Origin of the sequence: Ancylobacter sonchi, from assembly GCF_018390695.1 — a bacterium.
In the GTDB taxonomy this organism is placed as follows: Bacteria; Pseudomonadota; Alphaproteobacteria; order Rhizobiales; family Xanthobacteraceae; genus Ancylobacter; species Ancylobacter sonchi.
Genome location: NZ_JAHBGF010000028.1, coordinates 560,804 through 615,746 on the forward strand (window position 1 = coordinate 560,804; position 54,943 = coordinate 615,746).

Sequence of the window (54,943 nt, forward strand, 5' to 3'; positions counted from 1 at the left end):
TGTCGGACCAGGACAAGCTCGCCAAGCTGCGGGCGAAATATGCCGACGTCGCCGGTGGCGTCGTCTACGACCCCACCTTCAAGCGCGTCGCCGAACTGCAGTTCAAGGACGGCGAGAAGCGGGTCTGGCCATGGGCGGGTGCCGCCACCCTGCTCGACGCTCCCTATCGGCCGGAGGTGCAGGAACTCGCCGATTTCGGCGGCCTCGACATGGCGCTGATCGGCGTGCCGATGGATCTCGGCGTCACCAACCGCGCCGGCGCCCGGCTCGGGCCGCGCGCAGTGCGCGCCATCGAGCGCATCGGCCCCTATGAGCACGTGCTCGGCATGGTGCCGGCGGCGGAGGTTAAGGCGGCCGATATCGGCGACGTGCCGTTCCGCTCGCGCTTCAGCCTCGACGCCTGCCACGCCGACATCGAGGCGTTCTACAAGAAGATCGTCACGGCGGGGGTGATCCCGCTGTCGGTCGGCGGCGACCACTCGATCACCGGCTCGATCCTCAAGGCGGTCGGCGAGAAGCGGCCGGTGGGCATGCTGCACATCGACGCCCATTGCGACACCTCGGGCACCTATGAGGGCGCCAAGTTCCACCATGGCGGGCCGTTCCGCAACGCGGTGCTCGACGGCGTGCTCGACCCCGAGCGCACCATCCAGATCGGCATTCGCGGCGGGGCGGAATTCCTGTGGGAGTTCTCCTATGAGAGCGGCATGACCGTGATCCACGCCGAGGAAGTCACCGGGCTCGGCGTGCCGGCGATCATCGCGAAGGCAAAGCAGGTGCTGGGCGACGGGCCGGTCTATGTCTCCTTCGACGTCGACAGCCTCGACCCGGCCTTCGCGCCGGGCACCGGCACGCCGGAGATCGGCGGGCTCACCTCGCGCGAGGTGCTGGAGCTGCTGCGCGGCCTCAACGGGCTGAACGTGGTCGGCGGCGACGTGGTCGAGGTGGCGCCGCAATACGACCCGACCTCGAACACCCCGCATGCCGCCGCGCAGGTGCTGTTCGAGATCTTCTGCATGGCGGTAACGGCGCATAAGGCGCGGAAGGTAGCCTGATGCGTCTCGCCATGCTGCAGACGGCGGGGGATCGGCACGGCAACCCCGCCGCCAATCTCGACCGCCTCGGCGCCGCGGCAGCGCAGGCGGCCGCCTCCGGTGCCGACCTGCTGCTGGCGCCGGAGATGTTCCTCTCCGGCTACAATATCGGCCGCGCCGCGCTGCAGGCGCGGGCCGAGGCACCGGACGGCCCCGCCGCCCGGCACGCCGCCATCCTCGCCCGCCGGCACGGCATCGCGCTGTGCTACGGCTATCCCGAGCGTGGGCCGGACGGGGCGATCTACAATGCGGCGCGCCTCGTCGACCGCACCGGCGCGGTGCGCCTCACTTATCGCAAGACGCATCTCTACGGCTCGCTCGACCGCGACCTGTTCGCCCCCGGCGACGGGATCGGCGAGGTCGTCGAGATCGCCGGGCTGAAGATGGGCTTGCTGATCTGCTACGATATCGAGTTCCCGGAGGCGGCGCGGGCGCTGGCACTCAACGGTGCCGACCTGATCCTGGTACCGACCGCCAACATGAAGCCCTTCGTCGGCGTCTCCAATGTGGTGGTGCCGGCGCGGGCCTTCGAGAACCTGCTCTTTGTCGCCTATGCCAACCGCGTCGGCCAGGAGGGCGAGCTCACCTATCTCGGCATGAGCTGCGTCGGCGAACCGAGCGGCGGGCATCTGGTGCTCGCCGGCGAGGAAGACGGCATCATCTATGCCGACCTCGACCCGGCAGCGCTCAAGGCCGCGCGGGCGAGCAACGGCCACCTCGCCGACCGACGGCCGGAACTGTACGGCCGCCTCAGCCCCGGCTGAACGGAACATCCCGGCGACCCAAAGAAAAAGCGCACCGTCCGGGTGGACGGCGCGCTTCTCTTTTTGTCGCGAAGGCTCAGTGAGCGGGCTGGCCGCTCGCCGCCGACGGCGCATCCACCGACACTTCATTGGCGCTCTGGGCGATGAAGCGGGCACGCAGCGGCTTCAGCACGAACAGGGCGAGAAGCGCCGCGGTCGCGTTGAGGCCGACCGCGATAGCGAACACCGCGTACCAGCCGTAGAACGACGCCACGATGCTGGCGACCGGCACCAGCAGGGCGGCGGTGCCCTTAGCGGTGTAGAGCATGCCGGCATTGGTGGCGGCGAACTTCGAGCCGAAGGTGTCGCCGGCGGTCGCCGGGAACAGCGAGTAGATCTCGCCGAACACGCCGAAGAAGCAGGCCGTGGCAATCACGAACACCAGCGGGTTCGAGCCGTGGAAGACCAGGATCAGCAGCATCACCGCGGCGGTGCCGAAGGCGATGAACATGGTGTTCTCACGGCCGATGCGGTCCGACACATAACCGAAGATCGGCCGGCCGAAGCCGTCGAAGATGCGGTCGAGCGAGATGGCGAGCGTCAGCGCCGCCGCCGAGATGCCCATGATCGAGACCGGCGTGTTGGCGACGCCGAGGTCGTGGGCGATCGGGCCGATCTGCGCCGCCGCCATCAGGCCACCCGAGGCGACCATGACGAACATGAGGTACAGCAGCCAGAACACCGGCTTGGAGAGCGTCTGCGAGGGCTGGTAGTCGACCTTGCTCTGCGGCAGCGACGACAGCTTCTTCGGCGGCGCGATCTTGTTGCGCGGCGGATAGAGGAACTGCGCCAGCACGAGCACGACGATGCCCTGGCCGATGCCGAAATACAGGAACGCGCTCTCATAGCCCGAGGCGGCGATCATGTTGGCGATCGGCACCACGGTGATGGCCGCGCCGGCGCCGAAGCCCGCCGCGGTGGCGCCCGCCGCGAGGCCGCGACGATAGGGGAACCACTTCAGCGCGTTACCCACGCAGGTGCCGTAGATCGAACCGGCGCCGATGCCGCCGAAGATCGCGCCGGCATAGAGCATGGTGAGCGACGAGGCATAGGCGTTGGTGACCCACGACAGCGCGATCATGACGCCGCCGAAGGTGATCACGATACGCGGGCCATACTTGTCGACGAACCACGCCTCGACCGGCACCAGCCAGGTCTCGGTGAGCACGAAGATGGTGAACGCGGTCTGGATGGCCGCGCGGCCCCACTGGTGCTTGGCGTCGATCGGATCGACGAACAGGGTCCAGCCATATTGAAGATTGGCGATCATCGCCATGCACAGAACGCCGCAAGCGAGCTGGACCCAGGGCTCCCACGGGCGCGTCGCCTTAACTGTGGCCTGCATGATTTCTTTCCTCGACCTGAATGCTGAAATCCACGGCTCTTTTCCCGGCCGCTTGCGGGCCCAACGCCTCTCGGCGCCGCCCGGACGATCTGTCGCACCGGATTCGAACAGCTCCCCTGAAGCTGCGCACCCCATAACCCAAGGTAATGAATTACGATCGGTTAAGTGAGGAGCTGATCCGATAGCGTCTTTCTATGACCGTACACAAAATACCACGGAGGGAATACTAGCAAAACTAAACTTTTTGATAGCCGAAAATATAAGTGTTCTAACGTGTTGTTTGATGTATATCTTATAATACGTTAGTCGATACCTTAGGGTATGATCAGGCATATTTAAGTATTACATGGCTGAATGCCTCCGCCGTTATGGCGGCGAGCGAACATCTCTCAAGACGTGACGTAGCGTTTCGTCATTCGAGCGGATGCGCGACGTGCGACAAATTCGCCCGCAGGACGAGCTGACCGTTAGGGAAAACGAGCACCTCACGCAGAGGCGCCGACGCCGACGTTGCGGCAGTCCAGCGCCGCCGGAATGGAACCCGATGCCACCGGACGGCGTTCGACCTCCGCCCGTCGGGTGACGGGCGAGACGGGCGGACCCGACCCGAGTCGGGCCGTGCCGTCATCCGACAAGGGGATGAGATGAGCCGTTCCGTACTCTATGCCGTCATTGCCGTGCTGGTCGTGGTCGCCGGCGTGTTCGCCTACCAGGCCTATCAGCGCGACCAGAACACGCTGCAGATCGAGGTGGGGCCTAAAGGGGTGAAGGTCGATCCGCCGGGCTGAGGCTGAACGCCGAGGACACGGCGCGCCGGATACCCGGCCGCCGGACGGCCGGACCGGCTGCGGCCCGGCAGCGCCGAGACCGCTCAGATAACCGCCAGCGCACCCTGGTAGAGCATCCAGGTCAGCATACCCATGACGCCGGCGCTGATCGCGGTGGCGACGATGCCGGCGCAGATGAAGACGCCGTCGCGCTCGACGAGGCCGAGGCCGAGGATGCACACGGCGATTCCCGGCGGCAGATTGCCGAAGATCGGGATCGGCAGCAGCAGCAGCAGGCCGAGCAGCAGCACCAGCCCGCCCAGCACGAGGCGGGCCGAGCCGTTGGAGAAATAGTGCAGGCGCGGGCGGGAATAGCCCTCGAAGCGCCGCACCCACGGCAATGCGCCGTTGACGATCTTCTCCAGAAGCGCGCGGGAGAAGGTGCGCCGGGCGATCCAGCCGGGGAGCCAGAGCTCGTCACGCCCCATCATCATCTGCACGCCGACGAGGCAGAGCAGCAGGCCGCAAATCACCGGGATGCCGGGCGGCATCGGCAGGGCGTTGGGCAGCCCGAGCAGCAGGATCGACAGGCCGAAGGCGCGGTTGCGCAGCGCATGCACCACCTCGCCAACGCCGATCCGCTCCGCCGAATGGGCGGTCGCCAATGCGCTGAGCAGCTCCGACGTGCGCGGAGAACGATGATCCACGATCCCGACCAAATGCCTTCGACACCCTCAGGGTGCAAAAGCACACCCCGTCGGGGCCCTCTTAACACGCTGAAAGCGGCAATGAGAGGGCATTTTGCGCATAGGTCCGCCCGGGCGGCTCGGAGCGCGGCTCAGTTGAGGCGGAAAATACCGTCCACCGACCGCAGTTCCGCCGGCCGGATCAGCCGCGAATGCGCGACCGTCACCGAGTGCAGCGGCCCTTCCAGCTCACGCTCCCAGAAGTCGAGAAAACGCTGTAGCTCCGGGAAATGCGGGAACAGGTCGTAGTGCTGCCACAGAAAGGTCTGGAGCAGGGAGCGATGATCGGGCATGCGGTAGAGGATATGGGCGGTTGTCAGACTGTAGCCGCCCATCTGCCGGACGAAATCCGCCGAGACCGGCGCAGCATCGGATGCCATGCGGAACCTCCTTTCGCGAACATGCAAGGGGATGATGAGCGCGCGCCCTAGGGTACCGCAAGCGCAAAATTTGCATTTCGCGTGCTTTATCAAAGCATTGGCAGCATATGCGACGGAGTGCTGACAGAGCTCCCTTAACGCTTGCTGGCACTCTCGTTCCGAGACTGCCAGATTTTTGCCCCCGCCCCCTTGCGCGCGTGGCGCCAGCCTCCTAGATGGTCGCCGACGATGCGCGGAGTGGCGGCCATGCGGCCGGTCCGCCCGGCGTCGCTCGGCAGATTCACCGCTCGTTCAAGACTTTCTGGAGAGAACCGATGAAGTTCCGTCCCCTGCATGACCGCGTGGTGGTCAAGCGTGTCGATGCGGAAGAGAAGACCGCCGGCGGGATCATCATCCCCGACAGCGCCAAGGAAAAGCCCTCGCAGGGCGAAGTCGTCGCCGTCGGCCCCGGCGCCCGCGACGAAGCCGGCAAGCTGGTCCCGCTCGACGTCAAGGCCGGCGACCGCGTGCTGTTCGGCAAGTGGTCCGGCACCGAGGTGAAGCTCGACGGCACCGACTACCTCATCATGAAGGAATCCGACATCCTCGGCATCGTCGAGGGCGCCGGCTCGGCCAAGAAGGCCGCGTGATCCGCCGGGAGCCCGAGTGCCCGGCGCTCCTCCGAGCGACGCGGCCCAGGCTCCCGAACCGCGAACCAGACACGACACTCGGAGTTTCACATGTCTGCCAAGGAAGTTAAGTTTGCCGGCGATGCGCGCGACAAGATGCTGCGCGGCGTCGACATCCTCGCCAATGCGGTGAAGGTCACGCTCGGCCCCAAGGGCCGCAACGTCGTCATCGAGAAGAGCTTCGGCGCTCCCCGCATCACCAAGGACGGCGTCACCGTCGCCAAGGAGATCGAGCTCGAGGACAAGTTCGAGAACATGGGCGCCCAGATGGTGCGCGAAGTGGCCTCGAAGTCCAACGACCTCGCCGGCGACGGCACCACCACCGCCACCGTGCTGGCCCAGGCGATCGTCCGTGAGGGCGCCAAGTCGGTGGCCGCCGGCATGAACCCGATGGACCTGAAGCGCGGCATCGACCTCGCGGTCGAGGCCATCGTGGCGGACATCAAGAAGAACGCCAAGAAGGTCACCTCGAACGACGAGATCGCCCAGGTCGGCACCATCTCCGCCAATGGCGACGCCGAGGTCGGCAAGTTCCTCGCCGAGGCGATGCAGAAGGTCGGCAACGAGGGTGTCATCACCGTCGAGGAAGCCAAGACCGCCGACACCGAGCTCGACGTCGTCGAGGGCATGCAGTTCGACCGCGGCTACCTCTCCCCCTACTTCATCACCAACGCCGAGAAGATGCGCGTGGAGTTCGAGGATCCCTACATCCTCATCCACGAGAAGAAGCTCTCCGGCCTCCAGGAGCTGCTGCCGGTCCTCGAGGCCGTCGTGCAGACCTCCAAGCCGCTGCTGATCATCGCCGAGGACATCGAGGGTGAAGCCCTTGCGACCCTCGTCGTCAACAAGCTGCGCGGCGGCCTGAAGGTCGCGGCCGTGAAGGCGCCGGGCTTCGGCGACCGTCGCAAGGCCATGCTGCAGGACATCGCCATCCTGACCGGCGGTACCGCGATCTCCGACGATCTCGGCATCAAGCTCGACACCGTGACGCTCAACATGCTCGGCCGCGCCAAGAAGGTGGTGATCGAGAAGGAGAACACCACGATCGTCGACGGTAACGGCGGCAAGAAGGACATCGAGGCCCGCGTGGCGCAGATCAAGGCGCAGATCGAGGAGACCACCTCGGACTACGACCGCGAGAAGCTGCAGGAGCGTCTGGCCAAGCTCGCGGGCGGCGTCGCGGTGATCCGCGTCGGCGGCGCCACCGAGATCGAGGTCAAGGAAAAGAAGGACCGCGTTGACGACGCGCTGCACGCCACCCGCGCGGCCGTCGAGGAAGGCATCGTGCCGGGCGGCGGCGTCGCCCTGCTCCGCGCCATCAAGGCGCTGGAAGGCGTGAAGACCGCCAATGCCGACCAGAAGACCGGCGTCGAGATCGTCCGCAAGGCGATCCAGGCTCCCGCGCGCCAGATCGCGTCCAACGCCGGCGAGGATGGCTCGCTGATCGTCGGCCGTATCCTGGAGAAGGACACCTACGCCTACGGCTTCAACGCCCAGACCGGCGAGTATGTCGACATGTACAAGGCCGGTGTCATCGACCCGGCCAAGGTGCTGCGCTCGGCGATCCAGAACGCCGCGTCGGTGGCTTCGCTGCTGATCACCACCGAGGCGATGGTCGCCGAGCTGCCCAAGAAGGGCGGCGCGGCCCCGGCCATGCCGGGCGGCGGCATGGGCGGCATGGGCGGCATGGACTTCTGATCGACGTCCAACCGTCCCTACGGTTCAGAAATGCGGAAAGGCGCGGCGAAAGCCGCGCCTTTTTCGTTTGTGCGGGCTGGCCCTATCGTCCGTTCTTCGCGAGAAGGGCGAGCAGGTGCGCGCGCCGGCTCGGCTCGGCGAAACCGAGCAGCAGCGTGGCGGCGGCGGCGACGAAGGCCGGCTCCAGTTGCTTGTCGTCAAGTTCGCCGGCGATCCAGAACGACAGGCAACCGCGAAAGCTGAAGGCCAGTTGCTCCGCCAGCACCAGGCGCGCGCGTTCCGCCGTCTCGCCGGCAAGGCCTTTGAGATCGCCGAGGGCGAGGGTCCAGAGATCGGTGGAGCGCAGCCGCACCGCGCTCGGCAGTTGGCTCACCACGCCCAGCGAGCCGACCACCGCCTTATAGACGGCCGGCTGCTCCAGCAGCAGCGCGACGGCGATGCGGCCCATCGCCGTCACCCGGTCGATGGCGTCGCCCTCCGGCCCCTCCTCCTCGAAGCGAGTCCGCATGCGGGCGATCACCCGCTCGGACAACGCCTGCATGATCGCGTTCTTGCTGCCGAAATGATTGAACGGCGTCGCGAAGCCGACGCCGGCCTCCGCCGCCAGCGCGCGCATGGAGAAATCCGCCGTCGCATCCTGGCGCAGCAGCCGTTCCGCCGCGTCCAGCACCAGATCACGTACCATCCGCCGGTTCTGCTCCCGCAGCGGCAGCCGTTCGGCATCCGTCATTTTCATCCTCGCCGGCCTGGATAAATCGATATCATGATATAAATATAATATCACGATATAGATTCTTAGTGCGTGGCGCGACCACCGCCCGCGCGCTCATGGCAGGGAGCCAGACATGACCGATGCGAAAATCATCCTGATCACCGGCGTCAGTTCGGGGCTGGGCAAGGCGTTCGCCGAGGCGGCGCTCGCGGCCGGGCACCGGGTGATCGGCACCGTGCGCCGCGCCGAGGCCGCCGCGGCGTTCGAGGCCTCGGCGCCCGGCTCCGCCCATGCGGTGCCGCTCGACGTCGCCGATTTCGACGCCGTCGCGCCGGCCATCGCCCGCGCGGAGCAGCGGGTCGGCCCGATCGACGTGCTGGTCAACAATGCCGGCTATGGCCATGAGGGCATCCTGGAAGAATCGCCGCTCGACGATCTGGAGCGGCAGTTCGACACCAACGTGTTCGGTGCGGTGGCGATGATCAAGGCCGTGCTGCCCGGCATGCGGCAGCGCCGACGCGGCCACATCGTCAACGTCACCTCCATGGGCGGCTTCATCACCATGCCCGGCATCACCTATTACTGCGGCAGCAAATTCGCGCTGGAAGGCATCTCCGAGGCGCTCGGCAAGGAGGTGAAGCCGCTCGGTATCCACGTCACCGCGCTGGCGCCGGGACAGTTCCGCACCGATTGGGCAGGACGCTCCATGCAGCGGACCGAGCGCAGCATCGCCGATTACGACGCGGTGATGGACCCGATCCGCGCCGCCCGCCAGGCCAAGAGCGGCAACCAGCCGGGCGACCCGGCCAAGGCGGGCCGTGCACTCATGACGCTGATCGCGGCCGAGGCCCCGCCGGCCCGGCTCTATCTCGGCGCCGACGCGCTGGGGCTGGTGGCGGACAAGATCGCCGCCATGCAGGCGGAAATCGCCGCCTGGAAGGAGGTCAGCCTGTCGACGGATTTCGACTGACGGGATTCGGCTGAGGGATTTTGGGCTGACCGGGCGGAGCGGCACCGTCTCGCGCGGTGCCGCTCCGCCCGTCGCCTCAGTCCAGCGTCTGGCGGAAGCGGCGCACGGCGATGAACATCGCCACCAGCATGATGGCGCCCAGCGCCACGATGTCCTGCGCGAGATCGCTGCCGTCGGCGCCCTTCAGCATGATGCCGCGCACCATGCGCAGATAGTGGGTCAACGGCATGGTCTCGGCCAGCCATTGCGCCCAGACCGGCATGCCCGCGAAGGGGAACATGAAGCCGGACAGCAGGATGTTCGGCAGGAAGTACATGAAGGTCATCTGCACCGCCTGAAGCTGGTTCTGCGCCAGCGTCGAGAAGGTGTAGCCGATCGACAGGTTGGCCATGATGAACAGCACGGTGAGCAGCGTGAGCAAACCGGGCGAGCCGATCATCGGCACGTTGAACAACAGCCGTCCGGCGCCGACGATCAGCAGCGCCTGCCCCGCCCCCACCAGCACATAGGGGGCGATCTTGCCGAGCATCACCTCCACCGGGCGGATCGGCATGGCGAGCAGCGTCTCCATGGTGCCGCGCTCGATCTCGCGGGTCACCGACAGCGCGGTGAAGATCAGCATGGTCATGGTGAGGATGGTGCCGAGCAGACCGGGCACGATGTTGAGCTGCGTCACCGCCGCCGGGTTGTAGCGGGCATGGGTGATGATCTGGAACGCCGGCGGCGCGCTCTCCAGCCCCGAGCCCTCCGGCCCGCCCTCTACCGCGAAGCGCTCGCGCTTCACCGCCGTGTCGACGAGGGCATTGAGCGAGGCGATGGCGCTGCCCGACGCCACCGGATCGGTGGCGTCGGCGGCGACCAGCATGGACGGGCTCTCGCCGCGCCGCACCGCCCGCTCGAAGCCGGCGGGAATCTCGACGATGAACGACACCTCCCCGGCCAGCATCTGGTGATCGGCCTCGGCGGCGCTGGTCGGGTGGCTCACCACCTTGAAATATTTGGTGTTCTCGATGGCCGCGAGGATGGAGCGGGTGAGCGAGGTGTTCTCATAGGCCAGCACCGCGGTCGGCAGGTGGCGCGGCGTGGTGTTGATCGCATAGCCGAACAGCACCAGTTGCAGCAGCGGGATCATGATCATGGTCGCGAAGGAGACGCGATCCCGCACGAGCTGGAGCATCTCCTTGCGCATCATCGCGCCGACGCGGCGGAAGAGGCCTGCGACAGCGCCGCTCATCGGAAATTGTCCTTAGAGCGGCTCATCAGGTCGATGAACACGTCCTCCAGCGTCGGCTCGTCGCGCCGCCAGATGAGGCCCGGCCGCTCGCGGAACGGCGCGATGGCGGCCTCCAGCGCGGCGGCGTCATGGCCGCCGACATGCACGCTGGAACCGAATGGTGCCACCATGTCGATGCCCGGCAGCGCCGACAATTCGCGCGCCAACGGGGCGGGATCGCCGCCCGACACGCTCCAGGTGAACAGGCCGGCACCGGCCACCACCTCATCCACCGTGCCCTGCGCCAGCAACTCCCCATAGGCGATGTAAGCGATCTCGTGGCAGCGCTCGGCCTCGTCCATGTAGTGGGTGGAGACCAGCACGGTGAGGCCGTCGGCGGCGAGCTCGTGGATCTGCGCCCAGAATTCGCGCCGCGCCTTGGGATCGACGCCGGCGGTCGGCTCGTCGAGCAGCAGGAGCTGCGGCGAGGGCAGGATGCAGGCGCCGAGGGCCAGCCGCTGCTTCCAGCCGCCCGACAACGAACCGGCGAGCTGCTTGTCGCGGCCGGACAGGCCGAGCCGGTCCACCGCCGCCTTGGCGGCCTTCACCGGCTCCGGCACCCCATAGACGCGGGCGACGAATTCGAGGTTCTCGCGCACCGACAAATCGGCATAGAGGCTGAAGCGCTGCGTCATGTAGCCGACATGCCGGCGGATCTCGCGCGCCTGCGTCAGGATATCCAGCCCGAGGCAGGTGCCGCGCCCGGAATCCGGGGTCAGCAGGCCGCAGAGCATGCGGATCGTGGTGGTCTTGCCCGAGCCGTTGGGGCCGAGGAAGCCGTAGATCTGCCCCTTCCTCACCCGCATGCTGAGGTCGCGCACCACCACCCGGTCGCCGAACGACTTGGACAGCCCCTCGACCTCGATGGCATAGGGCACGTCGGGAAGCGATCCTTGCGGGAGCGTGTCGGCCGCCTCGCTCACGGCACGAGCTCGACGGTGATCGGCTGGCCGGGGCGCAGCTTCAACGGGTCGTCCGGCCTGGCCTCCAGCATGAAGACCAGCTTGGAGCGCTCGTCGAGGCTGTAGATCACCGGCGGGGTGTATTCGGATTCGCTGGCGATGAAGCTCACCGTCGCCGGCACGCTGCCGGCGCAGCCGTCGCAATGGACCAGCAGCTTCGAGCCGAGCCGGAAGCGGGCGAGGTCGGGCTCGGGCACGAAGAAGCGCATCTTGATCAGGTCCGGCGGCAGCACGGACAGCACCGGCCGACCGACCGGCACCAGTTCGCCGGGACGGAAATACACCGTCTCCACCGATCCGGCGGCCGGGGCGGCGAGGCTGCGGCGATCGAGCCGGGTCTGCGCCGAGGCGAGATTGGCCTGCGCGGTGTCGATGGCCTTCTGCGCGGAGGCGATCTGCATCTCGCGCGAGCCCAGACGGCCGACCTCGATCTGCTTGTTCACCTCGTCGAGCGCGGCGGTGTTCTGGTCGAAGGTCGCCTGCGCGGTATCGAGCGCCGCCTTGGAGCCGACCGCCTTGGCGTAGAGGTCCTTCTGGCGGTCGAGCTCGATGCGCGACAGATCTAGCGCCGCCTTGGCGCGGCGCTGGGTCGCCTCCAGCACGGCGATCTCCTCCGGGCGCTGCGCCGCCGCCTGGAGATTGGCGAGCTCGGCGCGCGCCTGTTCGAGGCTCGCTTTGGCGGCGTCGACATCGGCCTGCTGCAGCGACGGATCGATGGTGAACAGCGGCTGGCCCGCCGTCACCCGGTCGCCCTCGTCGACCTTCAGCGTGATGACGCGGCCGGCCTCGTCGGGGCCGACGAACAGAAGGTCGGCCTCGGCATAGCCCTGATAGCGGGGCGGACCGGAATCGGCGCAGCCGGAGAGCAGCAGCGCCAGCGGCAACAGGACGGCAAGGCGCATCACGTCTCCTTCCAGCCGAGGCCGCGCAGCATCAGCTCGGCATGGGCGGTGAACATGCCGGGAAGGTCGAGCGGCTCATGGCGGCCGAACGTTCCCTCCCAGACGGCGGCGACCAGCACCGGGGCGATGATCAGCTGCGGGAAACGCAGCGCGGCGTCGGAGGTGATCTCGCCGCGCGCCAACGCCCGCTCGTTGAGCGCCCGCAACAGGTTCAGGCCGCGCGCGACCACCTCGCGGTAGTAGAAATCGGCGATGGCGGGGAAGCGCTCGCCCTCTGCCAGCATCAGGCGGATGATGTGCCGGCGCGGCGAGCCGACCGCCTCGGTCTGGATGTGCTGGAACAGCAGCAGCAGGAAGTCGCGGGTCGAGCCCTCGAAGCCGGCGAATTCGCGCTCCAGCTTGCCGAGGATCGGGTCGGCGGCGTCATGCACCAACCCTTCGAACAGCGCGGTCTTGTCCTTGAAATAGAGGTAGAGCGTGCCCTTGGCGATGCCGGCGCGGCGGGCGACATCCTCCATCCGGGCGCCGTTGAAGCCGTGCTCGGCGAAGACTTCCAGCGCGGCGTCGAGAATGGCGCGGCGGCGCGCCTCGGCATCCGGGCGCTTCTTCACCCGGCCGGCCGGCGCGGGCTTTCCATCGGCTTCCACATCGTCGGACATGGCGCGATCCACATAATGACTGACCGGTCAGTCATAACATGGCCGGCGGATGACGGAAAGTCGCCGATGCCGTCCTAAGCGGGGTTTCGCCCCGTGGGGCGGTGGGGCCACTCGCCCCGATGAGGAGGGCGGCCGGTACGTTCTCTCGGCGCGCGGGCTCCAACATCCTTGGCCTACCCGCGCAAACGGAAAGGGCGCCCTTGCGGGGCGCCCTCGCCTGTCCTGCCGAAAGGCTCGCGACGCGAGCGCCTGTTCTTGTCGATCAGGTGCTTCCACCGGATCGGAACGGGCTCCGGCGCGGCGTCAGTTGATGGCGCCGAGCGGGATGAACTGGGTCTCGCCGGAGGAGCCGTCGACGCCGTCATTGTCGGTGACGATGTAGCCGTTGCCGGCGGCGTCGATGGCGAAGCTCTCCACCTTGTCGAGCACATAGCCCTTGGGCGCAGCGAGCAGCGGCAGCAGGTCCTTGGCTTCGGTCTTGGCGAGCACCGGGGGCTTGGCCTCGCCGCCGATCGCGACCGGGGCGACACCCTTCAGCGACACGAAGTACAGCTTCTTCAGCTTGGCGGCCGGGCCGACCAGATTGTCGCGCTCGATCACCACCAGGCCGTCCTTGTGGGCGGTGAGCTCGGAGATGCCGACCCAGCCCTTCTCCGCCTTCTCCAGCGGATAGTGGACATAGCCGAAGCTCTTGGCCGCCGGCTTGTAGGCGATCAGCTTCACGAAGCCCTTGGGATCGTCCTTCCACTCGCGCTGCACGCCGACCCACACGGTCTCGTCAGCGCCGGTGCCGGTGACCGCGACGCCCTCGAAGCCATAGCGGGTCGCCTGCCCGGCGAGCGCTTCCGGCAGGGCGATCTCCTCGGCGATGGAGCCGTCGGCATTGACCCGGATCAGCAGGTTCTGCGTCGGGTTTTCCTTCTTCTCCGGGTTGCCCTCGGAGGCGAGCCAGAACCCGCCCTCGGGACGGATGGCGATGCCTTCGAGGTCGAGGCCCTTGGCCGGCTGGCCGTCCTTGGTCACTACGGTGGCGGCGGTGATCTTCGCCGGCTTCTGGCTGGCGTCGATGGTGAGGATGCGGCCCTGCGCGTAGAAGCTGTCGGTCACCGCATAGAGCTTGCCGGCGTCCTTCGGATCGGCGGCGAAGCCGGACAGCGCACCCCAGGCGATCGGCAGGCCGTTCTTGTCGTCGCCGGAGACGATGGTCGGGTAGTTCGCGGCGCCGGGCGCGCGCTGATAGACGGTGACCACCGAGCCGATGCCGCCATCCTCGCGGACATCGGTCTCGCTGGCGGTCACGAACAGGTTGCGCGCGGGGATGGCGAGCAGGCCTTCCGGACCGATGCCGCCGGGCAGGACCTGAAGCAGTTCAGGCGCTTCGGCGCCGCCCTTGTCGCGATACACGAAGACGATCGAGGCACGCTCGGAGCCGGCGAAGATGAGCTTCTCGCCGCCGAAGGTCGCAACCTCGGCGCCCTCCATCTCGATGCCCTTCTTGTTGCGCTTCTCGGGATAGTGGCCGAGGCGCACCGCCATGTGCTCGGGCGCGGTGCCGGATTCGAACAGCAGCTTGCCGGTCTTGTCGAAGATGCTGAAGCCGCGCGTGCCGCCCTTCCAGTCACCTTCATTGGCGATGACGAAACGGTTGTCGTCGATCCACTGCACGGTGTCGGGCTCGCGGGGAACCGCCGTCATCTTGCCGGAGAGGTCGATCACGCCGTCCTTCTTGGTGTCGATCTTGTCGAGATCGACGGTGCCGGCGGAGAAATGCGCGGTGACCTTGCCGGTCGGCAGATCGACCACGACGATGTGGTTGTTCTCCTGCAGGGTGACGACCACCTCGTTGCGGGAGTTGATGTCGACATATTCCGGCTCGGGATCTTCCGGCGCGACGGCGGCGAGGCCGGTCAGGTCGACGACCTTCTTGGAGGCGTCCACCACGCGGCCGTCCTTCACCTGGAAATAGGTGAGGTTGCCGGCCGGCATCTGCGGGATCACGCCGTCATTGACGTCCTCGTCGCGCTCGTTCTCGATCGCGATGGCGAGGAAGCTGCCATCCGGGCTCTTGGTGACCGAATCCGGCTGGCCGCCGAGGTCAACCTTGTCCTCGACCTTGCGGGAGGCGATGTCGACCACGGCGAGGTGACCCGACGGGTTGCTCTTCGATTCGGAAGTGTTGACGCCGACATAGGCCTTGCCGCCGATCACCACCGTCGTGGTCGGCTCGCCGTCGAGCGCCACGGTGCCGGCAGGCTTCGGCGACGCCGGATCGGTGATGTCGATGAAGCCGATGCGCTTGCCGGGGCTGTCGCTGTAGATCAGCGTGTTGCCATCCTCGGTCACGGTGATGATCTCGGCGGCGGTGGACTTCTTGGCGTCGGCGCCGGCCGGCAGGTTGTCGACGACGTGGAAGGTGGCGACGCGGTTGAAGCTCTGCGGCGCGTTCTGCGCGGAAGCCGCGCCGGCCGAGGCGAGCACGGCGAGGCAGACGCCGGCCATCAAAATCGAGCGCATGGGGGAATCCTCATCCTGACGCGGGGGCAGCCCGCCTGCGGCCTTCAAAGCCGCGGCCGATGACACGCCGATGACGGTTGCGCCGGAAAAGCGGCGGCGAAGGCGGAAGGATGCGACTTTCGTCTTATCCGGATTGACGCAGATCGCGCAATTAGCGCTTGCACTTGACCTTTCGTCATCGTCTGCTGGTCACATCGGGACAGAGCGCGCCAAGCGCCGCCCGGCGAGCCGCAGGGCTCGCGGAGGAAACGCCACAGGAGGAACCGCCCCATGACCGATACGTCTGGGAAGAGTGCCGACGTGCGTGCCCACGCCGCCGCGCCGACCACTGCCGACACGCAGGCCACCACCACTCCGTCCCGCCGCCGCTTCATCGCCACTGCCGCCGTCGCCGGCGCCGCGGCGGTCGCCAGCCCGGCGGTGCACGCGCAGGCGCCGATCAAGCTGAAGTTCCAGTCGACCTGGCCGAACAAGGACATCTTCCACGAATTCGCCGGCGACTTCGTCAAGCGGGTCAACGGGATGACCGGCGGCCGGGTCGAGCTCGACCTCTTGCCCGCCGGCGCGGTGGTGCCGGCCTTCCAGATGCTGGACGCGGTCTCCGCCGGCATCCTCGACGGCGGCCACGGCGTCGCCGCCTACTGGTACGGCAAGAACAAGGCCTTCTCGCTGTTCGGCACCGCCCCGGCCTTCGGCTGGGACGCCGACGAACTGCTCGGCTGGATCCGCTATGGCGGCGGGCAGGAGCTCTATGACGACCTAGTGCAGAACACGCTGAAGCTCAACGTGGTCGGCATGCTCACCGGGCCGATGCCGAGCCAGCCGCTGGGCTGGTTCAAGCAGGAAATCTCCAGCATCGACCAGATGAAGGGCATGAAGTACCGCACGGTCGGCCTCGGCGCCGACCTGTTCAAGGAGCTCGGCGCGGCGGTGACCATCGTGCCCGGCGGCGAGATCGTTCCGGCCATCGACCGCGGCCTCCTGGAGGGGGCGGAGTTCAACAACCCCTCCTCCGACCTGGTGCTCGGCTTCCCCGACGTCGCCAAGGTCTACATGATCCAGAGCTACCACCAGGCGCTGGAATGCTTCGAGGTGCTGTTCAACAAGACCAAGTTCGACGCCATGCCGAAGGACGTGCAGGAGATCCTGCGCGCGGCGGCCGACGCCACCTCCTCCACCATGATGTGGAAGGCGCAGGACCGCTATTCCAAGGACCTCGCCGCCATCCGCGCGCGCGGCGTGAAGGTGATGCCGACGCCGAAGCCGGTGCTGGAAGCCCAGCTGAAGGCCTGGGACGTGGTGATCGCCAACCTCTCCGCCGACCCGGTGTTCAAGAAGGTGGTCGACAGCCAGAAGGCGTGGGCGAAGCGCATCGTCGGCTTCCGGCTGGAATATGAGCCGGATTCCAGGACGGCCTACGACCACTTCTTCCCCACCGCGTAGGGCGAGCGGGGCGCGTCGCGGCGACGCGGCGGTCGCCCCCGCACGTCCCGCCGGCGTGGCGTCAAGAGCGGGCTAGTTCCGGCCGTTCCCGGCATTCCGCCCAGTAGGCGTCCATGCCGGGAATGCGGGCCCGCCACGCTCCACTCGCGGCAAGCCGAAGTCGGCGACAGCCGGCTTCGGACCCGAGCCTGGGCATGGCGGCGCGTCGGCTGCAATGACCGAGCCGCGTGGTGCGCCGGCCTTGCCTCTCCACGTGAGAGGTAGCCGGCCAAGGCGATGAGGGGATTGGGCCAGAAGGCGGTGGCGTGGGTCCTTCCGGCCGAATGGGGCCGGATGGATACGGCGCTCCCGAAGCCGAAGCCGCCCGCCCCTCACCCCACCTCTCCGTCAGGATCGGATGCATCCGATTTTGACCCTGTCGGGTGCCGAACCCGAGGAAAGTCGGGTTCGGAGCGGGGAGAGGGCCTTCTCGCGATCTCGCCGCCTGCCGCGCCAAGAGCTGGCGTGCCGATAGTGCCGCCCAAGCCGCCACGCAGCCTGCCGTGCTCCCCGTCACCGTACAACGCCACCGAAGAGCGTCACGCAAAACCCCGCCAAGACCGCCTCCCCGGCACCCTCCCCGAGGCTTTCCATGCAATCCGTCCTTCTCGCCGTCGACCGGTTGAACGCCTTCATCGGCAAGGCCTTCGCCTGGTGCATCGTCATATTGACGCTCGCCATCAGCTACGAGGTGTTCCGCCGCTACGTGCTGCGCGACCCCACCACCTGGGCCTATGATGTCAGCCTCATGCTGTATGGCGCGCTGTTCATGATGGCGGGCGCCTACACGCTGTCGCGCAACGGCCATGTGCGCGGCGACTTCCTCTACCGCAACTGGCGGCCGGCGACGCAGGCGAAGACCGATCTGGTCCTGTATTTCCTGTTCTACTTCCCCGGCATCCTCGCGCTGATCTATTCCGGCTGGGGCTATTTCCACCTCTCCTATCTGCTCAACGAGCACTCCTCCTTCAGCCCGGACGGACCGGTGATCTGGCCGTTCAAGGCGCTGATCCCGATCACCGGTGTCTTGATGCTGCTGCAAGGGGTGGTCGAGGTGGCGCGCTGCATCATCTGCATCCGCACCGGCGACTGGCCGCAGCGGCTGCACGATGTCGAGGAGATGGAGAAGATCATCCTCGAGGAGGCCGCCAACCGCGCCGACCGCGAAGGCACCACCACGGGGGCGCTGTGATGTTCCTTTCCGATCCCGCGCTCGGCATATTGATGCTGGTGCTGTTCCTGATCTTCCTGATGCTCGGCTTCCCCATCGCCTTCACGCTGATGGCGCTGGGGGTGGGCTTCGGCTACTTCACGCAGGGCGACAGCATCTTCAGCCTGTTCGTGCAGCGCACCTATTCGGTGATGGCGAACGACGTGCTGATCTCCATCCCGCTGTTCCTGTTCATGGGCTACGTGGTCGAGCGGGCCAACATCCTCGACCGGCTGTTCAAGTCGATCCAGCTCGCCGCCGGCTGGCTGCCGGGCTCGCTGGCGGTGGCGACGCTCGCCACCTGCGCGCTGTTCGCCACCGCCACCGGCATCGTCGGCGCGGTGGTGACGCTGATGGGCCTGCTCGCCTTCCCCGCCATGCTGCGCGCCGGCTACGACACCCGCATCGCCGCCGGCGTGGTGTGCGCCGGCGGCTGCCTCGGCATCCTCATCCCGCCGAGCGTGATGCTGATCCTCTACGGCGCCACTGCCGGCGTCTCGGTGGTGAAGCTCTACGCCGCCGCCTTCCTGCCCGGCCTGATGCTGGCCGGCGGCTACATGGTCTATGTGGTGATCCGCGCCATGATCAATCCGGCGCTGGCACCGAAGCTGCCGGCGGCCGAGCGTAACGTGCCGATGCTGACCATCATCTGGGCGCTGCTGACCTCGTTCCTGCCGCTGGTGACGCTGATCACCGCAGTGCTGGGCTGCATCATCCTCGGCCTCGCCACGCCTTCGGAGGCGGCGGCGATCGGCGCGCTCGGCGCGCTGCTGCTCGCGGTCGCCTATCGCAATTTCAACCTCTCAAAGCTGAAGGACTCGGTGTTCCTCACCGCCCGCGCCTCGGCGATGGTGTGCTGGCTGTTCGTCGGCTCGGCGGTGTTCTCGGCGGTGTTCGCGCTGCTGGGCGGCCAGCGGGTGGTCGAAGAGTTCATCATGTCGCTCGACCTCGGGCCGATCGGCTTCCTGCTGCTGACGCAGGTGATCATCTTCGTGCTGGGCTGGCCGCTGGAATGGACGGAGATCATCGTGATCTTCCTGCCGATCTTCCTGCCGCTGCTCGACCATTTCGGCATCGACCCGATCTTCTTCGGGGTGCTGGTGGCGCTGAACCTGCAGACCTCGTTCCTGTCGCCGCCGGTGGCGATGGCGCCGTTCTACCTGAAGGGCGTGGCACCGAAGAACGTGTCGATCGACGAGATCTTCTCCGGCGTCATGCCGTTCATCGGCATCGTGGTGATCGCGATGGCGCTGCTCTACATCTTCCCCGGCATAGCGCTATGGCTGCCGAACTATCTCTACGGGGGGTGAGCGGATCGCGGAGTTCCTTCTCCCCGTCGGGGAGAAGGAACAGAAGCCCGACGCGCAGATATATGCGGAGCGGCCTATCCGGGACGCGGTCGCGCTACCCCGTCACGCCGTCGCCGAGGCGCCCTTGGGGTCGCCCGGCGCGGTCTTCCAGCCGAGCGCGGGAAAGCGCACCACCCGGCGTCCGCGGAAGTCGTTCTCGCAGACGAGGTGGCCGCGCTCTTCCATGTAGGTGAGCAGCCAGCGCCCGCGTGAGGGCGAGCGGCTGCCATAGGCACGGGCCAGCTCCTCGTCCGCCGGCGAGGGCGCGCCCTCCATGCCGGCGCGGGCGATGAGCAGGAACACGCCCTGCATCTCCTCCGGCAGGCTGCCGGCCTGCTCCACCGCCCGGCGCCATTCGACATCGCGCCCCTCCCCGCCGGCCCCGGCGACGCCGGCGCGGGCAATGGCGAGGCGACGGGTGAACTCGGCGAGGTCGGGCATGCGCGAGCCGACGCGCCGCACCCGGCAATGCACGGTGAAATCCGGGTAGAGCGTGGCCGCCGAGCGGAACGGCGCGTCGGGATCCGCCACGAACTGGTGGACGATCTCCTCGATCAGGGCCTCGCGCTCGGCCTCCATGGCGGCGGCGGCTTCCGCATCCGGCTCGAGCGCGACCGGAGCGGTGGCATGCTCGATCTGGTCGAGCACCTCTTCCGCCGAGGGGCCGGCGAGCCGCTGCGCCGAGGCCGGCGCGGCAAAGCCGTCATCCTCGAAGATGAGGTCCTGCATGTCCCCCAGCGCCATGTCCGGCAGCGGCATCAGCGCCGGGCGGCCATTGCGGGTGCCGGTCTCGACGAAGCCGATCTTCACCGGCAGCGGGCGGCGCGACAGCGCCGGGCCGAGCGCCACGAAGGAGCCGGTGTTGAGGTCGCGGAAGCTTTCCGACTGCCGCTTCTCCATGCCGAGCAGATCGGCCGCGCGAGCCATGTCGATGTCGAGGAAGGTGCGGCCCATGAGGAAGTTGGAGGCCTCGGCCGCCACGTTCTTGGCCAGCTTGGCAAGGCGCTGGGTGGCGATGACGCCGGCAAGGCCGCGCTTGCGGCCGCGGCACATCAGGTTGGTCATCGCCATCAGCGAGGCGCGGCGGGCTTCCTCGGAAATTTCCGCCGCTCCGGCGGGGGCGAAGAGCTGCGCCTCGTCGACCACGACGAGCATGGGGAACCAGTAGTCGCGCTCGATGTCGAACAGGCCGTTGAGGAAGGCGGCGGCCGAGCGCATCTGCGCGTCGGCGTCGAGCCCTTCGAGGTTGAACACCACCGAGGCGCGGTGGCGGCGGATGCGGGCGGCGATGCGGCCGATCTCGCTCTGGGTGCGTTCGGCGTCAATCACCACATGACCGAAGCGCTCGGCGAGGCCGACGAAGTCGCCCTCCGGATCGATGATCGCCTGCTGCACATGGCCGGCGCTCTGTTCGAGCAGGCGACGCAGCAGATGCGACTTTCCGGACCCGGAATTGCCCTGCACCAGCAGGCGGGTCGAGAGCAGCTCCTCCAGATCGAGCCGCACCGGCTGGCCGGCCGGACTGGCCCCGAGCTCGATGGCGATGGTCATGGTCTGCGTCGCGTCCCGATAATCGCTTAGCGCTCCTGCTATGCCGGCACGCTCTAGCACCCCCGCGCGCGCGAATGACGCCGCAGACATAGAAGTCCACAGATTCGCGCCCTCCCGGCAAGAGGGAACCGACCGTTTCGGTACGGGGGGACCGGCAACCTGCCGACAAGCTCGCCGTCGACGAGCGGGCGTCGACAAGCGCTCGCGGCTCGGCCACAGTGACGGCATGTCCGATCCGGCGCTGTTCACCATCGGCTACGAGCAGGCGAGTTCCCCGGCGGTGCTCGACGAATTGTCGCGCGCCGGCGTCGAGCTGCTGGTGGACGTGCGGGCGGTGGCCGCCTCGCGCCGCGCCGGCTTCTCCAAGAGCCTGCTGGCGGCCGGGGTGGCGGAGCGCGGCATCTCCTACCTGCATCTGCGCGGCCTCGGCACGCCGGCGGAGGGCCGGCAGGCGGCGCGCAGCGGCCAGCACGCCACCATGCAGCGCATCTTCGCCGAGCACATGCAGACCCCGACCGCACAGGAGCAACTGGGCGAGCTGGTCGAGCTGGTGAAGGCCGGCCGCCGGGTGTGCCTGCTCTGCTTCGAGCGCCATCCCGAGCACTGCCACCGGCTGATCGTCGCCAATCTGGTGTGCGAGCAGGTCGAGGTGCCGGTCACGCATCTGATGGCGTCGCCGCTGTAGCCTCCGGCATGGCGGCGCGGGCGCCGCCGTCGCAACTCGACTTATACGTGTATGGCAGCCAAATACCCGCGCTGATTCGTTGGCGATCGAGCGGATCAATGCTCGTATTGGACGCACAACGAGATTTCACAACTTTTGAGGCGAAGCGTGGCGGGCATTCACCGTCTGGCGTGGCAGCTGGTATTTGCCGTCGCGCTGGCCGGCCCCGGTGGCGCGCCGGCCGGCGCCGAGGAACCGGCGCGGCAGAATCCCCTCGCCGACCGTTCCTATTTCTATTCCGGCGTCGATGTCGCCCGCGACACCTCCTATGGCTGGGCCGGAGCCGCCTGGTCGCCCTTCGGCGCCATGGATGCGGAGGGGTTCCGGCTGCGCGCGCAGGGCGGCGGCGGGCGCTATTCCTATCGCACCGACGCGGTGGCCGGAGGCTGGAACAATGCCTCCAAGGCGGAGGGCGAGCTGCTGGCCGGCTGGCAGTTCCTCGCCGGCGGCCACGCGCTGGCGCTCTATGGCGGGGTGAACATCCGCCAGGACACGCTCGACCAGCCGGATCCATCCAACCGCGACCAGGGCAGCCATGTCGGCGTCAAGGGGGTGGTGGAATGGTTCCACCGCCCGGCGCCCGGCTGGGTGGCGAGCGCCGCCGCCGGCGCCTCGACGGCGGACGACACGGCCTCGGTGCGGGCGAGCCTCGGTCGCGCGCTCTCCGACAAGGTGGAACTCGGCACCGAGGCGACGGCCTATACCGACTGGTTCTCCAACACCGCCGGCGCCGGCATCTACATCGCCAATCCCCTGCCCGGCCGGCAATGGCGGCTGGCCGGCGGCTGGCGCTGGAGCAGCGACAGCCCGGACGGCGCCTATGGCACGTTGTCCTTCTACACGCCGTTCTGAGGAGGCGGGACGGCTGGCGCTCCCGCTCGTGGGGACGGTGTAGTCGCGGGCGTCGCCGCCCGTTCCGCCACGCCGCCCGGACTCGGCAGCTGCCGGGTCCGGTTTCGACGGAGAGGCCGCAGAAGGCCGTGCGCTCGGCAGACGGGCGCGCGACAGCGGCGGCGGCAAGAGGATCCGCCCCTTCCTCAGGCGTCCTCGGCCTCCATGCCGTCCAGCGCCGGGCCGGAATCGACGCGGGCCGTCTCGGCAATGTGGTGCAGTTCCAGCGCCTGAAGCTGCGCCAGCGTGTCGACATCGACGAAGGCGGCGTCATCGCCCACCTCGACATCCACCACCGCCTCGGCGTTCTCGGCAAGCAGATGTCGCGCGCCGACATCGCCGGTGAGCGCCGCCAGCGCCGGGAACATGCGCCGCGCCCAGACCACCGGATTGCCGCGGCGTCCCTCACGCGACGGCGCGGCGGCGACCGCGCCCGGCTTGTCGGCCAGCGCCGCGACCAGCCGGTCGATCAGCCCGGCATGCACCTTCGGCATGTCGCCGAGCAGCACGGCGGCGGCCGGCGCCTCCGGCGGTACCGCGCCGAGGCCGATGCGGATCGAGCTCGACAGCCCCTCGGCATAGCCGGGATTGTGGATGAGGTGCACCGGCAGCCCGTCGAGGGCGGCGCGCACCTTCGCCGCGTCGTGCCCGGTGACGACGATCACCGGCCGCGCCTGCGAGGCGAGCGCCGAGAGCACCACGCGGCGCACCAGCGGCTCGCCGTCGAGCGAGGCGGTGAGCTTGTAGGTCTCCGGCATGCGGGTGCCGCGGCCGGCGGCGAGCACGATGGCGGCGGTCGGGCCGCCGGCGTGCGGGGCCGCGCCCTCGCGCGGCTGCGGACGGGACGGGATTTCCATCAGAAGGCCTCCTACTCCCATCGAGACGATATCGGCCCGCGTGACCGGCACCCCGGCGAGCAGCCGGTTCAGCACCCAGTCGAAGCCGTTTTCCTTCGGGCTGCGGGCGCATCCCGGCGCGCCGAGCACCGGCATGGCTCCCAGCTGGCCGGTGAGCAGGAGATTACCCGGATCCACGGGCATTCCAAGGTGCTCGATGACGCCGCCGGCAGCCTCCAGCCCGGCCGGGATGATGTCGCGACGGTCGGCGATCGCCGAGGCACCGAACACGATGGCGAGTTCGGCGCCGGCGGCGCGCGCACGTTCCAGCCCGTGGCACACGCCCTCGGTGGTGTGCGGCACCCGCTCCTCATGGCACAGGGCGGCGCCGGCGGCGGCGAGCCGCGTCACTGTCACCCGCAGCGTCTTGGCGATCACCTTCTCCGCCAGCCCCGGCAGCAGCGTCGAGATCACCGCGACGCGGGCGAGCCGGAACGGCACCACCTCGACCAGCGGCGGGCGGGCGACGAGCGCCGTCTCCACCGCCGCCATCACCGCGCCGGGCACGGCAAAGGGGATGATCTTGACGGTGGCGATCATCTCACCCTGCTGCACGGCGCGGAACGCCGGCAGGGTGGCCAGCGTCACCGCCTCGTCGACGGCGTTCAGCGCGTCGATGCCGGCGCGGTCGACCCGCACCAGACCGGCATGGCCGGCGCGGATATTGGCGCGCCCGGTAAAGGCGTCGTCCGGCAGCGCCCCGGCGCCGACCAGCGCCGCCGCCACCCGCGCCGCCGCCGTGTCCTCGGAAATGTCGTCCGGCTCGGCCTGCGCCACCACGATGTCGGCGACGCCGTGCCCGGCGAGCGCCTCCAGCATGCCGGCATCGAGCCGGGTGCCCTTGCGCAGGTCGAGGCCGGGGAGCCGGAGCGAATGCACGTTCACCGCGCCTTCGGCCTCGTCGAGCGGCACGCGGTCGAATTTCATGCCGCCTGCCCGCCGGAGGCCTGCCCGCTCGCCCGCTTGTCGGCCGCCGGCCGCCGCCGCAGCTCGCCGACGATCTCGGCGATGATGGAGACGGCGATCTCCGCCGGACTCGCCGCGCCGATATCGAGGCCGATGGGCGCGTGGATGCGGGCCAGCGCCTCGCGCGGCACGCCCTTTTCCGCCAGGCGGTCGAGCCGGGTGGCGTGGGTGCGGCGCGAGCCGAGCGCGCCGATGTAGAAGCAGCCGCGCGCCAGCGCCTCGACGAGCGCGGGGTCGTCGATCTTGGGATCGTGGGTCAGCGCCGCCATGGCGGTGTAGGCGTCGATGCCCAGCCGGGGCAGCACCACGTCCGGCCACTCGGCATGCACCTCGACATCCGGGAAACGCTCCGGCGTGGCGAAGGCGGTGCGGGGGTCGACGATGGCGACGTCCAGCCCGGCGAGGCGCGCCATCGGCGCCAGAGCCTGGGCGATGTGGACCGCGCCGGTGATGACGAGGCGCGGCGCCGGCACCTCGACGGCGAGGAACAGCCGCTCATTGCCGAGCGTGAGCAGGCCGCTCTTGGCCGCGCGCAACGCCTCGGCCAGCTGCTCCGCCAGCGGATCGGCGGCGATCCCCGCGGCCTTGACGAGCCGCTGCCGGCCGCTTCCCAGTTCCGTGACGACGATAGCGGCGCGGCGGGCGGCACGCTCGGCGTTCAGCTCCTCGAGAACAGCGAGATCCATCAGTTCAGCTTCTCGACATAGACGGCGATGCGCCCGCCGCAGGACAGGCCGACCTGCCAGGCGGTGGCGTCGGCGACGCCGAATTCCAGGAGGCGCGGCGCGCCGTCGGCGATCACCTCCGCCGCTTCGGCCACCACCGCGCCCTCGACGCAGCCGCCGGACACCGAGCCGAGGAAGCTGCCAGCCTCGTCGATGACGAGATGACTGCCGACCGGACGGGGCGCCGAGCCCCAGGTCTCCACCACCGTCGCCAGCGCGACGCCGCGCCCCTCGCGGCGCCAGCGCGCCGCCGCCTCCAGCACGTCGTCCTCGCGCGCCGTAGACATGCCGGCCAATCCGCTCGCCATGACGGCCTCCCTTATATGTGACGGACCATAACCCAATGCAGCACAACCCGCCTTGCCGATAAAGGCGGAAAAGGTCACAAGGTCGCGCATGAAGTCGACCCCGACCATAGCGACGCCCGTCGCCCGCCTGCCGCGTACGCTGCGCAGCGCCGCCGCGCTCGCCGAGGCCGGCCTGCTGCCGGCCGATCCGGCGCTGGAAGCGGTCGGCGCGCGCTATGCGGTAGCGGTCACCGCCTCGCTGGCGGCGAAAATGCCGGCGGGGGACGCCGAGGACCCCATCGCCCGCCAGTTCCTGCCCGATGCGCGCGAGCTCGACGAGCGGCCGCAGGAGCTCGCCGATCCCATAGGCGACGACGCGCACAGCCCGGTGCCGGGCATCGTGCACCGCTACCCGGACCGGGTGCTCTTGAAGCTGGTCGGCGTCTGCGCCGTCTATTGCCGCTTCTGCTTCCGCCGCGAGATGGTCGGGCCCGGTGCCGAGACCAGCCTGTCGGACGAGGCGCTCGACCGCGCGCTCGCCTATGTCGCCGCCCATCCGGAGATCTGGGAGGTGGTGGTCACCGGCGGCGACCCCTTCATGGCCTCGGCCCGGCGGCTGAAGGACCTGATGGCGCGCCTCGCCGCCATCGGCCATGTGAAGATCGTGCGCTTCCACACCCGCGTGCCGGTGGCAGCGCCCGAGCGCGTCACCGCCGCCCTCGTCGAAGCGCTGCGCGCGCCCGGCCTCACCACCTATGTCGCCGTGCACGCCAACCATGCGCGCGAGCTCGACGGCGAGGTGCGCGCGGCGCTGGCCCGCCTCGCCGATGCCGGCGTCGCGCTGGTCGGCCAGAGCGTGCTGCTGCGCGGGGTGAACGACGATGCCGGGACGCTCGCCGCGCTGTTCCGCGCCCTCGTCGAGGCGCGGGTGAAGCCGTATTACCTGCACCATCCCGACCTCGCGCCGGGCACCGCGCATTTCCGCCTGCCGGTGGAGCGCGGGCAGGAGCTGATGCGGGCGCTGCGCGGCCGTGTGTCCGGCCTCGCCTTGCCGACCTATGTGCTCGACATCCCCGGCGGCCACGGCAAGGTGCCGATCGGGCCGGGCTATATCGAGCCGGCGGCGGAGGGATGGCGCGTCACCGATTATTGCGGCGGCGTGCACGCCTATGATCCGCTCGCCGACGGCCCGGCGGCGAGCGATCCGGCAGCCCTGCCGTGAGCGCACGCCCGGAGGCCTGGGACGTCGTCGTCATCGGCGCCGGTGCTGCCGGGCTGATGTGCGCCATCGAGGCGGCGCGGCGCGGACGGCGCACCCTGGTGATCGACCATGCTCGCGCGCCAGGTGAAAAAATCCGCATATCCGGCGGCGGGCGCTGCAATTTCACCAATATCGGCACCTCGCCGAAGAACTTCCTCTCCGCCAATCCGGGCTTCTGCATCTCGGCGCTGAAACGCTATTCGCAGCAGGACTTCATCGCGCTGGTGCGCCGGCACGGCATCGCCTTCCACGAGAAGACGCTCGGGCAATTGTTCTGCGACGGCTCGGCGCGGCAGATCGTCGACCTGCTGCTGCGCGAGCTGCACGACGCCGGCGGTGAGCTGCGCCTCGCCACCACGGCGGCGCTGCCCGAGCGCGCCGACAGCGGCTTCCGGCTCGCCACCTCCTCCGGCGCGCTGGCCTGCGACAGCCTCGTGGTCGCCACCGGCGGCAAGTCGATCCCGAAGATGGGCGCCACCGGCTTCGGCTACGACATCGCCGAGCGCTTCGGCCTCCCGATGACGCCGACGCGGCCGGCGCTGGTGCCGCTCACCCTCGATCCGGCGCTGCTGGAGCGGCTGGCGCCGCTCGCCGGTGTCGGCCTGCCCGCCCGCGCCGGCCATGGCAAGACCCGCTTCGACGAGGCGATCCTGTTCACCCATCGCGGCCTGTCCGGCCCGGCGGTGCTGCAGATCTCCTCCTATTGGCGCGAGGGCGACGAGATCGCGCTCGACCTCGCGCCCGGCACCGACGTGTTCGCCGCGCTGCGGGCGGCGCGGGCGGAGAATGGCCGGCAGGCTCCGGCCAGTGCGCTCGCCGCGCTGCTGCCGCGCCGGCTGGCCCAGCTGGTCGCCGACACCCACGCCGCCGGCCGCAACCTCGCCGACCTGTCGGACAAGGCGCTGCGCCAGCTGGCGCTCGCGGTGAATGAATGGCGGTTCAAACCGACCGGCTCGGAAGGCTACCGTACCGCCGAGGTGACGCTCGGCGGTGTCGATACCGCTGGCCTCGACCAGAAGACGATGCAGGCCAAGGCGGTACCCGGCCTGTTCTTCATCGGCGAGGTGGTGGACGTAACCGGCTGGCTCGGCGGCTATAATTTCCAGTGGGCCTGGTCGTCCGGCTGGGCCGCCGGCCAAGCGGCCTGAGTCCCCGAAGCCCTTTCCCGCCCCGTCCGTCGCATCCTCGCCAGCGCACGCCGCCGGACCGATTTCTCGCGACTCGCCGCGCCGGTATCCCGGCGCCGTGCCCGGCCGCCTCGGCCACCCCCTACTTATTGCTCAGTCGTTCAAAAATGGGGATTGTGTCGCCCATGCGACATTTTTCGGACACTGAATACCACCGGCGTCGCGTGAAATGCCCCGTCGCAACGGCCTGAAATTGATTAGATTTTCGGCATCTACGGTATCATAATACTGATACATCATTTCTTTCGATGATTTGCATTTCGTCTTTCGATCGAATTGTATCGGATCGCGGTGCAGGCTAAGACTCTGCGAAGCCCATCTCCCGGGCACGATCACAATATGGGCAAACCATACGGGAGCTGGGGTGGCGACATCGGCTGAGGGGAGCCGGCATAAATTATGGACGTTTTTGTTCAGCAGCTCATCAACGGGCTGACGCTGGGATCGATCTACGGGTTGATCGCCATCGGCTACACCATGGTCTTCGGCATCATCGGCATGGTGAACTTCGCGCATGGCGACGTGTTCATGGTGTCGAGCTTCATCGCGCTCATCTGCTTCCTGCTGGTGACGACGGTCATGGGGATCACCTCGATCTTCCTGGCGCTCGCCATCGTGCTGGTGGTGGCGATGTTCTTCACCTCGCTGACCAACTGGGCGATCGAGCGGGTGGCCTATCGGCCGCTACGGGGATCCTTCCGGCTGGCGCCGATGATCTCGGCGATCGGCATGTCGATCTTCCTCGCCAATTTCGTCCAGGTCTCGCAGGGCCCGCGCAACAAGCCGGTGCCGCCGATGATCACCGACGTCATCGTGATCATGGAGCGCGACGGCTACCAGGTCACGCTGGCCTGGAAGCAGATCATCATCATGGTGCTGACCACGGTGCTGCTCGCCGGCTTTTGGTACCTGGTGCAGAAGACCTCGCTCGGCCGCGCCCAGCGCGCGGTGGAGCAGGACCGCAAGATGGCGGCGCTGCTCGGCATCAATGTCGACCACACCATCTCGCTGACCTTCGTCATCGGCGCCGCGCTCGCCGCCGTCGCCGGCACCATGTACCTGATGTATTATGGCGTCGCGAATTTCGCCGACGGCTTCGTGCCGGGGGTGAAGGCGTTCACCGCCGCGGTGCTGGGCGGTATCGGCTCGCTGCCGGGCGCGGTGCTCGGCGGGCTGCTGATCGGCCTCATCGAGGTGTTCTGGTCGGCCTATTTCTCGATCGAGTACAAGGACGTGGCGGCATTCTCCATCCTTGCCATCACGCTGATCTTCCTGCCGCAGGGCCTGCTCGGCCGGCCGGAAGTCGAGAAGGTGTGAGGCGACGTCCATGGCCGTCGACACCGCACATCCGGCCGGCGCCGTCGCAAGCCCCGGCTCGTCCATCCTTCCCGGCGCTCTCAAGGACGCCTTCATCACCGGGCTGATCGCGCTCGGCCTGCTCGGCCCGCTGGTCGGCTTCGAGACGGTGGTGATCGACGGGGCGCTCGGCCTCGCCTATCGCCCGCTCGTCGTCGCCATCATGGTCGGCATCATCTTCGCCGGCCGGCTGATCCTCAACCTCACCGTCTGGTCGCCCAACCGGCCGCCCAAGGCGCAGGCCGGGCCTGGGCCCGTCGCCCGCGGCATGGTCGCCATCTCGCCGGCGTTCAAGCCGGCGCTGTTCGCCTTCGCGATCGGCTTTCCCTTCCTCGCCGCGGCGATGACCGGCGGGCTGAACGAAAGCCGCTACCTGATCGACCTCGGCATCCTCATCCTCACCTATGTGATGCTGGGCTGGGGCCTCAACATCGTGGTCGGCCTCGCCGGCCTGCTCGACCTCGGCTATGTCGCCTTCTACGCGGTCGGCGCCTACACCTATGCGCTGCTCGCCACCTCCGAGCCAGTGAACGCCTTCTTCGCCTCCTTCCTCGGCGAGACCTTCTGGGCCAACTGGGCGTTCTGGTTCTGCCTGCCGGCGGCCGGCATGTTCGCCGGCCTGTGGGGCATGATCCTCGGCTTCCCGGTGTTGCGTCTGCGCGGCGACTACCTCGCCATCGTGACGCTGGCCTTCGGCGAGATCATCCGCCTGGTGCTGATCAACTGGGTGGACTTCACCGGCGGCGGCGCCGGCATCGCCTCCATTCCCCGCGCCACCTTCTTCGGCATTCCCTTCACTGCCGGCGAGGACGGCTTCGCGGCGCTGTTCGGGCTCGAATTCAACCCGATGCACCGCATCGTCTTCCTGTACTTCGTCATCCTCGCCTTGGCGCTGATCACCGCGTTCACCACGGTGCGGCTGCGTCGGCTGCCGGTCGGGCGGGCATGGGAAGCGCTGCGCGAAGACGAGATCGCCTGCCGCTCGCTGGGCCTCAACACCACCAATGTGAAGCTGTCGGCCTTCGCCACCGGCGCGATGTTCGGCGGCTTCGCCGGCTGCTTCTTCGCGGTACGCGCCGGCTTCGTCTCGCCGGAGAGCTTCACCTTCGACATCTCGGCGATGATCCTCGCCATCGTGGTGCTCGGCGGCATGGGCTCGCAGATCGGCGTCGCGGTGGCGGCGGCGGTGATGATGGGCGGCATGGAGATGCTGCGCAATCTCGGCTTCCTCAAGCAGGTCTTCGGCGAGGGCTTCGATCCCAGCCTCTACCGCATGCTGCTGTTCGGCTTCGCCATGGTGGCGATCATGATCTGGAAGCCGCGCGGCCTCGTCTCCTCCCGCGACCCGACGATCTATCTCAAGGAGAAGAAGGCGGTTTCCGGCAGTCTCGTTAAGGAAGGGCACGGCTGATGGCTGAGATGGCTGCTCCCGTCCATAATTGGGACCAGGATCCGATCCTCGAGGTCCAGCACCTGTTCATGCGCTTCGGCGGCCTCGTCGCCGTCAACGACCTGTCCTTCAAGGTCGGGCGCGGCGACATCACCGCGCTGATCGGCCCGAACGGCGCCGGCAAGACCACGGTGTTCAACTGCATCACCGGCTTCTACAAGCCGAGCGAGGGCCGGCTGGTGCTCGCCCATGGTCGCGCGCCGACCGAGGAAGAGCTCGCGGCGGTGACCCTGAACGGCGAGCGCGCGCTCGTCGGCCCGGATGCCGGCGTGTACCTCTTGGAGCGGATGCCCGACTACAAGGTGTCCGGTGAGGCCAAGGTGGCGCGCACCTTCCAGAACATCCGCCTGTTCACCGGCATGACCGTGCTGGAGAACCTGATGGTCGCCCAGCACAACACGCTGATGGTCGCCTCCGGCTATTCGCTGAAGGGACTGTTCGGCCTGCCGAGCTGGAACAGCGCGCAGAAGCAGGCCACCGAGCGGGCGAAGTACTGGCTCGACAAGGTCGGCCTCACCGAGCGCGCCGACGACCCGGCCGGCGACCTGCCCTACGGCGCGCAGCGGCGGCTGGAGATCGCCCGGGCCATGTGCTCCGGGCCGATCCTGCTCTGCCTCGACGAACCGGCGGCCGGCCTCAACCCGCGCGAGAGCCTGGAGCTCAACGAGCTCCTGCGCGCCGTCCGCGCCGAGCACGGCACCTCGATCCTTCTCATCGAACACGACATGAGCGTGGTGATGGAAATCTCCGACCACGTGGTCGTCCTGGACTACGGCACCAAGATCTCCGACGGCACGCCCGAGGCGGTGAAACACGATCCGCGCGTCATCGCCGCCTATCTCGGCGTCGACGAGGACGCGGTCGAGGAAGTCGAGGCGGTGCTCGACGAAGCCACGGGGACGCAATCGTGAGCGCCGCCGTGACCTCTTCCGAGCCCATGCTCGCCGTGCGCGGCGTCAAGACCTTCTATGGCAACATCATGGCGCTCAAGGGCGTCGACGTGGACGTCCATCGCGGCGAGATCGTCACGCTGATCGGCTCCAACGGCGCCGGCAAGTCGACGCTGATGATGACCATCTTCGGCCAGCCGCGCGCCCGCGAAGGGCAGATCCTCTACGAGGGCCGCGACATCACGCGGATGCCGACCCACGAGATCGCGCATCTGAAGATCGCGCAGTCGCCCGAGGGCCGGCGCATCTTCCCGCGGATGACAGTGTTCGAGAATCTGCAGATGGGCGCCTCCATCGACAATTTCGAGCATTTCGACAGCGACCTCGAGCGAGTGTTCACCCTGTTCCCCCGCCTCAAGGAGCGTATCGGCCAGCGCGGCGGCACGCTGTCCGGCGGCGAGCAGCAGATGCTCGCCATCGGCCGCGCGCTGATGAGCCGTCCGCGTCTGCTCATGCTGGACGAGCCCTCGCTCGGCCTCGCGCCGCTGATCGTCAAGCAGATCTTCGACGCCATCCGAGAGCTCAACCGCACCGAGGGGCTCACCGTGTTCCTGGTCGAGCAGAACGCCTTCCATGCGCTGAAGCTAGCCCATCGCGGCTATGTGCTGGTCAACGGCGTGGTCACCATGTCCGGCGAGGGCCGCGAACTGCTGGAGCGGCCGGAAGTGCGGGCCGCCTATCTTGAAGGCGGGAGGCACTGAGATGGCCGCACAGACACGCCCGTCCCTCATCGCCCAAGGCTCGCCGACCAGCCTCGCCGTCATGCTGCCGGCGGCGGTGGCGGTGGCGATCCTCGTCGCCAGCGTCTTCGCCCCCGCACTGGTGGTCGAAGCCTCGCGGGCGGATTTCTACCTCGTCACCGTGTTCCTCGGCGGCGGCGCGGCCTGGCTGTCCGGCCGGGCGGTGGCCTCGACCTGGCGCGACTACCGGCAGGCGGCGATGTACGCGCTGCTGCTCGGCTGCGCGGTGCGCTTCTTCCACTTCGCGCTGTTCCAGGGCACGCTGTTCAGCCTGCCGCACTTCATTACCGATACCGCCTTCGTGCTGGCACTCGCGACGCTCGGTTTCCGCGCCGAGCGGGCCAAGCAGATGGCGACACGCTATGGTTGGCTCTACCGCCAGTCCGGCCCGTTCGGCTGGCTGCGGGGAGCCTCGGAGACGTCGCGGGAGGACGCGGCGTAGGCCGGCCGGAAACCTTTCGTTTATGCCGTCGACAGGCGCCTGAAAAAGAGCAACATTTGCCCCCGGGCGACAAATGCCCTTGGGGCGACTGGCCTGGCCGACGGACCAGCGAACAACCAACCCTTTCAGAAGCAGGAGAGACCTTCCATGAAGAAGTTTCTGTTTGCCGGCCTTGCGCTGAGCGCCAGCCTGGCGCTGGCGGTACCGGCCTCGGCGCAGGTCAAAGTCGGCGTCGGCGGCCCGATCACCGGCGCCAACGCCACCTTCGGCGCTCAGCTGAAGAACGGTGCCGAGCAGTGGGCGGCCGACGTCAACGCCGCCGGCGGCCTGCAGGGCCAGAAGGTGGAGATCCTGGTCGGCGACGACGCTTCCAAGCCCGAGCAGGGCGTCTCGGTGGCGAACAAGTTCATCGCCGACGGCGTGAAGTTCGTGATCGGCCACTTCAACTCGGGCGTGTCCATCCCGGCCTCCGAGCAGTATGCCGAAGCCGGCGTGGTCGCCATCTCCCCGGCCTCGACCAATCCGAAGCTGACCGAGCGCGGCCTGGCCAACGTGTTCCGCACCTGCGGCCGTGACGACCAGCAGGGCGCGGTGGCCGCGCAGTACATCGAGAAGAACCTGAAGGGCAAGAAGATCGCCATCGTCCACGACAAGACCCCGTACGGCAAGGGTCTGGCCGACGAGACGCAGAAGGCGATGAACAAGGCCGGCATCAAGGAAGTCGTCTACGAAGGCATCAACCCGGGCGAGAAGGACTATTCGGCTCTCGTCTCGAAGCTGAAGGCCGCCAATGTCGACGTGCTCTACTACGGTGGCCTGCACACCGAAGCCGGTCTGCTCGTTCGCCAGATGCGCGACCAGGGCCTGAAGACCGTGCTGTTCTCGGGTGACGGCATCACCGACAAGGAGTTCTGGACCATTGCCGGTCCGGGCGCCGAGGGCACCCTGATGACCTTCGGCCCGGATCCGCGCAAGAACCCCGCCGCCGCCAAGGTCGTCGCGGCCTTCAAGGCCAAGGGCATCGATCCTGAAGGCTACGTGCTGTATTCCTACGCCGCCGGCCAGGTGATCCAGCAGGCCGCCGACGCCACCAAGTCGCTCGACCCGAAGAAGGTCGCCGAGTACATCCACTCCGGCAAGCCCTTCGACACCGTGCTGGGCAAGCTGACCTTCGACAAGAAGGGCGACCGCACCAACCTCGACTACGTCGTCTATGTCTGGAAGGACGGCGGCTACACCGAGCTCTGATCGAGCCGCGATGTGGCTGTGAGGCGCGGCGCCGTTCCGGCGTTGCCCCTGCCGCAAGACCGACTGCCTGAAGAACGAACCCGCCGGTGCGAGCCGGCGGGTTTTCCTTTGCCGCTCCCTCACGCATTGCCCCTTCCGCTTCGGGACGTTGCCAGCCGGCCGAGCCCGGATAAAATCGGTCCAGTGTGAGGGGCGACGTGCCGATGGAATCAAAACCGCGCCTGGAAAAAGCACGTCCGGAAGACGCGGAGGCGATGTTGGTAGTGCATCGCGCGGCCATTCGCGGCAGTGCCGCCGCCTTCTACGAACCCGACATCATCGAGGCCTGGGCGCCGCTGCCGCTGCGGCCCGACCATATCGACGCCCTCGCCCACCGTATCGAGACCGGCGAGGAGGAGGCGGTCGTCGCCCGCGCGCGCAACGGCACGATCATCGCCTTCGGCTCGTTCGTGCCGGGCGGGCGCGAATTGCGCGCGGTCTATGTCGCGCCCGAGCATGGCCGGCTCGGCATCGGCGGCGCACTCCTGCACGCGCTCGAACTGCGGGCGCGCAAGTATGGGCTCACCGAGTTCGTTCTCGACGCCTCGATCAATGCCGAGGCGTTCTATGTGCGCCACGGCTACATGGTGGAGCGCAAGGGCGAGCATCTGCTGCGCGGCGGCCGCCGCATGGCCTGCATCCGCATGCGCAAGCGGCTGACCCGCTAGCAGCTTTCGGCTCAGCCGAAGCTGGCAAGCCCGGGGAAGGTCTCCAGCATCCAGTAGCTGACGGACGCCATCCAGCCGGAGAGGAAGCCGATGCCGGTCAACACCAGCAGCGCGCCCATCGCCTTCTCCGCCATCGGCAGATAGCGCCGTGCCCGGCCGAGCACGCCGAGCGCCGGCCGCGCCATCGCCGCCACCAGCAGGAAGGGCACGCCAAGCCCGGCGGAATAGATGCCGAGCAGGCCGGCACCGCGCGTCAGCGTCTGCTCCGAGGCGGCCACCGCCAGGATCGCCGCCAGCACCGGCCCGATGCAGGGCGTCCAGCCAAAGGCGAAGGCGAGGCCCATCACATAGGCGCCGGCCAGCGTCGTGGGGGCATCGACATGCACCCGCTTGGTCTGCGTGAGCCAACCGAGCCGGAGCACGCCGAGGAAATTGAGACCCATCAGCAGGATAGCAATGCCGGCGACGATGGAGAGTTCCTGCGAATAGAGCCGCAGATAGCCGCCGATCACCGAGGCGCCGGCCCCGAGCGCCACGAATACCGTGGAGAAGCCGGCGACGAACAGCAGCGCCGCCGCCAGCGTGCGCCGCGCCGCCGCGTCGGTCGGCGCCTTGTGGGTGATCTCTTCCAGGCTGGTGCCGGCGAGGTAGCACAGATAGGGCGGCACCAGCGGCAGCACGCAAGGGGAGGCGAAGCTGGCGATGCCGGCGACGAAAGCGGCCGGAAGCGTGACGTCGGCCATTGACCTTGGCACCCGTGAGCGAATTGACTGGCGACCCCGGCCATGGCCCGGATCGCCTCCCGTGCCGGCCGCGCCTCAGGTGCCGACCTGCGTCCAATGCACGGCCGGGGCGGCGAATGCAATGCGGCGATTTCCACCATCGCCGGGATGTGATGGCCGCGCGGACGCGCGGAACAGGAGTGGGAAGAAGGGTCGATGCGCAATCTGATCACCGACGTCGCCGGGCTCAAGGTCGGCAACGCCACCGACCTCGCCCTCGCCTCCGGCGTCACCGCCGTGGTGTTCGACCGGCCGACCACCGCCTCGGTGGACGTACGCGGCGGCGGACCGGGTACTCGTGAGACCGACCTGCTCGCCGCCGACACCACCGTCGACGCCATACATGGCCTGACGCTCAGCGGCGGCTCGGCCTTCGGCATCGACGCCGGCGCCGGGGTGATGGCCTGCCTCGCCGAGCAGGGCATCGGCTTCGCCATCGGCGACGCCCGCATTCCCATCGTACCCGGCTGCGTGCTGTTCGACCTGTTGAACGGCGGCGACAAGAAGTGGGGACGCTTCGCGCCCTATCGCGACCTCGGCTACCGCGCCGCCGCCGATGCGGGCCTCGATTTCCCGCTCGGCACGGTGGGCGCCGGCACCGGCGCCACCACGGCGATCCTCAAGGGCGGCCTCGGCTCGGCCTCGGTGCGGGCGGCGAGCGGCCATATGGTCGGCGCCCTCGTGGCGGTGAACGCGGTCGGCTCGGTCAATGTCGGCGATGGCCCGCATTTCTGGGCCGCGCCCTTCGAGCGCGACGGCGAGTTCGGCGGCCTCGGCCTGCCGAGCCCCCTGCCCGCCCCGCGCCTCGCCCCGCCGATGAAGGGCATGCCGACGGTCGAGGAACCGGAGGCGGCGACGCTCGCCAACACCACCATCGCCATCGTCGCCACCGATGCCCTGCTCACCAAGGCGCAGTGCAAGCGCCTCGCGGTGATGGCGCAGGACGGGCTCGCCCGCGCCATCTGGCCGGTGCACACCCCGCTCGACGGCGACACGGTGTTCACTGCGGCCACCGGGCTGAAGCCGCTCGCCGAGCCGGTGCGCGACCTCGCCTGGCTCGGCGTCGCCGCCGTGGAGGCGCTCGCCCGTGCCTGCGCCCGCGGCATCTACGAGGCGACTGCCCTGCCCCAACCCGGCGCGCTGCCCGCCTGGCGCGACCGCTGGGCGCGCTGAGGAGGTATCATCGCCGGGGCGACCTCCCAGCTTATTGCGGCCGGCGCAATAAGCCGGAGCCGATGACACGGTTTTGTCGTGTTTCGTTACCGCAACTGTCGCATCCGTCCAATCGACGGGGCGGCGATGCGCCGGACACTCTCTTTAGAAAAAAGAGGGGCGCATGACGCAGAGCCGGCCTCGCATCAGGGTCAACGGACTGACCAAGATCTTCGCCGACCGGCCGGAGGCGGCGCTGTCGCTGCTGAAGGCCGGCCAGAGCCGCGCCGAGATCCTGAAGGCGACCGGCGCCGTGGTCGGACTGCAGGATGTCAGCTTCGACATCGCCGAGGGCGAGATCCTGGTAGTGATGGGGCTGTCAGGATCGGGCAAGTCGACCTGCCTGCGCTGCATCAATCGGCTCATCGAGCCCACCGCCGGCTCGGTGCTCGTCGACGATGTCGACGTCACCAAGCTCGGCGAGCGCGAGCTGATGGAGTTCCGCCGCACCCGCTTCGGCATGGTGTTCCAGCAATTCGCGCTGTTCCCGCACCGGACCATCGTGAAGAACGTCGAATACGGGCTGGAAATCCAGGGCGTACCGACGGCTCAGCGCCGCGACCGGGCGATGGCTGCCATCGAGACGGTGGGCCTGAAGGGCTGGGACCAGCATTATCCCTCGCAGCTGTCCGGCGGCATGCAGCAGCGTGCCGGCCTCGCCCGCGCGCTGGCTCTCGATCCCGACGTGCTCCTGATGGACGAGGCGTTCAGCGCGCTCGATCCGCTGATCCGCCGCGACATGCAGGCCGAACTGGTGGCGCTGCAGAAGCGGCTGAAGAAGACCATCGTCTTCGTCAGCCACGACCTCGACGAGGCCATCGCGCTCGGCGGGCGCATCGTGCTGATGAAGGACGGGCGCGTGGTGCAGCAGGGTTCCGCCGCCGACTTCCTCGCCAACCCGGCCGACGACTATGTGCGACGCTTCGTCGAGCATATCGACGTGCTCGGCGTCGTCACCGCCGGCGATGCCATGCGCACGCCCTCCGCCGTGAAGCCGTGGCACGCGACGGCGGCGGAAGCGCTCGCCAGCCTCACCCAGACCGGCGAGCCGGTGGTCACCGTGGTGTGCCATGAAGGCCGCTTCCAGGGCACGGTCGATGCCGAGGCGCTGAAGGGGGCCGGCGAGACGCAGCTGCGCCTGCTGCTCAGCGACGCCGACGCCTGCGTGCCAGCCTCGGCGACGCTGAACGAGACGGTGGCCAAGCTCGCCGGCGGGCGCGGCGAGATCGCCGTCATCGATGCCGACCGATCCTTGCGCGGGGTGATCGCCAATGCCGATCTGGTGGCGACACTCGCCCGTCGCCGCACGCATCCGGTTCAGTGAGGGAGACCGGCCATGGCTTTCGAGATTCCCCGCATCCCGCTCGCTGAGTGGTGCGACGTCGCGCTGGACTGGGCGACCGCGCATTTCTCCGGCGTCACCCGCGCGCTCAGCGCCGTGGTCGGCACCGGCATCGAGGCGACCACCGACTTTCTCGTCGACCTGCCGCCCTGGCTGGTGATCGTCGCCTTCGGGCTCGGCGTGTGGCGGCTGACCACGGCGCGCATCGCGCTGTTCAGCGTGCTCGGCTTCGCCTTCCTGTGGAACCTCGATCTGTGGCGCGCCACCATGCAGTCGCTGGTGCTGGTGCTGGTGTCGACGCTGTTCGCGCTCGCCATCGGCATACCCATCGGCATCGGCGCGGCGGTGAGCAAGCGGTTCTGGCGCATCGTCGCGCCGGCACTCGACATGATGCAGACCATGCCGAGCTTCGTCTATCTCATCCCGGCGATCCCGTTCTTCGGCCTCGGCGCGGTGTCGGCCTGCTTCGCCACCATCGTCTTCGCCATGCCGCCAACCATCCGGCTCACCGCGCTCGGCATCATGCAGACGCCGCCGGAACTGGTGGAGGCGGCGGACGCCTTCGGCTCCTCGCGCTGGCAGAAGCTGTTCAAGGTGCAGCTGCCGCTCGCCATCCCCACCATCATGGCCGGCATCAACCAGACCATCATGCTCGCCCTCTCCATGGTGGTGATCGCGGCGATGATCGGCGCAGGCGGCCTCGGCGGCGAAGTGTGGAAGGCCATCCAGCGGCTGGAGGCCGGACAGGGCTTCCAGGCCGGCATCGCCATCGTGGTGCTGGCCGTCATCCTCGACCGCATCACCCAGCACGTCGCCCGCCACATGCGGCGCGACAAGGCGTGACCACGACCAACGGACGCGGTGCAACGACTTCCGGCAGCAATCTTCCCCCTTCCAGACTGGAGACCGCCTATGTCCATCCTCGGTAGACTAGCGAAGACGGCGACCATGACGGCCGCCCTTGCCGCCACCGCCCTCGGCCTCGCCTTCGGCCCCGCGCAGGCGGAGAAGAAGGACCTCACCATCGCCTATGTCGAATGGTCGGACGCGGTGGTCGCGACCAACATCGTCAAGGCGGCGCTCGAGGAGAAGGGCTACAAGGTCAAGATCGTGCCGCTGTCCGGCGCCGCCATGTGGCAGGCGGTCGCCACCGGCGAGGCCGACGCGATGGTCGCCGCCTGGCTGCCGGCGACGCATGCCGCCTATTACGCCAAGCTGAAGGACAAGGTGGTCGATCTCGGCCCGAACGTCACCGGCGCCAAGATCGGCTGGGCGGTGCCGACCTATGTCGACATCGCCACCATCGAGGACATCAAGAAGGACCCGGCCAAGTTCGGCGGCAAGGTGATCGGCATCGATCCCGGCGCCGGGCTGATGAAGGCGTCGGAAAAGGCGATCAAGGACTACGCGCTGCCGGTGAAGCTCGTCGAGGGTTCGGACGCCACCATGGTGGCGGCACTGAAGGACGCCTACGCCAAGAAGGAGCCGATCGTCATCACCACCTGGACGCCGCACTGGATGTTCGCGACCTGGGACCTGAAGTACCTCGCCGACCCCAAGGGCGTGTTCGGCGGCGAGGAGACGGTGAACACCGTGGTTTCCACCAAGCTGAAGGAGGAGGCCCCCGAGGCCTTCAAGATCCTCGACAATTTCAACCTCTCGCTCGCCGACGAGCAAGCGGTGATGGTGGAGAACAACAAGCCCGGCGCCGATCCGGCCGCCACCGCCAAGGCCTGGGTCGCCGCCAACAAGGCCAAGGTCGAGGCCTGGTCGAAATAGTCCGCCCGGCATCCGAACGGGCCGGTGCCTCGCCGATCCGGCGCCCGCCCGTTCCCCGCGCTCCTCCCACCTGAAAGGCCGGGCTTGTCCCGGCCTTTTCCTTGCCGGCCTTTTCCTCTCCGTGGCGAGGCGGCGTCATTGCATTGCCCGGACGCGGATGCTACGGCGCCGCCATCGGCAGGATTGGCCAAGCGAGGGCCAAGGCGACCCGCCGCGACATGCTGAGGAGACCGCCATGGCCGCCCATCCGATCCTCGTCGCCCCCTCCATCCTGGCGAGCGACTTCGCCCGTTTCGGCGAGGAGGTGCGCGCCATCGACGCCGCCGGTGCCGACTGGGTGCATATCGACATCATGGACGGGCATTTCGTGCCGAACATCTCGTTCGGCCCGGATGTGGTGAAGGCGATCCGCCCGCTGACGGCCAAGTTCTTCGACGTGCATCTGATGATCGCGCCGGCCGATCCCTATCTCGAGGCCTTCGCCAAGGCCGGCGCCGACCTGATCTCGGTGCATGCCGAGGCCGGCCCGCACCTGCACCGCTCGCTCCAGCACATCCGCTCGCTCGGCAAGAAGGCCGGCGTGGCGCTCAACCCGGCGACGCCGGCGAGCGCGGCGGCGCATGTGCTCGACCTCGTCGACCTCGTCCTGGTGATGACGGTCAATCCCGGCTTCGGCGGGCAGGCCTTCCTGCCGGGAATGATGGACAAGGTGCGCGAGCTGAAGGCGATGATCGGCGACCGCCCGATCGAGATCGAGATCGACGGCGGCGTGACGGCCGAGACCGCCCCGCTCTGCGCCGCGGCCGGCGCCACCGTGCTGGTGGCCGGCTCGGCGGCGTTCAAGGGCGGCGCCGAGGCCTATGCCGGCAACATCGCCGGCATCCGCAACGCCGCGGCGCGCGAGCGCGGCGAGCTGGTCTAGACCGGGACGAGGTTGGAAATGGAAACCGCCGTGAACGGAGACGAACTCCGGAAAATCCTCTGCCGTCTCGAAATGGGCATGGTGCTCACCGTGCCGGACCGGTGGCTGGACCGCAACATCACCGGCACCCGCGTGAGCCGCGCCCTGCTGGTGGAGGAGATCGCCCGCCAGTTCCATTGCGTCTGCTACCAGGAGCCTGATGGCATCCGGTTCGAGCGCCAGGGCTTCTCGTTCACCGGCTGAACGGGTGCGGCAGGGAGATGTGATCGGCAGGATGGCATTTGTCGCGCCCCCGCCGATCTGCTAATGCGCGGCGACCCATAGATTGCCGAAAGAGCCGCCCGTGATCCCGCGCTATACCCGTCCCGAAATGGCCGCCATCTGGGAGCCGCAGACCCGCTTCCGCATCTGGTTCGAGATCGAGGCCCACGCCACCGACGCGCTGGCCGAGCTCGGCGTGGTGCCGAAGGAAGCCGCGGCGAAGATCTGGGAGAAGGCGAAGGACGCCACCTTCGACGTCGCCCGCATCGACGAGATCGAGGCCGTCACCAAGCACGACGTGATCGCCTTCCTCACCCATCTCGCCGAGATCGTCGGGCCGGAGGCGCGCTTCGTCCATCAGGGCATGACCTCGTCCGACGTGCTCGACACCTGCCTCAACGTGCAGCTGGTGCGCGCCGCCGACATCCTGATCAAGGACGTCGACCGGCTGCTGGCGGCGCTGGAGGCCCGCGCGTTCGAGCACAAGCTCACCCCGACCATCGGCCGCTCGCACGGCATCCATGCCGAGCCGACCACCTTCGGCCTCAAGCTCGCCCAGGCGCATGCCGAGTTCCAGCGCAACCGCGCCCGGCTCGTCGCGGCGCGCGAGGAAGTCGCCACCTGCGCCATTTCCGGCGCGGTCGGCACCTTCGCGCAGATCGACCCGCGGGTGGAGGAATATGTAGCCGCCAAGCTCGGCCTGAAGGTCGAGCCGGTGTCGACGCAGGTGATCCCGCGCGACCGTCACGCCGCCTATTTCGCCGCGCTCGGCGTCGTTGCCTCGTCGATGGAGCGCGTCGCCATCGAGATCCGCCATTTGCAGCGCACCGAAGTGCTGGAAGCCGAGGAGTTCTTCTCCGAGGGCCAGAAGGGCTCCTCGGCGATGCCGCACAAGCGCAACCCGGTGCTCACCGAGAACGTCACCGGGCTCGCCCGGCTGGTGCGCGGCATGGTCACGCCGGCGCTGGAGAACGTCGCGCTCTGGCACGAGCGCGACATCTCGCACTCCTCCGTCGAGCGCGGCATCGGCCCGGACGCCACGGTGACGCTCGACTTCGCGCTGAACCGGCTCGCCGGCGTGGTCGAGAAGCTACTGGTCTATCCGCAGAACATGCAGAAGAACCTCGACCGCCTCGGTGGCCTCGTTCATTCGCAGCGCGTGCTGCTGGCGCTGACCCAGAAGGGCGCCTCGCGTGAGGACGCCTATCGGCTGGTGCAGCGCAACGCCATGCCGGTGTGGCGCGGCGAGGGCGAGTTCCAGTCCCTGCTGACCAACGATGTCGAGGTGCGCAAGTACCTGTCGGAGGAGGAGATCGCCGAGAAGTTCGACCTCGGCTACCACCTCAAGCATGTCGACACCATCTTCAAGCGGGTGTTCGGCCACGCCTGACGCCGAGAAGCCGTCTCAGCATCTGCCGTCAAGAAATTGGGCTGGCTCGATATTCGTGCCAGCCCTTTTCTTGTCTCACGGACGGCGCATGCCACCGATCTGCGGCCGGTACATCACCGGCCGGGGTCCGGCATAGCCGCCGCGCCAGCCGCCGCCGCCGCCACGGTAATAGGCCGGACCACCGCGATAATAGGCCGGGCCTCCCCGCCAGCCGGCGCCGCCGCGGTAATAGCCCGGGCCTCCCCGCCAGCCGGGGCCGCCGCGCCAGTAGCCGGCACGCGGCCCGTAATAGCGGCCGGGCCCCCAGTAGCGGTAGCGCGGGCCGCCCCAGTAGTAGCCGGGACCGCCCCAATACCCTCCCCAGCCGGAGCCGACGCCGACGCCGAGCGCGAAAGCGCCGACGCCCAGCGCGGGATCTCCGTAATAGCCGTCGTAATAGCCGGGGCTGACGGCGACGCGCGAGCCGCCGAAGGCAAGATAGCTGGCGCTGACATAGCCGCCGCCGACCTCGCACCAGTTGTTGCCGGTGCAGCCGCCGACATTCACCTGCGCGCCGGCCGGCAGGGTTGCGACCACCGGGTAGCCGGTGCCGGGGCCGCTGCGCACATTGAGAGCGTTGACGACGGTTGCCGGCCGCGCCTCGGCGGTGGCGATGCCCGCCACCAACAGGCCGATGGCGGTCAATACGGTCATCCGGATACGCATGGATACCTCCCTCGCGGGCGGCTCCTAAAGCTCCGCCCCGCTGCCGGCGAAAGCCGGCGACGATACTGTGCCCGCGATAACGCCGCATGGGATCACAGGTTTCATTCCACCAGCGTCACGAATGCGCGACCGACCCGGCAAAGGCGCGAGGAGTCGGCGCTCAGGAACGAGCCGGCAGCGGATAGCCCGGCTGCGGGCTCACATAGCTCGGGCGACCGCCCCAATAGCCGGGGCGTGCACCCCAATAGCCGATCGTCGTCACCGGTGCGGCAGCCCGGCGGCGGGCGGCGTTCCGCAGGGGTGCGACGGCCGGCGCGCGCCCCACCAGACGGGCATTCACATAGCCATATTGCGTGCGGCACCACTCGCCGGAGCAGGCCTCGACGGTGACCGGGAATCCGGCCGGCAGCGTGCCGAGCAATTGGTAGCTCGTGCCCGGACCGCCGCGCACATCGGCGACGCCGGAGGTCGTGACACGGCTGTCGGCGGCAGCGCCCGGCGCATAGGCACGGCCCACCGGCATCGGGGAGGCCGTCGCGAGACCGGGCGTCACGTAAGCCGCAGTGGGGGCGCCTGTTGCCGCGGGCGCGGCGAAACCCTGCCCCGCGAAGCCCGCGGAAAGGGTGTCCTGGATCGCCGGATCGGGAATGAGCGGCTGGGCATCGGGAGGCAGCACAAGCCGCGCCGGCCCCCGTGACAGCACATAGATGCTGACATAGCCGCCCTCGACGCGGCACCAGCCATCGGCACAACCCTGCACCGTCACCGAGGAGGCGTCCGGCAGCGACTTGACGATCTCATGGTCGACGCCCGGGCCCGAGCGGACATTGGCGGTGCCGATGGTGGTACGGGTGCCGGTCATGGACACCGTCTGGCCGGAAGCGGTGCCCGCCATGACGGGCGCGACCGCGACCGGCGCCGTGAAGGCCGGCTGTGTCGTGCCGACCAGCCGGCCGGCATTCACATAGCCATATTGCGTGCGGCACCAGCCACTGGAGCAGGCGGTCGCGTCGACCGGCGTGCCGGCCGGCAGCTGGCCGATCAGCGCATAGGCCGGCCCGGGACCGGCACGCAGCTCGGCGATGGAACTGGCGGTCGCGGGGACGGCAGCGGCCGTCGCGATTCCCACAAGACCCGTGCCGGCGAAGACCAGCCCGGCACGCAGCAACCATGACCCGACAACCCGCATCGCAACCTCCCGCATCGCCTCGCGCGGCGATCATCGTTCGAAATTACTATGAATTTCAAACTTTCGCAACGGAAGTCGATGAGAGCCGTCGATTTCGATGCTGCCGGCGCTCGGCGCGCCGGCAGCATGCAACATGGAGCGGGCCTGCCGGTGCCTCAGTGACCGGCCTTGATCGAGGCGACGGCCTCGCTCAGCAGTTCCTCCATCGTCCGGCGGATGCGGTGCTCGGAGATGTCGAGGCCCTTGGCGTCGAAATCGCCCTTCAGCTTGAGATAGATGTCCTCGTCGCCTGTGGCCTCGAGGTCCGCCTCGACCAGCGACTGGGCGTAGGCCGTAGCGGCGTCGCCGGAAAGCTCAAGCTTGTCGGCTGCCCACAGACCGAGCGCACGGTTTCGACGGGCGAGCGCCTTGAACTTCAGCGCCTCGTCATGGGCGTACTTCGCCTCGAACCCATCTTCGCGATTGTCGAACGTGCTCATGTGTCCCTCGCCCTGTCTGTTATGGCCTGCGGGGTTATGGTTCGCGGGCTTGATTATAGCGCACGCGTCCCCAAATCAACGTCGCCCGAACGTGGGAATGGCCCTTACGTCAATCTGCCGCTCCCAGGTACGGGAACGGCGCGGACGGCGCGTTTTGGCCGCCCTGCCCGTGCATTGCGTTGTATCGCGGTCGCTGATCGGCTAGTGTCCGGATGCGGGAGCTTGTGCAGCGCGATACGAATCGGCCTTGCACGTCGCAGAGCGAGCACAGCCAGCCCCAGCCGTGGACCAGTTAGAACCGGAGCCCCGGCACCGATGGATTTCCTCAATCGACGGTACCCCCCCATGAGCCGCCGCCGCCGCATTTACGAAGGTAAGGCGAAGGTCCTTTACGAAGGCCCCGAGCCTGGCACCCTGATTCAGCACTTCAAGGATGACGCCACTGCTTTCAATAACAAGAAGCACGACGTCATCGATGGCAAGGGCGTCCTCAACAACCGCATCTCGGAATACGTCTTCCTGAAGCTGAACGAGATCGGCGTCCCGACCCATTTCATCAAGCGGCTGAACATGCGCGAGCAGCTCATCCGCGAGGTCGAGATCATCCCGCTCGAAGTGGTGGTACGCAATGTCGCCGCCGGCTCGCTGTCGACCCGCCTCGGCATCGAGGAAGGTACCCAGCTGCCGCGCTCGATTATCGAGTTCTACTACAAGAACGACCAGCTCAACGACCCGATGGTGTCGGAAGAGCACATCACGGCGTTCGGCTGGGCCACCACCCAGGAGATCGACGACATCATCGCTCTCGCGATCCGCGTGAACGACTTCCTCTCCGGCCTGTTCCTCGGCGTCGGCATCCGCCTCGTCGACTTCAAGATGGAATGCGGTCGTTTGTGGGAAAACGACATGATGCGGATCGTCGTCGCCGACGAGATCAGCCCGGATTCCTGCCGCCTGTGGGACATCAAGTCGAACGACAAGCTCGACAAGGACCGCTTCCGTCGCGACATGGGCGGCCTCGTCGAGGCCTATTCGGAAGTCGCCCGCCGCCTCGGCATCATATCGGAGGGTGAGCGCGCCCAGCCGGCCGGCCCGGTGCTGGTGAAGTCCGAGCCCGAGAAGTGAGATCCGGCCGGCGCGGCAGCACGTCGCGCCGGCCGACCTCTTCGCAGGCCTGCTATGTCGCGCCGGGGCATTGAGCCCTGCGTCATCCGATGCTAGGCGGGGGCCGAAACGCCCCCGTTTCTGTTTTCCGCCGGTTTCCCAGCATCGTCCCCGGCGACGATCGATCTGAAGAGTGGTTCCATGAAGGCGCGCGTCCTCGTCACCCTCAAATCCGCGGTCCTCGACCCGCAGGGCAAGGCCATTGAGGGCGCGCTGCGCTCGCTGGGCGTACCCGGGGTCGCCAGCGTCCGCCAGGGCAAGGTGTTCGACGTCGAGCTCGACGGCGGCGACAAGGCGAAGGCCGAGGCCACGCTGAAGGAAGCCTGCGAGAAGCTGCTCGCCAATACGGTGATCGAAACCTACCGCATCGAATTCGTCGGGTGAGGCCGCACCGATGAAAGCCGCCGTTCTCCTCTTCCCCGGCTCGAACCGCGAAGGCGACGTCGCGCGCGCCATCAAGCACGTCACCGGCGTCGAGCCGGCGATCGTCTGGCACGCCGAGACCGCCCTGCCCGCCGGCACCGACCTCGTGGTGCTACCCGGCGGCTTCTCCTATGGCGACTATCTGCGCTGCGGCGCCATCGCCGCCCGCGCCAGCATCATGGATGCGGTGCGCGCCCACGCCGCGCGCGGCGGCCTGGTGCTCGGCATCTGCAATGGCTTCCAGATCCTCTGCGAAAGCGGTCTGCTACCCGGCGTGCTGGTGCGCAACGCCCGGCTGCGCTTCATCTGCCGCGAGGCGCTGCTCAAGGTCGAGCGCAACGACACCCCGTTCACCCGCCGGTACGGCAAGGGTGCTGTCGTGCGCTTCCCGGTGGCGCATGGCGAGGGAAACTACACCGCCGACGCCGAGACGCTGGCCCGCCTCGAAGGCGAGGGCCGCGTGGTGTTCCGCTATGTGATGGCGGACGGCAAGCGCGACGACACCCAGGTGCTGAACGGCGCCGCCAACTCCATCGCCGGCATCGTCTCCGAGAAGCTCAACGTGCTCGGGCTGATGCCGCATCCTGAAAATCATGTCGACCCGCTGGTCGGCCCCACCGACGGGCGCGCTTTGTTCGAGAGCATCGCCGGGATGCTGGAGAAGGCGTGACCGCCTTCCGGCCTCCCTCGCCTGCCCTTTGCGCCCGCCCCGACGTGCCCGCCTGCCAGCGAAACGGAATGTGACGGCCCGAGCATGACTGTCCTCGATACGCCTGCCAAAGAACCGACGATCACGCCCCAGCTCGTCGCCGATCACGGCCTGAAGCCGGATGAGTATGAGCGCATCCTGAAGCTCATCGGCCGCGAGCCGAGCTTCACCGAGCTCGGCATCTTCTCGGCGATGTGGAACGAGCACTGCTCCTACAAGTCGTCGCGGCTGCATCTGCGCGGCCTGCCGACCAAGGCGCCGTGGGTCATCCAGGGGCCGGGCGAGAATGCCGGCGTCATCGACATCGGCGACGGCCAAGCCGCGGTGTTCAAGATGGAAAGCCACAATCACCCGTCCTATATCGAGCCCTATCAGGGCGCGGCGACGGGCGTCGGTGGCATCCTGCGCGACGTGTTCACCATGGGCGCCCGGCCGATCGCGGCGCTGAACGCGCTGCGCTTCGGCGATCCTGCCCATCCGCGCACCAAGCATCTGGTGGCGGGCGTCGTCGCCGGCATCGGCGGCTACGGCAATTCCTTCGGCGTGCCCACCGTGGGCGGCCTTGTCGGCTTCCACACCCGCTATGACGGCAACTGCCTGGTCAACGCCATGGCGGTCGGCCTCGCCGAGACGGACAAGATCTTCTACGCCAAGGCGACCGGCGTCGGCCTGCCGGTGGTTTATCTCGGCTCCAAGACCGGCCGCGACGGCATCCACGGCGCCACCATGGCCTCCGCTGAGTTTGGCGAAGGCGCCGAGGAAAAGCGCCCGACCGTGCAGGTGGGTGATCCCTTCGCCGAGAAGCTGCTGCTGGAAGCTTGCCTCGAGATCATGGCAGCCGGCTGCGTCGTCGCGATCCAGGACATGGGCGCGGCGGGTCTCACCTGCTCGGCGGTGGAGATGGGCGCCAAGGGCGATCTCGGCATCGAGCTCGACCTCGACAAGCTGCCCTGCCGCGAAGAAGGCATGAGCGCCTATGAGATGATGCTCTCCGAGAGCCAGGAGCGCATGCTCATGGTGATCGCGCCGGGCAAGGAAGAGCAGGCCGAGGCGATCTTCCGCAAATGGGGCCTCGACTTCGCTATTGTCGGCCACACCACCGACACGCTGCGCTTCGTGGTGAAGCACAAGGGCGAGGTGAAGGCCGACCTGCCGATCAAGGAACTCGGCGACGAGGCGCCGCTCTATGACCGCCCCTGGGTGGAGACGCCCAAGCAGCAGCGCATCGACCCGGCCTCGCTGGAGATCAGCGCCACCATTCCGGGCGCGCTGGAGCGGCTGATCGGCTCGCCGGACTTCGCGTCCAAGCGCTGGATCTGGGAGCAGTACGACCACCTGATCCTCAACAACACCGTGCAGCGCCCCGGCGGCGACGCGGCGGTGGTGCGGGTCGAGGACGGCCCCAAGGGCCTGGCCATGGCCTGCGACGTCACCCCGCGCTACTGCGAGGCCGATCCGTTCGAGGGCGGCAAGCAGGCGGTCGCCGAGGTGTGGCGCAACATCACCGCCGTGGGCGGCACGCCGCTGGCGCTGACCGACAACCTGAATTTCGGCAATCCCGAGAAGCCGGAAATCATGGGCCAACTGGTCGGTTGCCTGCGCGGCATCGGCGCGGCCGCGAAAGAGCTCGACTTCCCGGTCGTCTCCGGCAATGTCAGCCTCTACAACGAAACCCATGGCCGCGGCATTTTGCCGACCCCGACCATTGGTGGCGTCGGCGTGCTCGCCGATGTCGAGAAGATGGCGACAATCGCCTTTAAGGAAACCAGCGAAGTCATTCTGGTGATTGGTGAAACCACTGGATGGCTCGGCCAGTCCGCCTTCCTGTCGGAGATCCTCGATCGCGAGGAAGGCGCCCCGCCGCCGGTCGATCTCGCACTGGAGCGCAAGCATGGCGACTTCGTCCGCGCGCTGATCGCCGATGGCCTCGTCTCCGCCGTGCACGACGTCTCCGACGGCGGCCTGCTGGTGGCGCTCGCCGAAATGGCGATGGCCTCGGGCATCGGCGCCTCGCTGCTCGCCGAGCCGGCCGAGGTCAACCCGCATGCCTTCTGGTTCGGCGAGGACCAGGCCCGCTACATCGTCACCGTCTCGACCGGCGAGAAGGCGACGGTGCTCAAGCGCGCCGAGTCGGCCGGCGTGCCGGTTGCCAAGCTCGGCAGCACCGGCGGCGACAAGTTGACCATTCCCGGCGAGCGCCCCATCGTCATCGATGCGCTGCGCGAGCGTTCCGAATCCTGGCTGCCCATCTATATGGGCGCGGGCATGATGTGAGGGCCGACCATGGCGATGGAAGCATCCGAGATCGAGAAGCTGATCCGGCAGGGCCTGCCGGATGCCGAGGTCACCATGCGCGACCTGGCCGGCGACAATAATCACTGGCACGCCACCGTGGTCAGCGAGAGCTTCCGCGGCAAGTCGCGGGTGCAGCAGCACCAGATGGTCTATGCCGCCATCGGCGCGCCGATGGGCGGAGTGCTGCACGCCCTCGCCCTGCAGACCGAAGTGCCGAAGGCCTGAGCCGGCGATCGCGACGACAACCTCCTGAAGCCCGGCCGCGACAGCGTGCCGGGCTTCATCTATATGTAGAGGCGAAGGGTTGCATGGCGCACCGCGCGCCATCACCTATGAGCGCATAGAGACACATGGACCCGAGCGGTCCCGAGACGGGTGAGCACTAAATGAGCATCCAGGATTTCATCGACGGCCAGGTGAAGAGCAACGACGTCGTCGTCTTCATGAAGGGGACGCCGCAGTTCCCGATGTGCGGCTTCTCCGGCCAGGTGGCGCAGATCTTCAACCACCTCGGCGTCGATTATAAGGGCATCAACGTCCTCGATTCCGACGAGATCCGCCAGGGCATCAAGGAATACACCAACTGGCCGACCATTCCGCAGATCTTCGTCAAGGGCGAGTTCATCGGCGGCTGCGATATCGTGCGCGAGATGTTCCAGGCCGGCGAGCTGCAGACCCTTCTGGAAGAGAAGGGCGTGCCGGTGATGGGCCGCGCCTCGGCCTGATTTTGCCAGACGCGGCAGGCTGACTTGGCGTCCTCCTGCCGCGCGCTTGCTTCTTCGCCAAGACAATGCGGTAATCCCTCCGGGCCAAGCCTCGGGGGGATGCTATGGCGCGCATTTATTACGCGACGAACCGGCGCCTTGTCGCCGGCGCGCGAATTCCGTTCGGCAATCGCTACAATGAGGAAGGGCCGGCGTTCTACCGCGTCGGCTATGCCGAGGTCGACCGCAATCCCGATGCCACGGACTCAGACGATGCGTTCGTGCTGCGCTCGGTATTTCTAGCGGAAGAGCATCCGGCGCCGGCGGGGGCACCTCCCTCGGAGGAGATCATCGGCTCGACCGGCGTCTTCGAATCGATGACGCAGGCGGTGCGCGGCGAATCCCGCGAGGTCATCGCCTATATTCACGGCTTCAATTCCAGCTTCGAGACCTGCATGCTGCGCGCCGCGCAGCTGGAAGCGAACTGGCGCGTCGGCGGCAAGGCCCCACTGATCTTCGCCTTCTCCTGGCCCGCTGACGACGGCGACGGGCTCGGCCTCGGCGAGAGCGCCTCCAACGAATCCAAGTGGAAATATTTCGGCGATCGCGACGATGCCGAAGCCTCGGGGAAGGCCATCGGCCGCAGCCTCCGCCGGTTGATCGACTTCCTGCTGGAACTCAGGAAGGAAGACCGCGCGGCGGGGCGCGAGCCGTGCGGGCAGAAGCTGCACCTCGTCACGCACAGCATGGGCAACTGGGCGCTGCGCCATGCCCTGCTGGCGCTGAGGGGCTTCAGCAGCGGCGCACGGCTGCCGAAGATCTTCACCAACGCCTTCCTGATGGCGGCCGACGAGGACGCGGATGCGCTGGAGCACAACACCAAGCTGGGCTTGCTGCCGCAGCTCGCGGAGGCGATCCACGTCTATCACGCGCGCCGGGACCTTGCTTTGATCATCAGCGACACCACCAAGCTCAATCCGGATCGCCTCGGCGCCTGGGGGCCGCGTACCTTCGACGGGCTCGATTCCTCCATCTATGGCATCGATTGCGCCGATGTGTGCGTGACGCAGCTCACCCACGGCAATCACCAATATTACCGCATCCGGCCGGAGGTGATCGCCGACGTACGGCAGGTGATGGCCGGCAAGGGACCTGACCAGATCAGCGGCCGGGTACCCGTGCGCGCCGGACGGCAATACCGCATCAAGCCAGGCCGTAACTGACCGGGCCGCATGAGGTGACCAACAAAAAAGCCGCCCTTCCGGGCGGCTTTCTCGTCTGGGAATGAACCCAAATCAGCGCGAATAATATTCGACGACGAGGTTGGGCTCCATCACCACCGGATAGGGCACCTCGTTGAGCTCCGGCACGCGGGCGAACTTCGCGGTCAGCTTGTGGCCGTCGACCTCGAGATAGTCCGGCACGTCACGCTCGCCGGAAGCCGAGGCTTCCATCACCAGAGCCATCTGCTTGGAGGCGTCCTTCACCTCGATCACATCGCCGACCTTCACCTGGTAGGACGGGATGTTGACGCGGCGGCCGTTCACCTTCACGTGGCCGTGGCTCACGAACTGGCGGGCGGCGAACACGGTGGGGACGAACTTGGCGCGGTAGACGACGGCGTCGAGGCGGCGCTCGAGCAGGCCGATCAGGTTGGCGCCGGTGTCGCCCTTGAGGCGCGCGGCTTCCACGTAGATCGCATAGAACTGCTTCTCGCCGATCGAGGCGTAGTAGCCCTTCAGCTTCTGCTTGGCGCGCAGCTGCACGCCGAAGTCGGAAAGCTTGCCCTTGCGGCGCTGGCCATGCTGGCCGGGGCCGTATTCACGCTTGTTGACGGGGCTCTTCGGGCGGCCCCAGATGTTCTCGCCCATACGGCGGTCAAGCTTGTGCTTGGCCGAAACGCGCTTGCTCATGCGCTGGTCCTCTTCGCAAGGTTGCGGTTTGGATCGCGCCCCCTCCTTTGTCCTGCGAGACGGGTCTCGCGGGACTGACAGGCTCCGGCCGAACGCGCCGGACGGAACCACGGGTGCGTGAAACAACTCACGGGGCCGTTGCCAGCCCCGTGAGTGGGCGCGTGCATAAGCGGAAAGCGACACAAGGTCAAGCGATTCCGCTGTTTGCGCGCTACCGGCCCTTCCTCAGCGCCGCCAATACCTCCTGCCCGGCATAGCCGTCCGCCTCCATCCCCGCGCGGCGCTGAAAATTGGCGACGGCACGCATGGTCAGGTTGCCGACGCGTCCATCGACCCCGCCGGTATCGAAGCCGGCGGCGGTAAGGCGCTTCTGCACCTCCTGGATCTCCGCCAGCGTCAGTGTCCGCTCGCCGCCGGGGAACGGCGTGACGAAGTCCGGCTCCCCCAGCACACGGTCGCCGAGATGGCAGACCGCCAGCGCATAATTCATCGACGGATTATAGGACTTCACCGCGTAGAAATTCTGCGTGAGCAGGAAGCTCGGCCCCTCGGTGCCGACCGGCGCCCACAGCCGCGTGCGGGCGGCGGCATGGCTGAAGCGCCCTCCTCCGACCGGCGCGACGCCAAGCTTGCTCCAGTCGGCCACGGTGCGGATCGACTGCGCGTCGGCATAGCGAGCGGCGCCATCGGGGACCTTCACCTCGAATCCCCAGGGCAGCCCGGCCTGATACTTGCCCCGCTTGATCAGATAGCGGGACGTACCGGCCAGCGCATCGCCGACCTCATAGGGCGAGACACGGCCATCGCCGTCATAATCGATGCCGAGATTGAGCCACACCTCTGGCATCCACTGCGTGTGCCCCATGGCGCCGGCCCAGGAGCCGAGCATCATATCCGGCGTCCCCCAGCCGCGCTGGACGATGGCCATGGCATTGAGGAGCTCGGTCTCCCAGTATTTGCGGCGGCGGGGCTCGCCCCAGGCCAGCGCCGCCAGCGAGGGGAACACCGGCTTCATGTGGTCCTCGTCGGTGACGAGCTCGCCGAACGCGCTCTCCATCCCCCACAGGCCCAGCAGCACGTCGGGTTCGACGCCGAAGTCCCGGTTGAGGCGCTTCAGCAGCGCGGCGTTCTTCTTCACCGCGGCCCGGCCGGTGATCAGCCGCCACTCCGAGATCCGGCGGTTGAGATATTGCCAGAGCTGCTCGCGGAACTCCGGCTGCGCCCGATCCTTGGCATAGACGCTGATATCGGGCTCAAGGCCGCGCGTCACCCGGTCATAGACCTCGTCGGAAATGCCGCGCGCCCGCGCTTTCGGACGAAAATCGCGCAGCCAGGCGTCGAAGGACTGGCTGGCGGATTGCGCATGGGCGCCGGTACCGGCCGCCGCCAGCGCGCCCGCGAGGACGAGCACCGAGCGGCGCGACAGGACGGAGCCGTGACGAAGCTGCATTGTCCTCGCTCGCTTTCCCCGGCGACGAGCCGGAATCGGGCGGTCGCTGACTTTAGGGCATGGTGACCGGCGAAGACGATCGAGGCAAGACACGGAGCCGAGACACGCGCGGCTGAGACACGGGAGCGAGACGCGCGCGGACGGTCGAGCGGTCAGGCCAGGGCGCTCATCGGCACGAGTTCACCGCTGCGGGCGGGCATGCCGGCGATGCGGCCGACCAGCCCGCCATCGAGCGGCTCGCCGGTGGAGAACAGCCGCAGGGGCGCTGGGCTGCGCTCGCCCATGGCGGGACCGACCAGAGAGACGGTGCGCCGCGCAATGGCCGGCGCCGGATCCACCCAGCGTACCGGCCAGGGCGCAACCTTCTCCAGCCGGTCGCGCACCAGCGGATAGTGGGTGCAGGCCAGCACCACGGTGTCAGTACGGGCGCCTCCCTCGCGCACGAAGGCGGGAGCGATTTCCTCGGCGAACTCGGCATCGGCGAGCGGCTCGCCGGCGAAATGCGCCTCGACCAGCGGCGCCAGCCGGGCGCTGCCGACCAGCGTCACCCGGCAGGATCCGGCGAAATCGCGGATGAGCGCCTTGGTATAGTCCCGCTTCACCGTGCCGGGGGTCGCCAGCACGCTGATCATACGGCTCTGCGAGCCCTCGCAGGCCGGCTTCACCGCCGGCACCGTGCCGACAAACGGGATGGCGAAGCGCGCGCGTAGCGCCGGAAGCACCGCTGTCGACGCTGTATTGCAGGAGATCACCACCGCATCTGGCGCCAGCCGAGCGACCAGCGCGTCCATCACCGAGACGACCCGGGCGATCAGCGTCGCCTCGTCGAGAGCGCCATAGGGAAAGCCGGCATCGTCCGCCGCATAGACATAGCGCGCGTCCGGACGCTGGCGCGCCAGCTCCCGCAGCACGGAAAGTCCGCCGAGGCCGGAATCGAACAAGAGGATGGTGGGAGCGCGCAGACTGGGCATCGGCGAGGGAACGGAGGGGAGTGGCGACACCAATGGTGATCCGATGGAAGAGCCGTAGCCGAGATCAGCGGAAAACGTGCCGGAAACAGAGGAAGCGTCAATGCCCATCTTGTTGCCCTCCAACCGGGCGGCATTGTGGCGCATCAAGGTGAAGACTTGGTTTCCGGCCCGGGCGCCTCGCGGGATCACCGCCGCCTCTTCCGCGCAGAGGATGCGGGCAACGGCTGACGGTAAAGCGTCGACCGGAAAGGAAAAGTCGGAACATCGATCACAGCAGACGGTTGACGCACCAGACGTCGCGTTTCAACGCAATGTCAAAAGGTCAGAAAATACCTTCT

General features: G+C 68.1%; 54 protein-coding genes (1 of these 54 only partly in view). 34 read left to right on the top strand and 20 right to left on the bottom strand.

The features are described 5' to 3' along the window. Positions 1-1,055, top strand: the 3' portion of a protein-coding gene (speB, locus tag KHC28_RS17970) for an agmatinase (protein ID WP_214009699.1). The gene continues 1 nt to the left of window position 1, outside the view; the window shows 1,055 of its 1,056 coding nt (coding positions 2-1,056); the start codon is cut by the window's left edge — 2 of its three bases fall inside, at positions 1-2; its stop codon occupies positions 1,053-1,055. Further along, positions 1,055-1,858 carry a carbon-nitrogen hydrolase family protein gene (locus KHC28_RS17975; protein WP_214009700.1) on the top strand — a complete coding sequence of 268 codons (804 nt, stop codon included), beginning with the start codon at positions 1,055-1,057 and terminating at the stop codon, positions 1,856-1,858. Before speB ends, KHC28_RS17975 begins: the two co-directional genes overlap by 1 nt. Before the next feature lie 76 nt (positions 1,859-1,934). Here KHC28_RS17975 and oxlT read toward each other — a convergent pair whose 3' ends face one another. Beyond that, positions 1,935-3,242, bottom strand: coding sequence for an oxalate/formate MFS antiporter (gene oxlT, locus KHC28_RS17980; RefSeq protein ID WP_214009701.1), 1,308 nt, complete (start codon positions 3,240-3,242; stop codon positions 1,935-1,937). A 644-nt stretch (positions 3,243-3,886) separates the two neighbouring features. On the opposite strand from oxlT, the gene KHC28_RS17985 reads away from it, so the two are divergent. Beyond that, positions 3,887-4,030 carry a hypothetical protein gene (locus tag KHC28_RS17985; protein ID WP_214009702.1) on the top strand — a complete coding sequence of 48 codons (144 nt, stop codon included), beginning with the start codon at positions 3,887-3,889 and terminating at the stop codon, positions 4,028-4,030. Between the two features lie 83 nt (positions 4,031-4,113). Here the strand turns inward: KHC28_RS17985 and KHC28_RS17990 are convergent, their stop codons facing one another. Then, positions 4,114-4,716 (bottom strand): exopolysaccharide biosynthesis protein, encoded by a 603-nt coding sequence (locus KHC28_RS17990; protein WP_312893241.1) that lies wholly within the window; start codon positions 4,714-4,716, stop codon positions 4,114-4,116. Positions 4,717-4,847: 131 nt separating this feature from the next. Further along, positions 4,848-5,135: an usg protein gene (locus KHC28_RS17995; RefSeq protein WP_214009703.1), complete on the bottom strand. Its 288-nt coding sequence runs from the start codon at positions 5,133-5,135 to the stop codon at positions 4,848-4,850. Positions 5,136-5,449: 314 nt separating this feature from the next. Here KHC28_RS17995 and groES point away from each other — a divergent pair, with 314 nt between their 5' ends. Then, positions 5,450-5,764 carry a co-chaperone GroES gene (gene groES, locus KHC28_RS18000; RefSeq protein ID WP_214009704.1) on the top strand — a complete coding sequence of 105 codons (315 nt, stop codon included), beginning with the start codon at positions 5,450-5,452 and terminating at the stop codon, positions 5,762-5,764. A gap of 90 nt (positions 5,765-5,854) precedes the next feature. After that, positions 5,855-7,501, top strand: a complete 1,647-nt coding sequence (groL, locus tag KHC28_RS18005) for a chaperonin GroEL (RefSeq protein ID WP_214009705.1) — start codon at positions 5,855-5,857, stop codon at positions 7,499-7,501. 82 nt (positions 7,502-7,583) lie between these two features. On the opposite strand, the gene KHC28_RS18010 is transcribed toward groL, so the two are convergent. Next, positions 7,584-8,231: a TetR/AcrR family transcriptional regulator gene (locus tag KHC28_RS18010; RefSeq protein WP_214009706.1), complete on the bottom strand. Its 648-nt coding sequence runs from the start codon at positions 8,229-8,231 to the stop codon at positions 7,584-7,586. 115 nt (positions 8,232-8,346) lie between these two features. Here KHC28_RS18010 and KHC28_RS18015 point away from each other — a divergent pair, with 115 nt between their 5' ends. Next, complete coding sequence (locus tag KHC28_RS18015) at positions 8,347-9,183, top strand: oxidoreductase (protein WP_214009707.1); 837 nt, start codon at positions 8,347-8,349, stop codon at positions 9,181-9,183. A 76-nt stretch (positions 9,184-9,259) separates the two neighbouring features. Here KHC28_RS18015 and KHC28_RS18020 read toward each other — a convergent pair whose 3' ends face one another. The 5 genes from KHC28_RS18020 to KHC28_RS18040 form a co-directional block, all read right to left on the bottom strand. Then, positions 9,260-10,417 (bottom strand): ABC transporter permease, encoded by a 1,158-nt coding sequence (locus tag KHC28_RS18020; RefSeq protein ID WP_214009708.1) that lies wholly within the window; start codon positions 10,415-10,417, stop codon positions 9,260-9,262. After that, positions 10,414-11,379, bottom strand: a complete 966-nt coding sequence (locus tag KHC28_RS18025) for an ABC transporter ATP-binding protein (RefSeq protein WP_312893243.1) — start codon at positions 11,377-11,379, stop codon at positions 10,414-10,416. Before KHC28_RS18025 ends, KHC28_RS18020 begins: the two co-directional genes overlap by 4 nt. Then, positions 11,376-12,320 (bottom strand): HlyD family secretion protein, encoded by a 945-nt coding sequence (locus tag KHC28_RS18030; RefSeq protein WP_214009709.1) that lies wholly within the window; start codon positions 12,318-12,320, stop codon positions 11,376-11,378. Before KHC28_RS18030 ends, KHC28_RS18025 begins: the two co-directional genes overlap by 4 nt. Further along, complete coding sequence (locus KHC28_RS18035; RefSeq protein ID WP_214009710.1) at positions 12,320-12,979, bottom strand: TetR/AcrR family transcriptional regulator; 660 nt, start codon at positions 12,977-12,979, stop codon at positions 12,320-12,322. Before KHC28_RS18035 ends, KHC28_RS18030 begins: the two co-directional genes overlap by 1 nt. 303 nt (positions 12,980-13,282) lie before the next feature. Beyond that, complete coding sequence (locus KHC28_RS18040) at positions 13,283-15,493, bottom strand: esterase-like activity of phytase family protein (RefSeq protein ID WP_214009711.1); 2,211 nt, start codon at positions 15,491-15,493, stop codon at positions 13,283-13,285. 270 nt (positions 15,494-15,763) lie between these two features. Here KHC28_RS18040 and KHC28_RS18045 point away from each other — a divergent pair, with 270 nt between their 5' ends. From KHC28_RS18045 to KHC28_RS18055, 3 genes are all read left to right on the top strand, one after another. Beyond that, positions 15,764-16,936: a TRAP transporter substrate-binding protein gene (locus KHC28_RS18045; protein WP_214009712.1), complete on the top strand. Its 1,173-nt coding sequence runs from the start codon at positions 15,764-15,766 to the stop codon at positions 16,934-16,936. A gap of 631 nt (positions 16,937-17,567) precedes the next feature. Next, on the top strand, positions 17,568-18,167 hold the full coding sequence (locus tag KHC28_RS18050; RefSeq protein WP_214009713.1) for a TRAP transporter small permease subunit: 600 nt from the start codon (positions 17,568-17,570) through the stop codon (positions 18,165-18,167). Then, positions 18,167-19,495 carry a TRAP transporter large permease gene (locus tag KHC28_RS18055; RefSeq protein WP_214009714.1) on the top strand — a complete coding sequence of 443 codons (1,329 nt, stop codon included), beginning with the start codon at positions 18,167-18,169 and terminating at the stop codon, positions 19,493-19,495. Before KHC28_RS18050 ends, KHC28_RS18055 begins: the two co-directional genes overlap by 1 nt. Positions 19,496-19,597: 102 nt before the next feature. On the opposite strand, the gene KHC28_RS18060 is transcribed toward KHC28_RS18055, so the two are convergent. Next, complete coding sequence (locus tag KHC28_RS18060; RefSeq protein ID WP_214009715.1) at positions 19,598-21,085, bottom strand: helicase HerA domain-containing protein; 1,488 nt, start codon at positions 21,083-21,085, stop codon at positions 19,598-19,600. Positions 21,086-21,311: 226 nt separating this feature from the next. On the opposite strand from KHC28_RS18060, the gene KHC28_RS18065 reads away from it, so the two are divergent. Both KHC28_RS18065 and bcsS read left to right on the top strand, forming a co-directional pair. Then, positions 21,312-21,770: a DUF488 domain-containing protein gene (locus KHC28_RS18065; RefSeq protein ID WP_214009716.1), complete on the top strand. Its 459-nt coding sequence runs from the start codon at positions 21,312-21,314 to the stop codon at positions 21,768-21,770. A 147-nt stretch (positions 21,771-21,917) separates the two neighbouring features. Beyond that, on the top strand, positions 21,918-22,661 hold the full coding sequence (gene bcsS / locus KHC28_RS18070; RefSeq protein ID WP_312893245.1) for a cellulose biosynthesis protein BcsS: 744 nt from the start codon (positions 21,918-21,920) through the stop codon (positions 22,659-22,661). A gap of 185 nt (positions 22,662-22,846) precedes the next feature. On the opposite strand, the gene KHC28_RS18075 is transcribed toward bcsS, so the two are convergent. Genes KHC28_RS18075 through KHC28_RS18085 form a run of 3 tightly spaced genes read right to left on the bottom strand, consistent with a single transcriptional unit; the run spans position 22,847 to position 25,595 of the window. Then, entirely contained in the window at positions 22,847-24,523 is a 1,677-nt protein-coding gene (locus KHC28_RS18075; protein WP_214009717.1) for an NTP transferase domain-containing protein, read from the bottom strand. Beyond that, entirely contained in the window at positions 24,520-25,248 is a 729-nt protein-coding gene (locus KHC28_RS18080) for an XdhC family protein (protein WP_214009718.1), read from the bottom strand. The genes KHC28_RS18075 and KHC28_RS18080 overlap by 4 nt, the downstream gene beginning before the upstream one ends. Further along, a complete protein-coding gene (locus KHC28_RS18085) occupies positions 25,248-25,595 on the bottom strand; it encodes an XdhC family protein (protein ID WP_376772743.1) in 348 nt (115 codons plus the stop codon). The genes KHC28_RS18080 and KHC28_RS18085 overlap by 1 nt, the downstream gene beginning before the upstream one ends. Before the next feature lie 88 nt (positions 25,596-25,683). Here KHC28_RS18085 and KHC28_RS18090 point away from each other — a divergent pair, with 88 nt between their 5' ends. From KHC28_RS18090 to KHC28_RS18130, 9 genes are all read left to right on the top strand, one after another. After that, positions 25,684-26,796 (top strand): lysine-2,3-aminomutase-like protein, encoded by a 1,113-nt coding sequence (locus KHC28_RS18090; protein WP_214009719.1) that lies wholly within the window; start codon positions 25,684-25,686, stop codon positions 26,794-26,796. Between the two features lie 56 nt (positions 26,797-26,852). Further along, positions 26,853-27,983, top strand: a complete 1,131-nt coding sequence (locus tag KHC28_RS18095) for a BaiN/RdsA family NAD(P)/FAD-dependent oxidoreductase (protein WP_214009981.1) — start codon at positions 26,853-26,855, stop codon at positions 27,981-27,983. Positions 27,984-28,421: 438 nt separating this feature from the next. Then, on the top strand, positions 28,422-29,339 hold the full coding sequence (locus tag KHC28_RS18100) for a branched-chain amino acid ABC transporter permease (protein ID WP_214009720.1): 918 nt from the start codon (positions 28,422-28,424) through the stop codon (positions 29,337-29,339). 10 nt (positions 29,340-29,349) lie between these two features. Next, the gene (livM, locus tag KHC28_RS18105; RefSeq protein WP_214009721.1) at positions 29,350-30,789 is read left to right on the top strand and encodes a high-affinity branched-chain amino acid ABC transporter permease LivM; all 1,440 of its coding nucleotides are present in this window, start codon (positions 29,350-29,352) and stop codon (positions 30,787-30,789) included. 8 nt (positions 30,790-30,797) lie between these two features. After that, positions 30,798-31,739 carry an ABC transporter ATP-binding protein gene (locus KHC28_RS18110; protein ID WP_214009982.1) on the top strand — a complete coding sequence of 314 codons (942 nt, stop codon included), beginning with the start codon at positions 30,798-30,800 and terminating at the stop codon, positions 31,737-31,739. Between the two features lie 26 nt (positions 31,740-31,765). Continuing rightward, entirely contained in the window at positions 31,766-32,479 is a 714-nt protein-coding gene (locus KHC28_RS18115) for an ABC transporter ATP-binding protein (RefSeq protein ID WP_214009983.1), read from the top strand. Between the two features lie 118 nt (positions 32,480-32,597). Further along, the gene (locus tag KHC28_RS18120) at positions 32,598-32,960 is read left to right on the top strand and encodes a DUF6867 family protein (protein WP_214009984.1); all 363 of its coding nucleotides are present in this window, start codon (positions 32,598-32,600) and stop codon (positions 32,958-32,960) included. A 147-nt stretch (positions 32,961-33,107) separates the two neighbouring features. Further along, positions 33,108-34,208: a branched-chain amino acid ABC transporter substrate-binding protein gene (locus tag KHC28_RS18125; RefSeq protein WP_214009722.1), complete on the top strand. Its 1,101-nt coding sequence runs from the start codon at positions 33,108-33,110 to the stop codon at positions 34,206-34,208. A gap of 263 nt (positions 34,209-34,471) precedes the next feature. After that, positions 34,472-34,915, top strand: a complete 444-nt coding sequence (locus tag KHC28_RS18130; protein WP_312893269.1) for a GNAT family N-acetyltransferase — start codon at positions 34,472-34,474, stop codon at positions 34,913-34,915. Positions 34,916-34,926: 11 nt separating this feature from the next. Here KHC28_RS18130 and KHC28_RS18135 read toward each other — a convergent pair whose 3' ends face one another. Continuing rightward, positions 34,927-35,658: a cytochrome c biogenesis CcdA family protein gene (locus tag KHC28_RS18135; RefSeq protein ID WP_214009724.1), complete on the bottom strand. Its 732-nt coding sequence runs from the start codon at positions 35,656-35,658 to the stop codon at positions 34,927-34,929. 195 nt (positions 35,659-35,853) lie between these two features. On the opposite strand from KHC28_RS18135, the gene KHC28_RS18140 reads away from it, so the two are divergent. From KHC28_RS18140 to purB, 7 genes are all read left to right on the top strand, one after another. Further along, positions 35,854-36,870 (top strand): P1 family peptidase, encoded by a 1,017-nt coding sequence (locus KHC28_RS18140; RefSeq protein ID WP_214009725.1) that lies wholly within the window; start codon positions 35,854-35,856, stop codon positions 36,868-36,870. Between the two features lie 163 nt (positions 36,871-37,033). After that, a complete protein-coding gene (locus tag KHC28_RS18145) occupies positions 37,034-38,233 on the top strand; it encodes a quaternary amine ABC transporter ATP-binding protein (RefSeq protein WP_214009726.1) in 1,200 nt (399 codons plus the stop codon). A gap of 12 nt (positions 38,234-38,245) precedes the next feature. Further along, complete coding sequence (locus tag KHC28_RS18150; protein WP_214009727.1) at positions 38,246-39,094, top strand: ABC transporter permease; 849 nt, start codon at positions 38,246-38,248, stop codon at positions 39,092-39,094. A gap of 69 nt (positions 39,095-39,163) precedes the next feature. Then, positions 39,164-40,030 carry a glycine betaine ABC transporter substrate-binding protein gene (locus KHC28_RS18155; protein ID WP_376772744.1) on the top strand — a complete coding sequence of 289 codons (867 nt, stop codon included), beginning with the start codon at positions 39,164-39,166 and terminating at the stop codon, positions 40,028-40,030. Between the two features lie 235 nt (positions 40,031-40,265). Further along, positions 40,266-40,952 carry a ribulose-phosphate 3-epimerase gene (rpe, locus tag KHC28_RS18160; RefSeq protein ID WP_214009728.1) on the top strand — a complete coding sequence of 229 codons (687 nt, stop codon included), beginning with the start codon at positions 40,266-40,268 and terminating at the stop codon, positions 40,950-40,952. A gap of 30 nt (positions 40,953-40,982) precedes the next feature. Further along, entirely contained in the window at positions 40,983-41,195 is a 213-nt protein-coding gene (locus KHC28_RS18165; RefSeq protein WP_246565026.1) for a hypothetical protein, read from the top strand. A gap of 100 nt (positions 41,196-41,295) precedes the next feature. Continuing rightward, positions 41,296-42,603 carry an adenylosuccinate lyase gene (gene purB / locus KHC28_RS18170; RefSeq protein WP_214009730.1) on the top strand — a complete coding sequence of 436 codons (1,308 nt, stop codon included), beginning with the start codon at positions 41,296-41,298 and terminating at the stop codon, positions 42,601-42,603. Positions 42,604-42,678: 75 nt separating this feature from the next. Here purB and KHC28_RS18175 read toward each other — a convergent pair whose 3' ends face one another. From KHC28_RS18175 to KHC28_RS18185, 3 genes are all read right to left on the bottom strand, one after another. Beyond that, positions 42,679-43,308: an SH3 domain-containing protein gene (locus KHC28_RS18175; protein WP_214009731.1), complete on the bottom strand. Its 630-nt coding sequence runs from the start codon at positions 43,306-43,308 to the stop codon at positions 42,679-42,681. Between the two features lie 160 nt (positions 43,309-43,468). After that, on the bottom strand, positions 43,469-44,497 hold the full coding sequence (locus KHC28_RS18180) for an SH3 domain-containing protein (protein ID WP_214009732.1): 1,029 nt from the start codon (positions 44,495-44,497) through the stop codon (positions 43,469-43,471). A 155-nt stretch (positions 44,498-44,652) separates the two neighbouring features. Further along, complete coding sequence (locus tag KHC28_RS18185) at positions 44,653-44,976, bottom strand: DUF1476 domain-containing protein (RefSeq protein ID WP_214009733.1); 324 nt, start codon at positions 44,974-44,976, stop codon at positions 44,653-44,655. Between the two features lie 315 nt (positions 44,977-45,291). On the opposite strand from KHC28_RS18185, the gene purC reads away from it, so the two are divergent. The 7 genes from purC (at position 45,292) to KHC28_RS18220 (ending at position 51,494) form a co-directional block, all read left to right on the top strand. Continuing rightward, entirely contained in the window at positions 45,292-46,101 is an 810-nt protein-coding gene (purC, locus tag KHC28_RS18190; RefSeq protein ID WP_213360731.1) for a phosphoribosylaminoimidazolesuccinocarboxamide synthase, read from the top strand. A 180-nt stretch (positions 46,102-46,281) separates the two neighbouring features. Beyond that, on the top strand, positions 46,282-46,524 hold the full coding sequence (gene purS / locus KHC28_RS18195) for a phosphoribosylformylglycinamidine synthase subunit PurS (protein WP_213351488.1): 243 nt from the start codon (positions 46,282-46,284) through the stop codon (positions 46,522-46,524). A gap of 10 nt (positions 46,525-46,534) precedes the next feature. Next, complete coding sequence (gene purQ / locus KHC28_RS18200; protein WP_214009734.1) at positions 46,535-47,233, top strand: phosphoribosylformylglycinamidine synthase subunit PurQ; 699 nt, start codon at positions 46,535-46,537, stop codon at positions 47,231-47,233. An 84-nt stretch (positions 47,234-47,317) separates the two neighbouring features. Then, a complete protein-coding gene (gene purL / locus KHC28_RS18205; protein WP_214009735.1) occupies positions 47,318-49,546 on the top strand; it encodes a phosphoribosylformylglycinamidine synthase subunit PurL in 2,229 nt (742 codons plus the stop codon). A 9-nt stretch (positions 49,547-49,555) separates the two neighbouring features. Further along, positions 49,556-49,792, top strand: a complete 237-nt coding sequence (locus tag KHC28_RS18210; protein ID WP_214009736.1) for a BolA family protein — start codon at positions 49,556-49,558, stop codon at positions 49,790-49,792. Positions 49,793-49,953: 161 nt separating this feature from the next. Then, a complete protein-coding gene (grxD, locus tag KHC28_RS18215) occupies positions 49,954-50,292 on the top strand; it encodes a Grx4 family monothiol glutaredoxin (protein WP_214009737.1) in 339 nt (112 codons plus the stop codon). A gap of 104 nt (positions 50,293-50,396) precedes the next feature. Further along, positions 50,397-51,494: an alpha/beta hydrolase gene (locus KHC28_RS18220; protein ID WP_214009738.1), complete on the top strand. Its 1,098-nt coding sequence runs from the start codon at positions 50,397-50,399 to the stop codon at positions 51,492-51,494. A 72-nt stretch (positions 51,495-51,566) separates the two neighbouring features. Here KHC28_RS18220 and rpsD read toward each other — a convergent pair whose 3' ends face one another. The 3 genes from rpsD to murI all read right to left on the bottom strand — a co-directional run bounded on the left by rpsD (position 51,567) and on the right by murI (position 54,605). Then, a complete protein-coding gene (gene rpsD, locus KHC28_RS18225) occupies positions 51,567-52,184 on the bottom strand; it encodes a 30S ribosomal protein S4 (protein ID WP_214009739.1) in 618 nt (205 codons plus the stop codon). Between the two features lie 211 nt (positions 52,185-52,395). Continuing rightward, on the bottom strand, positions 52,396-53,634 hold the full coding sequence (locus tag KHC28_RS18230; RefSeq protein ID WP_214009740.1) for a lytic murein transglycosylase: 1,239 nt from the start codon (positions 53,632-53,634) through the stop codon (positions 52,396-52,398). A gap of 152 nt (positions 53,635-53,786) precedes the next feature. Continuing rightward, positions 53,787-54,605 carry a glutamate racemase gene (gene murI / locus KHC28_RS18235; protein WP_214009986.1) on the bottom strand — a complete coding sequence of 273 codons (819 nt, stop codon included), beginning with the start codon at positions 54,603-54,605 and terminating at the stop codon, positions 53,787-53,789. Positions 54,606-54,943 lie beyond the last annotated feature (338 nt).

What these genes read in the sequence shown, in the direction of transcription:
- KHC28_RS17975 (WP_214009700.1), top strand. Translation starts at nt 1,055, where the DNA reads ATGCGTCTCGCCATGCTGCAGACGGCGGGGGATCGGCACGGCAACCCC.
- oxlT (WP_214009701.1), bottom strand. Translation starts at nt 3,242, where the DNA reads ATGCAGGCCACAGTTAAGGCGACGCGCCCGTGGGAGCCCTGGGTCCAG.
- KHC28_RS17985 (WP_214009702.1), top strand. Translation starts at nt 3,887, where the DNA reads ATGAGCCGTTCCGTACTCTATGCCGTCATTGCCGTGCTGGTCGTGGTC.
- KHC28_RS17995 (WP_214009703.1), bottom strand. Translation starts at nt 5,135, where the DNA reads ATGGCATCCGATGCTGCGCCGGTCTCGGCGGATTTCGTCCGGCAGATG.
- groES (WP_214009704.1), top strand. Translation starts at nt 5,450, where the DNA reads ATGAAGTTCCGTCCCCTGCATGACCGCGTGGTGGTCAAGCGTGTCGAT.
- groL (WP_214009705.1), top strand. Translation starts at nt 5,855, where the DNA reads ATGTCTGCCAAGGAAGTTAAGTTTGCCGGCGATGCGCGCGACAAGATG.
- KHC28_RS18010 (WP_214009706.1), bottom strand. Translation starts at nt 8,231, where the DNA reads ATGACGGATGCCGAACGGCTGCCGCTGCGGGAGCAGAACCGGCGGATG.
- KHC28_RS18015 (WP_214009707.1), top strand. Translation starts at nt 8,347, where the DNA reads ATGACCGATGCGAAAATCATCCTGATCACCGGCGTCAGTTCGGGGCTG.
- KHC28_RS18020 (WP_214009708.1), bottom strand. Translation starts at nt 10,417, where the DNA reads ATGAGCGGCGCTGTCGCAGGCCTCTTCCGCCGCGTCGGCGCGATGATG.
- KHC28_RS18030 (WP_214009709.1), bottom strand. Translation starts at nt 12,320, where the DNA reads ATGCGCCTTGCCGTCCTGTTGCCGCTGGCGCTGCTGCTCTCCGGCTGC.
- KHC28_RS18035 (WP_214009710.1), bottom strand. Translation starts at nt 12,979, where the DNA reads ATGTCCGACGATGTGGAAGCCGATGGAAAGCCCGCGCCGGCCGGCCGG.
- KHC28_RS18040 (WP_214009711.1), bottom strand. Translation starts at nt 15,493, where the DNA reads ATGCGCTCGATTTTGATGGCCGGCGTCTGCCTCGCCGTGCTCGCCTCG.
- KHC28_RS18045 (WP_214009712.1), top strand. Translation starts at nt 15,764, where the DNA reads ATGACCGATACGTCTGGGAAGAGTGCCGACGTGCGTGCCCACGCCGCC.
- KHC28_RS18050 (WP_214009713.1), top strand. Translation starts at nt 17,568, where the DNA reads ATGCAATCCGTCCTTCTCGCCGTCGACCGGTTGAACGCCTTCATCGGC.
- KHC28_RS18055 (WP_214009714.1), top strand. Translation starts at nt 18,167, where the DNA reads ATGTTCCTTTCCGATCCCGCGCTCGGCATATTGATGCTGGTGCTGTTC.
- KHC28_RS18060 (WP_214009715.1), bottom strand. Translation starts at nt 21,085, where the DNA reads ATGACCATCGCCATCGAGCTCGGGGCCAGTCCGGCCGGCCAGCCGGTG.
- KHC28_RS18065 (WP_214009716.1), top strand. Translation starts at nt 21,312, where the DNA reads ATGTCCGATCCGGCGCTGTTCACCATCGGCTACGAGCAGGCGAGTTCC.
- KHC28_RS18075 (WP_214009717.1), bottom strand. Translation starts at nt 24,523, where the DNA reads ATGAAATTCGACCGCGTGCCGCTCGACGAGGCCGAAGGCGCGGTGAAC.
- KHC28_RS18080 (WP_214009718.1), bottom strand. Translation starts at nt 25,248, where the DNA reads ATGGATCTCGCTGTTCTCGAGGAGCTGAACGCCGAGCGTGCCGCCCGC.
- KHC28_RS18085 (WP_376772743.1), bottom strand. Translation starts at nt 25,595, where the DNA reads ATGGCGAGCGGATTGGCCGGCATGTCTACGGCGCGCGAGGACGACGTG.
- KHC28_RS18090 (WP_214009719.1), top strand. Translation starts at nt 25,684, where the DNA reads ATGAAGTCGACCCCGACCATAGCGACGCCCGTCGCCCGCCTGCCGCGT.
- KHC28_RS18095 (WP_214009981.1), top strand. Translation starts at nt 26,853, where the DNA reads ATGTGCGCCATCGAGGCGGCGCGGCGCGGACGGCGCACCCTGGTGATC.
- KHC28_RS18100 (WP_214009720.1), top strand. Translation starts at nt 28,422, where the DNA reads ATGGACGTTTTTGTTCAGCAGCTCATCAACGGGCTGACGCTGGGATCG.
- livM (WP_214009721.1), top strand. Translation starts at nt 29,350, where the DNA reads ATGGCCGTCGACACCGCACATCCGGCCGGCGCCGTCGCAAGCCCCGGC.
- KHC28_RS18110 (WP_214009982.1), top strand. Translation starts at nt 30,798, where the DNA reads ATGGCTGCTCCCGTCCATAATTGGGACCAGGATCCGATCCTCGAGGTC.
- KHC28_RS18115 (WP_214009983.1), top strand. Translation starts at nt 31,766, where the DNA reads ATGCTCGCCGTGCGCGGCGTCAAGACCTTCTATGGCAACATCATGGCG.
- KHC28_RS18125 (WP_214009722.1), top strand. Translation starts at nt 33,108, where the DNA reads ATGAAGAAGTTTCTGTTTGCCGGCCTTGCGCTGAGCGCCAGCCTGGCG.
- KHC28_RS18135 (WP_214009724.1), bottom strand. Translation starts at nt 35,658, where the DNA reads ATGGCCGACGTCACGCTTCCGGCCGCTTTCGTCGCCGGCATCGCCAGC.
- KHC28_RS18140 (WP_214009725.1), top strand. Translation starts at nt 35,854, where the DNA reads ATGCGCAATCTGATCACCGACGTCGCCGGGCTCAAGGTCGGCAACGCC.
- KHC28_RS18145 (WP_214009726.1), top strand. Translation starts at nt 37,034, where the DNA reads ATGACGCAGAGCCGGCCTCGCATCAGGGTCAACGGACTGACCAAGATC.
- KHC28_RS18150 (WP_214009727.1), top strand. Translation starts at nt 38,246, where the DNA reads ATGGCTTTCGAGATTCCCCGCATCCCGCTCGCTGAGTGGTGCGACGTC.
- KHC28_RS18155 (WP_376772744.1), top strand. Translation starts at nt 39,164, where the DNA reads ATGTCCATCCTCGGTAGACTAGCGAAGACGGCGACCATGACGGCCGCC.
- rpe (WP_214009728.1), top strand. Translation starts at nt 40,266, where the DNA reads ATGGCCGCCCATCCGATCCTCGTCGCCCCCTCCATCCTGGCGAGCGAC.
- KHC28_RS18175 (WP_214009731.1), bottom strand. Translation starts at nt 43,308, where the DNA reads ATGCGTATCCGGATGACCGTATTGACCGCCATCGGCCTGTTGGTGGCG.
- KHC28_RS18180 (WP_214009732.1), bottom strand. Translation starts at nt 44,497, where the DNA reads ATGCGGGTTGTCGGGTCATGGTTGCTGCGTGCCGGGCTGGTCTTCGCC.
- KHC28_RS18185 (WP_214009733.1), bottom strand. Translation starts at nt 44,976, where the DNA reads ATGAGCACGTTCGACAATCGCGAAGATGGGTTCGAGGCGAAGTACGCC.
- purC (WP_213360731.1), top strand. Translation starts at nt 45,292, where the DNA reads ATGGATTTCCTCAATCGACGGTACCCCCCCATGAGCCGCCGCCGCCGC.
- purS (WP_213351488.1), top strand. Translation starts at nt 46,282, where the DNA reads ATGAAGGCGCGCGTCCTCGTCACCCTCAAATCCGCGGTCCTCGACCCG.
- purQ (WP_214009734.1), top strand. Translation starts at nt 46,535, where the DNA reads ATGAAAGCCGCCGTTCTCCTCTTCCCCGGCTCGAACCGCGAAGGCGAC.
- purL (WP_214009735.1), top strand. Translation starts at nt 47,318, where the DNA reads ATGACTGTCCTCGATACGCCTGCCAAAGAACCGACGATCACGCCCCAG.
- KHC28_RS18210 (WP_214009736.1), top strand. Translation starts at nt 49,556, where the DNA reads ATGGCGATGGAAGCATCCGAGATCGAGAAGCTGATCCGGCAGGGCCTG.
- grxD (WP_214009737.1), top strand. Translation starts at nt 49,954, where the DNA reads ATGAGCATCCAGGATTTCATCGACGGCCAGGTGAAGAGCAACGACGTC.
- KHC28_RS18220 (WP_214009738.1), top strand. Translation starts at nt 50,397, where the DNA reads ATGGCGCGCATTTATTACGCGACGAACCGGCGCCTTGTCGCCGGCGCG.
- rpsD (WP_214009739.1), bottom strand. Translation starts at nt 52,184, where the DNA reads ATGAGCAAGCGCGTTTCGGCCAAGCACAAGCTTGACCGCCGTATGGGC.
- KHC28_RS18230 (WP_214009740.1), bottom strand. Translation starts at nt 53,634, where the DNA reads ATGCAGCTTCGTCACGGCTCCGTCCTGTCGCGCCGCTCGGTGCTCGTC.
- murI (WP_214009986.1), bottom strand. Translation starts at nt 54,605, where the DNA reads ATGCCCAGTCTGCGCGCTCCCACCATCCTCTTGTTCGATTCCGGCCTC.